General features: G+C 41.9%; 43 protein-coding genes (2 of these 43 running past the window's edge). 23 read left to right on the top strand and 20 right to left on the bottom strand.

Annotated elements, in window-relative coordinates:
* From AS141_RS05255 to AS141_RS05235, 6 genes are all read right to left on the bottom strand, one after another.
* On the bottom strand, window positions 1-191 hold the beginning of the coding sequence (locus AS141_RS05255; protein ID WP_057936572.1) for a universal stress protein. Its footprint begins 661 nt before the window's first position; 191 of the gene's 852 nt are visible here — the first part of the coding sequence; its start codon is at window positions 189-191; its stop codon lies off the left edge, out of view.
* 62 nt (window positions 192-253) lie between these two features.
* A complete protein-coding gene (locus AS141_RS05250) occupies window positions 254-1174 on the bottom strand; it encodes a 1,4-dihydroxy-2-naphthoate polyprenyltransferase (protein ID WP_057936571.1) in 921 nt (306 codons plus the stop codon).
* Between the two features lie 19 nt (window positions 1175-1193).
* The gene (locus AS141_RS05245) at window positions 1194-1775 is read right to left on the bottom strand and encodes a glutathione peroxidase (RefSeq protein WP_057936570.1); all 582 of its coding nucleotides are present in this window, start codon (window positions 1773-1775) and stop codon (window positions 1194-1196) included.
* A gap of 94 nt (window positions 1776-1869) precedes the next feature.
* Complete coding sequence (gene argS, locus AS141_RS05240) at window positions 1870-3660, bottom strand: arginine--tRNA ligase (RefSeq protein ID WP_057936569.1); 1791 nt, start codon at window positions 3658-3660, stop codon at window positions 1870-1872.
* A gap of 100 nt (window positions 3661-3760) precedes the next feature.
* A complete protein-coding gene (locus AS141_RS27355; RefSeq protein ID WP_082632186.1) occupies window positions 3761-3937 on the bottom strand; it encodes a GxxExxY protein in 177 nt (58 codons plus the stop codon).
* Between the two features lie 60 nt (window positions 3938-3997).
* The gene (locus AS141_RS05235; protein ID WP_057936568.1) at window positions 3998-4948 is read right to left on the bottom strand and encodes an arginase; all 951 of its coding nucleotides are present in this window, start codon (window positions 4946-4948) and stop codon (window positions 3998-4000) included.
* A gap of 293 nt (window positions 4949-5241) precedes the next feature.
* Here AS141_RS05235 and AS141_RS05230 point away from each other — a divergent pair, with 293 nt between their 5' ends.
* The 4 genes from AS141_RS05230 (at window position 5242) to AS141_RS05215 (ending at window position 11456) form a co-directional block, all read left to right on the top strand.
* On the top strand, window positions 5242-6390 hold the full coding sequence (locus tag AS141_RS05230; RefSeq protein ID WP_057936567.1) for a methionine aminotransferase: 1149 nt from the start codon (window positions 5242-5244) through the stop codon (window positions 6388-6390).
* A 122-nt stretch (window positions 6391-6512) separates the two neighbouring features.
* Window positions 6513-6935, top strand: coding sequence for a hypothetical protein (locus tag AS141_RS05225; protein WP_057936566.1), 423 nt, complete (start codon window positions 6513-6515; stop codon window positions 6933-6935).
* 129 nt (window positions 6936-7064) lie between these two features.
* A complete protein-coding gene (locus AS141_RS05220; protein WP_057936565.1) occupies window positions 7065-8453 on the top strand; it encodes an arginine decarboxylase in 1389 nt (462 codons plus the stop codon).
* Window positions 8454-8675: 222 nt separating this feature from the next.
* A complete protein-coding gene (locus AS141_RS05215; RefSeq protein ID WP_082632185.1) occupies window positions 8676-11456 on the top strand; it encodes a carboxypeptidase-like regulatory domain-containing protein in 2781 nt (926 codons plus the stop codon).
* Window positions 11457-11462: 6 nt separating this feature from the next.
* Here the strand turns inward: AS141_RS05215 and AS141_RS05210 are convergent, their stop codons facing one another.
* The 6 genes from AS141_RS05210 to AS141_RS05185 form a co-directional block, all read right to left on the bottom strand.
* Window positions 11463-12032 carry a mycothiol transferase gene (locus tag AS141_RS05210; protein ID WP_057936563.1) on the bottom strand — a complete coding sequence of 190 codons (570 nt, stop codon included), beginning with the start codon at window positions 12030-12032 and terminating at the stop codon, window positions 11463-11465.
* A 68-nt stretch (window positions 12033-12100) separates the two neighbouring features.
* Entirely contained in the window at window positions 12101-12442 is a 342-nt protein-coding gene (locus AS141_RS05205; RefSeq protein ID WP_057936562.1) for an L-rhamnose mutarotase, read from the bottom strand.
* A 94-nt stretch (window positions 12443-12536) separates the two neighbouring features.
* Window positions 12537-13352 carry a sugar phosphate isomerase/epimerase family protein gene (locus AS141_RS05200; RefSeq protein ID WP_057936561.1) on the bottom strand — a complete coding sequence of 272 codons (816 nt, stop codon included), beginning with the start codon at window positions 13350-13352 and terminating at the stop codon, window positions 12537-12539.
* A gap of 1 nt (window position 13353) precedes the next feature.
* Window positions 13354-14376 (bottom strand): zinc-binding alcohol dehydrogenase family protein, encoded by a 1023-nt coding sequence (locus AS141_RS05195; RefSeq protein WP_057936560.1) that lies wholly within the window; start codon window positions 14374-14376, stop codon window positions 13354-13356.
* Between the two features lie 185 nt (window positions 14377-14561).
* Window positions 14562-15494 carry an aldo/keto reductase gene (locus AS141_RS05190; protein ID WP_057936559.1) on the bottom strand — a complete coding sequence of 311 codons (933 nt, stop codon included), beginning with the start codon at window positions 15492-15494 and terminating at the stop codon, window positions 14562-14564.
* Window positions 15495-15585: 91 nt separating this feature from the next.
* The gene (locus tag AS141_RS05185) at window positions 15586-16668 is read right to left on the bottom strand and encodes a serine hydrolase domain-containing protein (RefSeq protein WP_057936558.1); all 1083 of its coding nucleotides are present in this window, start codon (window positions 16666-16668) and stop codon (window positions 15586-15588) included.
* Window positions 16669-16873: 205 nt separating this feature from the next.
* Between AS141_RS05185 and AS141_RS05180 the strand changes: the two genes are divergently transcribed.
* From AS141_RS05180 to AS141_RS05170, 3 genes are all read left to right on the top strand, one after another.
* The gene (locus AS141_RS05180) at window positions 16874-18952 is read left to right on the top strand and encodes a S9 family peptidase (RefSeq protein WP_057936557.1); all 2079 of its coding nucleotides are present in this window, start codon (window positions 16874-16876) and stop codon (window positions 18950-18952) included.
* A 410-nt stretch (window positions 18953-19362) separates the two neighbouring features.
* A complete protein-coding gene (locus AS141_RS05175) occupies window positions 19363-21273 on the top strand; it encodes a polysaccharide biosynthesis protein (RefSeq protein ID WP_057936556.1) in 1911 nt (636 codons plus the stop codon).
* Window positions 21274-21435: 162 nt separating this feature from the next.
* Entirely contained in the window at window positions 21436-23013 is a 1578-nt protein-coding gene (locus tag AS141_RS05170; RefSeq protein WP_057936555.1) for an NAD(P)/FAD-dependent oxidoreductase, read from the top strand.
* Between the two features lie 174 nt (window positions 23014-23187).
* Here the strand turns inward: AS141_RS05170 and AS141_RS05165 are convergent, their stop codons facing one another.
* The 4 genes from AS141_RS05165 to AS141_RS05150 form a co-directional block, all read right to left on the bottom strand.
* A complete protein-coding gene (locus tag AS141_RS05165) occupies window positions 23188-23622 on the bottom strand; it encodes a hypothetical protein (protein WP_057936554.1) in 435 nt (144 codons plus the stop codon).
* A 65-nt stretch (window positions 23623-23687) separates the two neighbouring features.
* Entirely contained in the window at window positions 23688-24869 is a 1182-nt protein-coding gene (locus AS141_RS05160; RefSeq protein ID WP_057936553.1) for a class I SAM-dependent rRNA methyltransferase, read from the bottom strand.
* Window positions 24856-26253: a sodium:solute symporter family protein gene (locus AS141_RS05155; protein ID WP_057936552.1), complete on the bottom strand. Its 1398-nt coding sequence runs from the start codon at window positions 26251-26253 to the stop codon at window positions 24856-24858. The genes AS141_RS05160 and AS141_RS05155 overlap by 14 nt, the downstream gene beginning before the upstream one ends.
* Window positions 26254-26263: 10 nt before the next feature.
* Window positions 26264-27883, bottom strand: a complete 1620-nt coding sequence (locus AS141_RS05150; RefSeq protein WP_057936551.1) for an ABC-F family ATP-binding cassette domain-containing protein — start codon at window positions 27881-27883, stop codon at window positions 26264-26266.
* 162 nt (window positions 27884-28045) lie between these two features.
* On the opposite strand from AS141_RS05150, the gene AS141_RS05145 reads away from it, so the two are divergent.
* Window positions 28046-31147 (top strand): PKD domain-containing protein, encoded by a 3102-nt coding sequence (locus AS141_RS05145; RefSeq protein WP_057936550.1) that lies wholly within the window; start codon window positions 28046-28048, stop codon window positions 31145-31147.
* A 112-nt stretch (window positions 31148-31259) separates the two neighbouring features.
* On the opposite strand, the gene AS141_RS05140 is transcribed toward AS141_RS05145, so the two are convergent.
* Window positions 31260-31853 (bottom strand): RNA polymerase sigma factor, encoded by a 594-nt coding sequence (locus AS141_RS05140; RefSeq protein ID WP_057936549.1) that lies wholly within the window; start codon window positions 31851-31853, stop codon window positions 31260-31262.
* 244 nt (window positions 31854-32097) lie between these two features.
* Window positions 32098-32667 (bottom strand): helix-turn-helix domain-containing protein, encoded by a 570-nt coding sequence (locus AS141_RS05135; RefSeq protein WP_232424824.1) that lies wholly within the window; start codon window positions 32665-32667, stop codon window positions 32098-32100.
* 369 nt (window positions 32668-33036) lie between these two features.
* Here AS141_RS05135 and AS141_RS05130 point away from each other — a divergent pair, with 369 nt between their 5' ends.
* The 7 genes from AS141_RS05130 (at window position 33037) to AS141_RS27530 (ending at window position 42417) form a co-directional block, all read left to right on the top strand.
* Window positions 33037-33720, top strand: coding sequence for a response regulator transcription factor (locus tag AS141_RS05130; protein WP_057936548.1), 684 nt, complete (start codon window positions 33037-33039; stop codon window positions 33718-33720).
* A complete protein-coding gene (locus tag AS141_RS05125) occupies window positions 33717-34970 on the top strand; it encodes a sensor histidine kinase (protein ID WP_057936547.1) in 1254 nt (417 codons plus the stop codon). Before AS141_RS05130 ends, AS141_RS05125 begins: the two co-directional genes overlap by 4 nt.
* A 58-nt stretch (window positions 34971-35028) precedes the next feature.
* Window positions 35029-37374, top strand: a complete 2346-nt coding sequence (locus AS141_RS05120) for a TonB-dependent receptor domain-containing protein (protein ID WP_232424823.1) — start codon at window positions 35029-35031, stop codon at window positions 37372-37374.
* Between the two features lie 484 nt (window positions 37375-37858).
* On the top strand, window positions 37859-38272 hold the full coding sequence (gene arr / locus AS141_RS27350; protein WP_198293503.1) for an NAD(+)--rifampin ADP-ribosyltransferase: 414 nt from the start codon (window positions 37859-37861) through the stop codon (window positions 38270-38272).
* 299 nt (window positions 38273-38571) lie between these two features.
* Window positions 38572-41736 (top strand): PAS domain S-box protein, encoded by a 3165-nt coding sequence (locus AS141_RS05110; protein ID WP_082632183.1) that lies wholly within the window; start codon window positions 38572-38574, stop codon window positions 41734-41736.
* Window positions 41711-42085 (top strand): response regulator, encoded by a 375-nt coding sequence (locus AS141_RS05105; protein ID WP_057936545.1) that lies wholly within the window; start codon window positions 41711-41713, stop codon window positions 42083-42085. Before AS141_RS05110 ends, AS141_RS05105 begins: the two co-directional genes overlap by 26 nt.
* A gap of 80 nt (window positions 42086-42165) precedes the next feature.
* Complete coding sequence (locus AS141_RS27530) at window positions 42166-42417, top strand: CBU_0592 family membrane protein (protein ID WP_082632182.1); 252 nt, start codon at window positions 42166-42168, stop codon at window positions 42415-42417.
* Here the strand turns inward: AS141_RS27530 and AS141_RS05100 are convergent.
* Window positions 42378-42980, bottom strand: a complete 603-nt coding sequence (locus tag AS141_RS05100; RefSeq protein WP_057936544.1) for a TetR family transcriptional regulator — start codon at window positions 42978-42980, stop codon at window positions 42378-42380. The two genes, AS141_RS27530 and AS141_RS05100, sit on opposite strands and share 40 nt — an antisense overlap.
* Before the next feature lie 1126 nt (window positions 42981-44106).
* On the opposite strand from AS141_RS05100, the gene AS141_RS05095 reads away from it, so the two are divergent.
* From AS141_RS05095 to AS141_RS05085, 3 genes are all read left to right on the top strand, one after another.
* The gene (locus tag AS141_RS05095; RefSeq protein WP_057936543.1) at window positions 44107-47340 is read left to right on the top strand and encodes a SusC/RagA family TonB-linked outer membrane protein; all 3234 of its coding nucleotides are present in this window, start codon (window positions 44107-44109) and stop codon (window positions 47338-47340) included.
* A 96-nt stretch (window positions 47341-47436) separates the two neighbouring features.
* Entirely contained in the window at window positions 47437-49227 is a 1791-nt protein-coding gene (locus AS141_RS05090) for a RagB/SusD family nutrient uptake outer membrane protein (RefSeq protein ID WP_057936542.1), read from the top strand.
* Window positions 49228-49302: 75 nt separating this feature from the next.
* Window positions 49303-50550, top strand: a complete 1248-nt coding sequence (locus AS141_RS05085; RefSeq protein WP_057936764.1) for an alkaline phosphatase family protein — start codon at window positions 49303-49305, stop codon at window positions 50548-50550.
* Between the two features lie 77 nt (window positions 50551-50627).
* On the opposite strand, the gene AS141_RS05080 is transcribed toward AS141_RS05085, so the two are convergent.
* Window positions 50628-50981, bottom strand: coding sequence for a DoxX family protein (locus AS141_RS05080; RefSeq protein WP_057936541.1), 354 nt, complete (start codon window positions 50979-50981; stop codon window positions 50628-50630).
* A gap of 113 nt (window positions 50982-51094) precedes the next feature.
* Between AS141_RS05080 and AS141_RS05075 the strand changes: the two genes are divergently transcribed.
* The 5 genes from AS141_RS05075 to AS141_RS05055 all read left to right on the top strand — a co-directional run.
* Window positions 51095-51487, top strand: coding sequence for a winged helix-turn-helix transcriptional regulator (locus AS141_RS05075; protein WP_057936540.1), 393 nt, complete (start codon window positions 51095-51097; stop codon window positions 51485-51487).
* Window positions 51488-51610: 123 nt separating this feature from the next.
* Window positions 51611-52072 (top strand): GbsR/MarR family transcriptional regulator, encoded by a 462-nt coding sequence (locus AS141_RS05070; protein WP_057936539.1) that lies wholly within the window; start codon window positions 51611-51613, stop codon window positions 52070-52072.
* A 72-nt stretch (window positions 52073-52144) separates the two neighbouring features.
* Complete coding sequence (locus AS141_RS05065) at window positions 52145-53512, top strand: TolC family protein (protein ID WP_232424822.1); 1368 nt, start codon at window positions 52145-52147, stop codon at window positions 53510-53512.
* A gap of 19 nt (window positions 53513-53531) precedes the next feature.
* Entirely contained in the window at window positions 53532-54584 is a 1053-nt protein-coding gene (locus tag AS141_RS05060; RefSeq protein ID WP_057936538.1) for an efflux RND transporter periplasmic adaptor subunit, read from the top strand.
* A 3-nt stretch (window positions 54585-54587) separates the two neighbouring features.
* Window positions 54588-57671, top strand: the 5' portion of a protein-coding gene (locus AS141_RS05055) for an efflux RND transporter permease subunit (protein ID WP_057936537.1). It continues 75 nt past the right edge of the window; the window shows 3084 of its 3159 coding nt (coding positions 1-3084); its start codon is at window positions 54588-54590; the stop codon falls past the right edge of the window.

The raw sequence follows: 57671 nt of genomic DNA, 5'->3' as shown, positions 1-57671 counted from the left end.
AAAACCTGGTTCTCCATTTCAGGTATAACCTCCCCGCCACCCATTGTACCCATGCCGGTAGTAGAAGGAACTTCTATGACATTTAAGAGTGATATCTCGAAATTGCCGAAACCACTGGCGAGGGCAGTTGAGAAATCCAGTGCATTTTGAGCCTGCTCTGAGAAATCATAAGGGACAAGTATTTTAGTCATAACCGGAGATTATTGTTTTATGCCAAATTACCTCAAATTTGAAGATTAGAAAAGGACTTTTATCAGCTTTTTCCTAAAAAAACCAAACCAACTCCAAATAAAATCACCCATACCAAGGTGCCGATTGCCATCTTTTTTAAATTTGGATCTATAGCTTGGGAATCCTTGCCCCGTTGGACGTTGATTCCAATCTTGATCATTAGCGGGAAAATAGCAAGTGCTAGTAAAGCAGTCCATTCATCGGTAATAAATGCGAAAATTACCAGACAATAATTACCCCCCAAGATCAAGAACCAGTTATAAAATATTGCCGCTTTCTTGCCGATTCTCACAGGAATGGATTGCTTACCTGCTGTTTTATCTGATTCTATATCCCGAATATTATTGATGTTCAGGACCGCTGCGCTGAAAAGGCCAAGTGCTATCCCAATCCAAATGATGGAGTCATTCCAGGTCAGACTGTGAAGGAAGAATGTACCATATACACCTAATAGACCAAAGAAGATAAACACGGAAATATCTCCAAATCCTACATATCCGTATGGATTATTACCAGAAGTATAAGTAATAGAAGCCCAGATAGCTGCCAATCCCAATCCTAAGAATATCCCGAAAAGTACCCAATCCTGAACTGCCAGAAATAATAAGAGTAAGCCTGAAATCAAGGCTAAAGCACCAAATAGATACATTGCTTTCTTCATTTCTGGCAAAGAAATCAACCCGGATTGTACAGCTCTCACCGGACCTTGGCGATCCTGGTGGTCTGCCCCATGAATGGTATCTCCATAGTCATTGGAGAGGTTGGATAGGATTTGTAGAAAGACGGTCGTAAGCGATGCAAGCAGTAAGATTTCCCATCGGAAAACCTGCTTGTATGCTGCTAAAAAAGACCCTGCAAAAATGCTTGCCAGTGCCAAGGGTAATGTACGAAGCCTGACTGCATGCAGCCAGGCTTCCTTTTTTGTTTGAATAGCTCGTTTCACCCAGTCGGAATGCTTCTGATTAAGCGTTGATTATGTCAATGATTTCCTGATCCAAAGGATCTACTTTGGAAGGGAAAAATTTGATCAATTCGCCTTTTTCATCTAAAATATATTTGCAGAAGTTCCAGCTAGGTTCTTCATTGTTCCATCCGTTCAATTCGGCATCTGAAAGCCATCTATAGATCGGATGCTTGTCAAAACCTTTCACTGATACTTTCTCAAACATCGGAAATGTTACCCCATAATTTTCAGAGCAAAAGGACTTGATATCGTCATTTGAGCCAGGCTCTTGGCCACCAAAGTTATTTGCTGGAAACCCTAAAATGATAAGTTTGTCTCTGTTTTCAGAATATAACTTTTGCAACGCTTCATACTGAGGCGTGTAACCGCATTTGGAAGCTACATTGACAACTATTATTTTTTTTCCTTTGAAAGAAGAGAAGTCCACTTCTTTTCCGTCAAGGTTTTTCATCTTAAACTCATAGAATGACTTTGCCATGGTGGTTTCAGGCTTATTCTTGGATTTGGAAGCATGTGTTTTGCTGATGGCATAGGCACTGACCAGCAAAAGAAGACAGCCTAGAAATACTAGATTTTTCATATGATTATAATTTGTCTTTTAAGGGCCATATGGAATCTCGCATGGCGAATAATCATCCTGGTGTGTGACGTTTTCGCCATGCTTGATTTCATACTTACATTCGTTCAGGTACAGCAATTCCGAGTAGTTGCATTCCCTTTTTAAGCGTTTTCGCAGTATGGGCAGAAAGAGCTACGCGGAAAGATAGAACGGTTTGATCATTTTCCAGAAATATAGGAAGATCCGCATAGAATCTATTGTATTCTTTGGCCAAATCAAAAAGGTATTGTGCTAAAATAGCAGGGGAATAATCCAACCCAGCTTGAGATATTCTCTTTTCAAACTCATTGAGCAAGTAAATTAGGCTGGATTCTGATTCCTCTATCTTAGAGAGCGTAGAGAAATCTACCTGCTTATAATCTACTCCAATCTGCTCAGCTTTTCGCAGAATAGAAGCAATCCTTGCATGGGAATATTGTATAAATGGCCCCGTATTTCCCTGGAATTCGATTGATTCCTGAGGATTGAAAAGCATGCGTTTTTTGGGGTCTACTTTCAACAAAAAGTATTTCAATGCCCCCATGCCAAGTGTTTCATAGAGCTCTGTAGCCTGTTTTTCATTAAAGCCATCGATTTTTCCAAGTTCTTTCGTATGCTGGGCAGCAGTGTCTATCATCTCTTGCATCAGGTCATCCGCATCTACAACAGTTCCCTCACGGGATTTCATTTTGCCTGAAGGCAGATCTACCATGCCATAGGATAAATGATATAGCCCTTCACCATAAGGTCTGCCTAATTTGCGCATGATCTTAAACAAGACATCGAAGTGATAATCCTGTTCATTTCCAACTACGTATACAGATTTACTTATCCCAAAATCAGTGTACTTCAAATCTGCAGTTCCCATATCCTGAGTGATGTACACGGAGGTACCGTCACCACGGAGAACGAGCTTCTCATCCAGTCCCTCATCTGTCAAATCCACCCAAACTGAGCCATTTTCTTTCCTGAAGAAAACTCCCTTGTCCAGACCTTCAGCGACAATGTCCTTTCCCAATAGATAGGTTTCGGATTCGTAGTAATATTTATCAAAATTTACACCCATTCGCTGATAGGTCTTTTCAAATCCTGCGTAGACCCAGGTATTCATTTGCTTCCACAAAGAGACTACTTCCTGATCATTTGCTTCCCATTTGCGAAGCATATCCTGGGCTTCAATCAGCAAACGGGCATTCTTTTTAGCTTCGTCCTCGGATTGTCCTTTTTCTTTAAGCTCAGCGATTTGCTTTTTGTACTCCTGATCAAAAATTACATAATATTTGCCTGCCAGGTGATCTCCCTTCAATCCGGAAGATTCCGGAGTTTCTCCATTTCCAAAGTGCTGGTATGCCACCATGGATTTACAGATGTGGATTCCCCGGTCATTGACAAGATTTGCTTTGATCACTTCGTAGCCATTTGCTTCCAGGATGTTAGCGACGGAAAAACCCAAAAAGTTGTTTCTTAAATGACCTAAATGAAGTGGTTTGTTGGTGTTTGGGGAGGAATATTCCACCATTACTTTCTGACCGTTGGCAGGGAGCTGGCCCAGGTTTTCGTTGGCGAAAAGCTTTTGGAATATGTCCACCCAGATCAGGTTGTTGAGTTCCAGGTTTAGAAAACCTTTGACCACATTGAAATTAGCTACTTCAGCTACATTTTCTTTGAGATACTCACCGATCAGACTAGCTGTAGCTTCCGGGGTCGCCCTGGATACCTTCAGGTAAGGGAATACAACAAATGTATAGGTTCCTTCAAACTCTTTCCGTGTAGGAGCAAGGCTGATCTGCTCCATCGGCAGATCATGGTTGAAGATATTCTGGAAGGCAAGCTGAATGCCGCTGAGTATTGATTCTTGTATAGTCATATTTTTCTAACCGCTGTGGGCACAAAAGGTAATGCAGAGGCCGCACTTGATTTATTGTATGTTATTCTATTTAAACTTTGGGGTATGTATGGGCAATCCTTTATATTCCATAGTTAAGGAGGGAAACATCAAAGTTTCTGAGCAGACCCAAGTTGAAGTTTCCAGGTTTTACATAGTTAAGACCCTGGAAAACGTGAGTACAATTCAATGTTTCCACCGATTTTAATTCCAAAACTAATTTTCTTTCCACTAATAATCTCAATAAAGCAACCCACATCTTAATTTATATCATCCATTATGAGCGCTTTTTTTTCTACCGCGGGCCCGATAAATATCATTAAAAATTATCCACCAGGCTTTTTACAGTTGCTTCAAGGATTTCGAAAGCATTTTCGGCCATTACATTCTCGGAATCAAGTGTCGGGTTAACTTCCACGATTTCCCAGCAGCAGACACGTTTGTCCTGGATAAGTTTGACATTTAATTCTATTGCCTCCTGCACAGTCAATCCATCGGGAACAGGGGTGCCCGTACCTACGGAAATTGAGCTATCCAAGCTGTCCACATCGAATGAAATATAGATTTGATCGCAATCCTTAAGCACTTCTAAGGTTTCAGCGGCGATTTGTTCTATTCCCCTTGAGCGAACTTCCTGGGTACTGAAGTTTTTGATTCCGTAATTTTTTATCAAATGATCCTCTGGCGATTCTGTGTCCCGAACAGTGATGAAAACTATATCACCTGGGACGATCTTCGGGAAGTCACCACCGATGGTCTTTATCTTTTTCCAGATAGCTAAGGTGTCCTCAGACGGTTCATTGACCTGGCAATCGATATTATCTAGCTGGGCAACCATTGCAAGTGGCATACCATGCATATTTCCCGAAGGGGTAGTGAAAGGCGTGTGCAAATCAGCATGGGCATCAATCCAGATCACTCCTAGTCGCTTGTCTGGATCGGCTGCTTTGATTCCCATGATAGTTCCCGCAGCGGTACTATGATCCCCTGCCAAAACGATTGGGAATTTCTTTTCCATTCTCAGCGATTCAATGGTAGAATAGACATTTTGCAATACCTGATAAACCCCATCAATGTATTTTGCATGCGGAAAGTTATTTCCTTTCCAGAGGTAACTATTTGCATCGGGTACATTGATCGGGTCAAACTGAGTGAAGAAGTCCGATTTCTTATCTAAGCTGGCAATCTTCAGCGCATCTACTCCCATACTGGCTCCCCGGGTGCCTGCAGCTATTTCTGAACGTACTTCTACTAGTTTAATATCGCGCATTCTTCGGTGGATTTTAAAGTTATATTGGGTGGATTAGCAAGGCAAAAGTAGTTAAAAATGGCAAAAATTCATCTGGCTTAAATCTCCAGACCTGTGCCAATCGTATTGCAGTTTTCTTACTACCCTAAAAAAACCAGAATATAACTATTGTAAGAGCAGACTGGAAACTGCATTGTACCGGGTCCATGTTGAGGGACCCAAACCAAAGATTCGGATTTTAGATTCCTGTTTGCAGGGAACCCTACTTTTACTACCTGCGCTATTTTTTATGTCAAAATCAATAGTTTTGAACTATGGTTATTTCATCAAAACTTCCCAAAGTAGGTACTACGATTTTCACAGTTATGTCAAAGCTTGCAAGTGATTGCGGGGCGATTAATCTGTCTCAGGGCTTTCCCGGATTTGACTGTGACCCTTTGTTGCTGGAGCTGGTGAATAAGTACATGAAAGCTGGTTTTAATCAATATGCCCCGATGAGTGGGGTTCCGGTTTTGCGAGAGCGGATAGCAGAGAAAACGAAGCTGGTCCATGGTGTTGACTTAGATTCAGAATCTGAGGTAACTGTTGTCTCGGGAGCCACGGAGGCATTGTATGCTGCAGTGGCAGCAGTTGTAAGGAAAGGGGATGAAGTTATTCTTTTTGATCCTGCCTATGATTGCTATGCCCCTGCGGTAGAGCTGAATGGGGGGATTCCGGTTTTTGTCGCCCTGAGTCTGCCGGACTTTTCAATGAATTGGGAAAAGGTTAAAGCTGCTATTTCTAAGAAGACGCGGTTGATCATGGTCAACACGCCTCATAATCCAAGTGGATACGTGTGGACTCAGCAGGATCTTGATAGCTTGGCTGAATTGGTCCAGGACACTGATATTTTGATAGTGAGTGATGAAGTGTATGAACATATCACCTTTGATGGGAGAGTGCACCTTTCTCTTTTAACTCACCCACTGCTGAAAGAAAGAACTTTTGTATGTGGTTCTTTCGGGAAAACTTTCCACGTGACTGGGTGGAAGATTGGGTATTGTTTGGCTCCTGCATACCTGAGCGCGGAATTCCGAAAAATCCATCAATTTTTAACATTCAGCACGGCGACCCCTCTGCAATATGCTTTGGCTGAATACCTGTCAGAACCTACAAGGTATTTTTGCTTGCCAGATTTTTACCAGAAGAAGAGAGATTTGTTCTGTGAAGGATTGAGCAAAACGCCTTTCAAATTTACCCCTGCTCAAGGAAGTTTCTTTCAGATGGTATCCTACGGACATCTTACCCGGGAATCGGATTATGACTTGTCGGTGCGGTTAACCAAGAAAATTGGCGTAGCAAGCATTCCTGTTTCGGTTTTCTTTTCTGATAAAATAGATCACAAAATACTTAGGTTTTGCTTTGCAAAGGACGATTCAGAGCTGAACGTGGCCTTGGATAGTTTAGTAGAAATGAAATTATAGTAGTGGGATGATAGCTCCCTAGAATAGATTTTCTCAAAAACCCTATAAAAATTATAGGGAATATAGGAATATACTAAAAACAAGACTATATTTGTTCTGTTATTAATTTAAAACGCACACCTATGAGCGCATTACCACAAACAAAATCCTCATCATTGGATCAGGTTTTTAGTTCAGCCAATGGCTTCTCGAAAGTTTCGGTCAATCAGCAGGAAATCGTAAAGATCATCCATAAGAAATCCGGTATGGTTATGCAGGGAATGTGTCAGTTTGAAGAGGGGTTTGAAGGGCTATATCCGCTTTTCAGAGGATTGAGCGAAGCAGGGAAACCAAAAAATTTATCCTTGAGATTTTCAGCAGCCGATAAGACCGCTTATTTCCACTATCCTCAGGCAAACCACCAGGATGTATCTCTTTTCTTTGCAGAATTGATTTTGCTCCTTCAAAAGGAAGTGAAATTCAAGAACGTATTAAAAGAAGTAATCATCAACAGGAACCATTTCAAAGCAGAGCAGTACCTGCTTCAAAATTCAATGATGGATTGATTGATAAATTAAGAAATCATTACAATTAACTAATATTGGGACAGTCCTTGCGGATTTGTCCCTTTTTCGTTTGAATTACCCTGAGAAAAAGCAATTTTTGCATGGCTTTAACACCAATTATCCTTGCTGATGAATACCTATAAAGATCTGATAGAGCAGACATTTGATTTTCCTACCAAAGAATTTAAAGTAGAAAATAATGAACTGCTCTTCAATGGAGTGAATATGATGGAGATCATTGATACCTATGGAACTCCTCTAAAGCTTACCTACCTGCCTAAAATCTCTGAAAGTATTCAAAATGCCAAGACGTACTTTAAGAACGCGATGGAGCAGCATGATTATAAAGGAAAGTATACGTATTGTTATTGTACCAAATCTTCACATTTTAGTTTTGTGCTCAATGAAGCTCTGAAGAATGATATTCATATAGAGACTTCATCCACCTTTGATATTCCGTTGGTGAGAAGCTTATATGCTGAAGGCAAAATCACCAAGGATACTTTTATCGTCTGCAATGGCTTCAAGCGGGAATTGTATAAGGAATACATTACGGGATTGCTCAATGACGGTTTTGTGAACTGTGTACCGATTTTGGATAATCTGACCGAGATAGATTACTATCTGGAGCATGTGAAAGTACCATTTCAGGTTGGGATCAGGATTGCAGCTGACGAGGAGCCGAAGTTTGGTTTTTATACCTCTAGGTTAGGAGTGAGATATAATGATATTATCAAGCTTTATGAAGATAAGATTAAGGATAATCCGAATGTAAGTCTGAAAATGCTGCATTTCTTTATCAATTCCGGCATAAAGGATACAGCTTATTACTGGTCTGAATTGACCCGTTTTATCCAGAAATATGTGGATTTGAAAAAAGTTGCCCCTACACTGGATACTATGGACATTGGGGGGGGATGGCCAATCAAGACCAATGTCTTCTTTGATTACGATTACCAGTATATGACTGAGCAAATTGTAAAAAACATCAAATGGATGTGTGGCAAAAACAACACTGATGAGCCGAATATTTTTACTGAATTTGGAAGCTATACTGTGGGAGAAAGTGGTGCCGTCCTTTATTCTGTCTTGGAAGAAAAACTCCAAAATGATAAGGAGCTTTGGTATATGATCGATGGATCATTTATTACCCAATTGCCGGATAGCTGGGGGCTGAACCAGAAATACATCATGCTTGCTGTGAACAATTGGGGTGAGGAGTATCATAATATCAACCTCGGCGGCCTGACCTGCGACAGCATGGATTACTATAACTCAGAAGCTCACCAGTTTAATATTTATCTCCCCAAGACACAGGAAAGGAAAGTTCAATACTTAGGTTTTTTTCATACCGGAGCCTATCAGGAATCTCTCGGTGGATATGGAGGAATCCAACATTGCCTCATCCCTGCACCTAAGCATGTGCTTATTGACCGGGATGAGGACGGTAAGATTACCCACCGGTTGTTTTCCGAAGATCAATCGGAAGAAAGTATGTTGAAGATCCTTGGATATTAAAATCAGAAACCGCTCTAAAAAGGAGCGGTTTTTTTATGATTGCTGGGAAGCCGGGGTTTTTTCAAGGCACGTAAAGCAGCATCGGACTTCTTTTCAGGAAGCTGGACTGATTTGATTCCTCACGCGAAGGAAAACTATAACTTTTGTGAAAATGAATTAAATCAGAATAAGATTTTTCAAGCCGACCTGCTATCTTAAAAGGCTAAACCCAATCTAAGCCAAATGAATCTACTTTTTTCACAGCTAAGGTGTGCGTTATTGGCGGTTGCTTTACTGTCAAGTTTTTTTTCAAATGGCCAAATCATCTCCGGGACGGTAAAAAATGCAAAGACGGGTGACCCACTGCCTTTTGCTAATGTTTTCATCAACAATACTACGCTGGGAAGTACCACGGATGATAAAGGCAATTTTTTCATTGGTGGGAGTTTACCCAGGGTTGTAGAGTTGGTAGCTTCCTATGTTGGGTTTGAGACGGCTACCAGATCACTCAATATCAGCGTTTCTGGTGCTAAAAAAGTGGATTTTAGTCTTAAACCCTTTGAGTCTATACTCAGTGAGGTGCAGTTAAAAAGCCGCAGGGATAAAAAATGGGAGCGGGATTTACGAAGGTTCAAGGAGGTTTTCTTGGCTCTTCCTGATGATCCTTTTGCTTCTCAGCTTGAGATTAAGAATCCCTGGGTTTTGGATTTCGAAACGGTAAAAGTAAGCGGACCCAACTACGTTCATGCCACTGCCCAGGAGCCTTTGCAGCTAGTAAACAATGCTTTGGGTTATAATGTGACTTATTATTTAAAGGATTATCGTTTTTACCACCACCGCTCCAGTTACCTAGGTTTTGTGTTTTTTGACGCTCAGGAATTAACTGATTCTGTTGAACTCGCCAAAGTAGAGAGAAACCAGGTGAGTAGTTATATGGGGTCAATTAGACATTTGTTAAAATCAGTTTTGTTGGCAAAGGTACATGAAGAAGGTTTCCAGATTTTCGAATTACTTCCCGTTGATAATTTTAGGGTACGTACAAATGTATTTTCCGAGGAAATCGACAAATCTATAAAGCAGGTATTTACCGATTCAATTCAAAGAATACCCTTGGAAAATGGGAATTACAGAATCATATGGCCTTTTGATGCTGAAATTCATTACAGTGGGAAGTTCTGGATAAATGATTATTATTCAGATGTTTATTCCCCCGTTAGCTGGGTTTCTGCGCCTCTAGGCTATTTTGATATCGATCGAAGTGGTGTTCCAGTTGTTCCTTCGCAGGTTGTTTTGTCTGGATACATAGGAAGGCAGCGGATGGGGAGGTTTTTGCCGCATGATTATGTGCCATCAGAGAATTTTAATAGGTATAGTTATTTGGCAGAAGTTGATAGCTCCCTGATGAGATTTTCCCAATGGAACAATCTTCGGGAGAAACCCTACTTCAGTACAAACAAGCCTTATTACTATCCAGGAGAGACTGTTTGGTTAGGTGGTCAAATGCTCTATCAAAATGATATCATGTCTGATACGCTGAGTAGAGTTATGTATGTTGACCTGATGGATAAAGACTCAAAAGCCATTCAGTATGAAGTTTTTCCCATCAAAGAAGGTAAGATTGCAGGAGCCTTTGTTTTGCCAAATGAACTTAAATCAGGGGATTATTTCCTGCGGGCATACACGCAATGGATGCGTAATTATCCAGATCAGGATATTTTCCTTCGGGCACTTCCCGTTTTATCTAAAGAAGAAAATATTCGTTCTGCGGCAAGTTCTGATACAGATCTTTTCCGGGATCTGTCCATCACATTGACCGACTCCATAATTTCTAGCGATACCTTAAAAGAAATGGAATTTCAACTAGTGTTTCTCGATGAAACGGAAGAATTGACAGATGCGCAGTTTATAGTCTCCTTAACGGATGCTGATTTGGTTTCAACTGTCGCTGAACAGATGAGTATTTTGAATGCAATGGAATGGCTTGATGTAAAAGATCCACCAAAAAACATGACCCTTGGCAATCATCAAGTAGAATATGGGATCACGCTGGATGGGCAATTTAACAGAGGCAAGAAGCGGGATCCCTTAATTAATCCCATTACAATTGTAAGGGATAATTTGGCTGATTATGGGGTTGTAGAGACCGATTCTTCTGGATATTTTCGTGCTTCAGGTTTGTATTTCACAGATACGGCGACTATATCAATTGCAGCATTGGATTCGAAGCAAAGGCACTATGGATCAGTTAAATTAAATGAAAGGGAAAAACCCTATTTTAAAGGTTCATTTCCCAAACTTACCTATCAGATTTACCAAAGGGCGGATGGGGAAATGAGCTTTGATTACACTGATGACTATATGATGCTGGAGGAATTTGTGAAGGAAGATGTGAAAGTGGAAACTTTGGAAGAACGTAACTATGGCTATGGCGAACCTGACCGCGAGCTTGGTGAAGATAGGCTGGCTACCATTTCTCCTGAAGCCTTAGCTGGATATTTAGGGCTGAAAAGAGGTGGGAAAAGTATCGGCAATTATAATTTTGGCTTTAATGCATCCAACCCTTTATTAATTATAGACGGTGCTCAGTATCCTTTTTTATCTAATGAACAGTTTGATCTATTGATGAGCTCTTTTATTCCCGCGGAATTAGAATCCATTAAAGTTTACACCTTCAATTCGGCTTCATTTGGAATGGCCGGAGTGGGAGGGGTGATTATGATTACGACTAAAAAGGGAAACAGATTTAAAGCTATTGAACAAACAGCTTTTAACCCCTCCGAATTTCAGCAGTTTAAGATCCGTGGTTTTTCACCGGATATCCCTTTCCCAACCAGCAATGAAAGTGATCAGCCGATAGAAAGTAAACCAACGCTTTTCTGGGATGCAAATGCTGAAAGCGACAAAGGAGTTTATTCTTTTAAAGTAAAAATCCCCCAAGCTCTGAAACGTATGAATCTGCGGGTTGAGGGATTGACAAAGGACGGATTGGCATTTGAAAAGACTTTTGTAGTAGGTGTGGAATAGGTTTATTTACTTTGGTAACCTACTTCTAAGCATATTTATCTGTCCCATGTGATTGGCCTGATGCTCCATCACATGAAACCATGCCCAGTGATTGTCTGTTTGTCCGCCTTCTGCAAGAGCTGCAAACCATTTATCATCTTTGGTTTTGAGCGTATCTAAGGTCTTTTGACGTACCTGTGCCCAGATATCCAAGTAGTATTTAATTGGTTTTCCCACAAATTCAGTTCTTGCTTCATCTCCCAGTTTCAATGCGGTTTCCCATTTCACTTTTTCCTCTTCATTGAATCCTCTGCCTTCAAAAGTGTATGCTTGGTAATAAACTTCGGTCGCGGCAAGATGCATGATCATCGCCCCGATACGGTTTGCTTTATCATCAAGGAGAAAATCAGTTTGTTCTAGGTTGAGCTCTTGCGTACTGTGAATTATCCTGGCTCTGAGATTCTCCAGCATGGACACCATTGTTCCAATATCATGGTCGTAGCCTTTGGGAGGATTCATGGTGTTTTGACCAAACCCCAGACTGGAACTGAGTAAAAGCAAGGTGATTGCAAAAGAGATTTTTGTAAGATCTATCATTTGGGAAAAAGTTTGTGTACTGGCAAAATGAGTATAAAATAAGAAAATAAGTAATCAATTTTTGTTAATTACTCGCCCGATTTGAAAATTCTGTTCATCAGCACCCACTTTTCTCCAGGTTTTGCCCATGGAATTGGCTGCTGATATTTCCACATAAATTCTTCCCACTCGGCAATTTTTGGATTGGAGACGTCGAATTTAGCCTTCTCTTCGAAATCAAATTCATCTACCGTTTCCAGCAGCATAAACATGCGGTTTCCTGTCCGGAAAATCTCAATATTCAGAATTCCGGCATCGATGTCGTGTTGGGTTACTTCTGGCCAGGCTGCCCCGGGAGCGTGATGCTGTTCATATTCTCTGATAGATTCCTCCTTGTCAATAAGGTCAAGTGTTAGTGCGAAACGCTTCATTTTGTAGTATTACGTAAGTAGATGTTAGAAGAAAGATCCGGGTAACTCCAATTGGTTATTTGATGTTTTAGGATGGAGGTTCGAAAATCTCAAATCAAGTAAACCATTTTCTAAACTCCTTTATCGTCTGCTCGGCAGCTTTATAAGGGCTAGGGTAAGGGAAAGCTTCTGCTGAGACATAGCCATTGTAACGGATTGCCTTCAGCGCTTTTGCTATTTCCTTCATGGATGTATGACCTAAGCCCATTGGCCTTCTATTACTGTCTGCAAAGTGAACATGGCCGATGTAATTACCCCAGTTCAATATGCTTTCTTCCAAGTTCTCTTCCTCAATATTCATGTGAAATAGATCGGCAAGTAATTTTATTGAACTGGTTTCTAGTCTCTCTAAAAACTCTGACCCGGATTCAATGGTGTTGAGCAGGTTAGTTTCGTAGCGGTTGAGTGGTTCATAGATTAGGGTGACCCCTCTTGATTCTGCATGTTTTCCTAATTGATTCAAACCATCTGTTAACCAAAACATAGTTTCCTCCCTGTCATTTCCTGGGAGTATATTTCCCTGCATAGAACCAATAATAGCCGGTGCACCGAAAACAGCACCGAAGTCAATCATCTCGGAAATGAATGAAATAGCCTTTTTTCTAACCGCTGAATCAGGGTCAGTAAGCGTCAGGCTATGAATTACTTTTCCGGCTCCTGTTCCCACAGCAGCGAGTTCCAGGTTGTACTGAGCTAGAAGCCCTTTCAATTTTGGGATTTCAATTGCATGGGCAGAAGCTGTAAAAAGCTCGATCGCATCAAATCCAAGTTTGGAAGCTTCTACTATCCCAGCTTCCAGATTTTCCCAGAAGATCCACGGCCCGGACTTGATTTGAGGTACCAGAGCAATTGTTACACAGGATTTTATCATTTTACTTTTTGTCAAAATCAATCATAATTTTAATAATTCCCTGCTGATCTGTGGCCCAGTCAGCGAGTGCCTGTTCGGATTCCTCGATGGTCACCACTTTGCTGATTACTTCATTCACAGGAAATTTCCCCTGCTCCAGGTAGCTGATCACTTCAGGAAACTCTGTGGTGCAGTTTCTTGATCCCAAAATTTCTATTTCTTTTTGTACAAAAAGGGAAGTATTGAATTCCACCGGGGCTTTTGCATAACCTATACAAACTACCCTTCCTGTAAAGGCTACTTCTTCAACGGCTTGACGATAGGTGACCGGACTACCTACCGCTTCAATAACCACATCAGGACCGTCATTGGTAGTCATTTTCTGAAGGGTCTGGTGTAAATTCACCTGTTTTGGATTAATGGTATGTTTCACACCGATTTTCTTCGCAATCTCCAGCTTGGCATCATCCAGATCAATTGCAATTACTTCAGCTCCCTTTTCCACTGCTGCTGCAACGGCCCCCAGACCTACAATCCCACAGCCGATCACAGCGACACGATCCTGAGAAGTGACATTTGCACGGTTTACTGAGTGAAAACCAACAGTTAGCGGTTCTGCCAGAGCCAATTCCCGCAGGGATAATTTTTCTGAGGAAAATACATCCTGCCACGGCAAAGTGATGTATCGGCACATGGCTCCCGGACGACGCACACCCATCGTCTTATTTTCCTTGCAGGCATTTCGGGCACCTTTGCGGCAGGCGATACATTTGCCACAATTCAGATAAGGGTAAACGGTCACTTTCATGCCGGTTTTGATATCATCCGGAACATCATCACCCAATTCCTCAATCGTCCCACCAACTTCATGGCCTAGAATATTCGGATATTCCTGCAGTGGAAAAAGGCCGCGGTAACTATTCAGATCTCCACCGCAAAAGCCGACCATTCCAACTTTAAGGAGAACTTCTCCCGATTTTGGAGTTGGTTTTTCGACATCCCGGAGGGCTGTTTTACCGATATCTGTGAGAACTAATGCTTTCATGAGGTTTGAGTTTGTATTAAATTTTTCGTGAAGTACTCTATTTTTTTGGTGGCAGATTAGACAGCTTTAATTTGTCTCAAACTACTTGGTAACAAGTTTAGTTTTATACGTACGAAGCGATCATTTCTCTGCTTGGTCGTTCGCGGTGACGCTGCCAACAAGAAGCGGGCACTGCCATCTACCTACTAAATCTTGTTCTCAGGCTTGCCTTCATACCACATTTGGTTTTTGACAGGAGCTACCAACGTTTGGATTTCTTCCAGCAGTCCATCAGGAATTCTAAAATCAAGCACACTAACATTTTGTCTACTCGTGGCAAGATCACACATCCCTACGATAGTGGTTGTGATAGCTGGATGATCCAGCGCAAACCGTATGGCTACATCGCTGAGTTTTACGCTATATTCCGCGCATAGCTTAAGCAGCTCTGATTGCATTGCTTTCATGGCGGGTGGTGACCGATGCCACTCAGGCAATGCTGCATCTGAAAGAATACGCTGCATCAAAGGGGCAGCATTCATCAAGCCGAAGCCTTTTTCTTTGGAAAGGGGGACGAGTTCCCGATTGATTTCATCTTGTAGAAGATTATAATGTGCCCAGGATAACACCGAGTCAACGTCGATATTTCTAGTAATTTCTGCAAGATAATTTACAGGAAGTCCAGTGATGCCAATGAATCGTGCTTTTCCAGACTCTTTGAGTTTAACCAAGGTTGGCCAAGCTTCATTCAGGATTTGCTCTTTGTCCACAAATTCAATGTCATGAAGCTGAAGTAGATCTAAATAATCTGTTTTTAGTCTGCCAAGAGACTCCTCTACACTTTGCAATATCCGCTTTTGAGAAAAATCGAATTCCTTTAAATCGTAACGTCCACATTTTGTAGCCAAAATTACCTTATCACGCTTTCCTTCCAGCGCTTTACCCAGCCGCTTTTCGGCCAGAGTAAGTCCATAGAAAGGAGAAACATCGAAGAAATTAACACCATGATCAATTGCATAATGGACGGAACGGTATCCGTCTTTTTCGTCGGAAACACCAAAAACATCGCCCATGGGAGATGCTCCAAATCCAAGAATAGACAGCTCCAATCCTGTGTTTCCTAACTTTCTATATTCCATAAATCTAGTTATTGTTGGGGGGTAACTTTAACAAACCAATATATGGAGATTTTACGAAGAGGGAAATCCAGTTGGTACAGATGGAATGGTGTTATGGTTTTTCCATGATTATTTTTGCGATATCCCTTGCCAATTGAGTGGGAGAATTACAGTCGCAATTACTCAATCCTATCACATAAATATCTTCTTCAGGCAAATACACACCCATGGATTTGAATCCAAAAATGCTACCTCCATGCTCAAAGCTTAAGGCATCATTCAAATCGGAAATATGCCATCCATAGCCGTAGCTGATTTTTTCACCATTGTCTAAGGAGTAGTTCTCAAAAGCTTTCTTCGTGGTTTCCTCTTTGAGTAGCCTGTCCTTTTTTAGCGCTTCATTCCATTTGAGCATATCATCTACCGTGGACATGAGTGATCCGGATGAATAAGGTAAACTCAAGCTGATAAAGTTCTTATTTACATAGTTATCCTTTTGATGGTAACCGTATGCACGGTTTTCAATGACTTCCGAGTGGCTGGCATAGTGAGAGGAGTTCATTTCCAGTTTGTCGAAAATATTTTCTTGAATAAACTCAGCATATGATTTTCCTGAAAGAATCTCGACAATATATCCCAAGATCACATAACCTGAGTTATTGTATTTAAACTCTTCTCCCGGATCAAAATCCATTGGCTCATTCTTGAAAAAATCTATGAGTTCGACAGGAGTAAGATCTAGCCTTTCTATTTCCCGAAGTGCCTTCATACTGGTAAAACTTTTGATCCCGGAAGTGTGCGTTAGCAAGTGATGAATAGAAATGTTTTTTCCGTAAGTAGGGTAGTCCGGGATAAACTTAGTAATCTCATCATTGAGTTGAAGCTTGCCTTGCTCCATCAATAGCAAAATAGCTATTGCTGTAAACTGTTTGGTCATAGAGCCGATTTCAAAGACGTTCTCGGGTTTCATGGGGACATTAAGTTCCAGATTGGATTGTCCCAAGGCTTTTCTGTAAATGGGTTTCCCGGCTTTGGCGGCCAAGAATACCGCTCCCGGGCCTTCTGTAGAGAAGGTAGTTTCGAGCAAGGAATCGATCTTAGTTTCCAATGTCTGGGAATAGACGGTTTGGATGATTTGTGAATAGAGGCAAAAAGCTGCTATCAGCAATTTGCCTGGCAAGCTAAAGTTCTTCATGTGGGGAATTTGTTGTTTACCCTTGGATGCTAAAGCCTGTTATGGGGTTACAAAAGCAGGTTTGTTCGGTGGGTTTTGCTATAATTATCACCTCAATGAAGAGTAAATAATTATGGGTTTGGATAACCTATCGTGTATTAATGTCTGTTTTTTACCGCTAAAAATAGTATCATCGCAACTGGAATAAAATTAACCCGAATAGAATATGAAGAATAAATTCTTCCTCACAGTGGCAGCGGCTTTGGCCACTACGATCACTGTATCTCAGGCTCAGGATAAGCTCAAAAACATGCCTGGCTATGAGCAATACCAAAAAATAGCCCCCCAACTCAGATCCGCGGTAAAACCTGGCAGCCTAAATGTGACCTGGACCAAGGACGGTAAATCCTTTGAATATGCTGAGGATGGCATGCTCCAATCTTTTTCTGTCAAGACCAAGAAGGTTACTCAATTGGGAGACGCACCTGTGGCAGAAAGAAGATCTTGGAACCGTCCTGCAAGAGGCCGTCAGTTTGATTCTGCAGAGTCTCCTGATGGGAAATACAACGCCTTCACCAAGGATAGAAACATGTACCTCAGCAATATTGATGGCAGCAATGTAATTCCTATCACTACGGACGGCAATGAAGAAAATCAAGTAAAATACGGTATTGCCACCTGGGTTTATGGGGAGGAATTGGGACAAAACACTGCTATGTGGTGGTCTCCGGATGGTAGCAAAATCGCTTTCTACAGATTTGTAGAAAAGGACGTGAAGAAATATTATGTGCTTCTGGATCAACTGAGTTTGTATGATTCTCTTGAAATAGAAGCCTATCCCAAGGTAGGAGAGCCAAATCTGCCTGTAGACCTCATGGTTTATGATATTGCTACCAAAGAGATGACTGAACTGGACATCAGAGATGGTAAGCCTTACAATGACGGTGATCTGGGTACTTATATTTATGATATTTCCTGGACTCCTGATGGCAAGGAATTGCTTTTCCACAGCACCAACAGGCGTCAGAATATACTGGAACTCCGTGCCGCAGATCCCGAAACAGGAAAAAGCAGAACTGTGATCCGCGAAGAATGGCTTCCAAGTTTCGTAGAGAATTCTCCTGAGATGGAAGTGTTAGCCGATGGAGAGCACTTCATCTGGGCATCAGAAAGATCCGGTTTCAACAATTACTACCTGTATAATTTTGACGGAACATTAGTGAATGCGCTTACTTCACACCCTTTTGAAGTATCAGCTATTGTAAAAGTAGATGAGGACAAGAAGTTGCTTTACTATATGGCCAGGAGCGGAGAAAACCACATGCTGATGCAGCTTCACCGTGTACGATTTGACGGGTCGAAAGATACGAGATTGACAGATCCCGCTTACAATCACACAGTGACTATTTCTCCTGATGGTAACTACTTTGTGGATGTTGCGCAAACCCATGATGTGGCACCTTTTACGAATCTAGTGGATTCCAAAGGGAAAACAGTAGCAGAACTCGCTAAAAGCGATATGGGAAAGTTTGAGGAACTGGGCTTGAAAAAAGTGGAAGTATTCACTTTTACTTCCAAGGACGGCGAGACTGAATTGCACGGCATGATCCATTTTCCTTCTCATTTCGATCCAAACAAAAAATATCCGGTCATTCTAAGCAACTATGGTGGCCCGGCTACAAATGCTTTCCGTGAAGTATTCACCTTACCGGATCCATTGACCGAATATGGTTTTTTGGTGTTGAATATCGATGGTAGAAATGTAAGAGGACGGGGAAAAAAATTGCTTGATCAGTTGTACGGAAATTTGGGTCTGGTGGAAATGGATGATTTTGCCGAAGGGATTAAATCTCTTCATGACCGTCCGTATTTCGATAAAGACAGAGTGGGGGTTTACGGAACTTCTTATGGGGGTACTACTGCGGCTTCCATGTTGCTAAGATTTCCTGAGCTGGTACATGCGGCAGTCGCCAATTCATCTGTGACCGATTGGAGATTGTATGACAATATTTACACCGAGCGCTTTATGGGCACGCTGGATGCCAACGAAGAAGGTTACAATAGATTTAGCTTGATGAATAAGGCTGATCAGCTTCAGGGTGAATTGTTGATCTTCTTCGGTACTGCCGACAACAATGTGCACCCGTCCAATTCTTTGCAATTGATCAAGGCATTTCAGGATGCAGGAAAAAGCATAGAAGTACAAATTGCTCCGGATGGTGGACACACTGCTTTGAACAGAGACAGAATGATGGAATTTTTTATCAAGCATTTGGTCACCGATTATAAAAAGGTAGTCCGTTAACTACAAATTTGTCAAGCGAAAATCACCACCTGCAGATCTGATGTTTCCTCTAGCTGTTCACTAGTCGGGCATATCATCAGTCTGTAGGTGGTTTTTTGATTTGCATCTTTTCGTCAAAATAGTGATACCTTTCGGAAGAAATTCCAAGCTTGGGGATGCTGCATTTATCAGCATTAACGTAAGCGTATAAAAGTTTCAGGCTAAATAAGCTGGAAGTGCCGCTATAAAACGGGGATTGATGCTTTAGTAAACATTATTTGTCATTTGAAAACTTGTAAAACGCTAAATAGCATTTAATAATAAGTTAGGAATTTAGGGATAAACTAAGAAAAGTGGTTATTTTGCATTATAAAATGAGTTGGTTCAGTCAGTGCGTTTATTAAACTTATCTATTTGAATAAATTTATACTATGAATTTTTTAACGCGGTTGAAAATCCTTCCTAGATGGATTATTGCCACTTTGGATTCTTTGATATTATTCCATTGTGCCTTATTTGGCTATCTGGTGCGCTTCAATTTCGAATTGGTCTTAATTGAGCAAAATGATGCCCTGGCGGGGAGCTTTATCTTTATGGTGGGTGGTTTGCTTGTAATGCAGAATACCCGCAGCTATGAAGGGATTGTTCGTCATACAGGCTTCAGAGACGGATCAAATATTTTCAAAATGGTCCTGATTAACTTCGTTCTTTTTCTATTCCTAAATTTCTTTCACGGCAACTTCCTCAACGATAGATTTCTACTTCCTACATCTGTTTTAATCATCGCAAGCCTTTCCTCTCTGTTTATGTTGATTTTTTATCGGCTATTGGTGAAAGAACTTTTTGTTTACCTGAAGAATGGGATTTTAGTAAAAGAAATGAAGCATGGGGTTATTTTCGGCGCGGGTGAGGCTGGGATTATAGCTCAAGAAGCTATAAAAAGAGACAGTAAAATACTTTTTAATACAGTGGCATTTTTGGATGACGACCCGAAAAAAGAAGGGAAAAATATAGATGGTAAAAGAATTTACAAGGGATTGGGTGATCTGGAGAAATTAGCAAAGCAGTTTGGGATTACCGAATTGATAATAGCTGTCCGAGATCTTTCAGTGCCGCGAAAAAATGAAATCATTGATGAATGTCTTCGATTAAAAATCTCTGTATCCATCGTTCCTCCGGTAGACCAATGGATCAACGGTGGACTGACTGCTGGGGCAATTCGTGAAGTGAAAATCGAGGACTTGCTAAGTCGGGAGCAAATTATACTGGATAATCCTAGGATCCATCAGGACTTGCAGGATAAAGTAATTCTAGTGACAGGAGCTGCTGGATCTATTGGTTCAGAGCTTTGCAGGCAAATTAGCCATTATGAGCCGAAGCTACTTATTCTATTTGACATCGCCGAATCGGCATTATATGATGTAGAGCAGGAATTTAAAGAAAACCATGCCAACTGCCCGATCAAGATAATTCTTGGAGATGTGAGAAATAAAAAGAAGGTAAAGGAAGTTTTTAAAGCTTTTAAACCTCAGGTGGTATTTCACGCAGCAGCATATAAACACGTGCCTATGATGGAAAATTACCCTGAAGAGGCAGTCCAATCTAACGTGTTGGGTACCAAAATTCTTGCGGATATAGCTGTCTTAGCAAAGGTTGACAAATTTGTTTTTGTATCAACAGATAAGGCAGTCAATCCTACAAATGTGATGGGGGCGAGTAAAAGAGCAGCAGAAATGTATGTGCAGGCTTTAAATGAATACCTCGAAAGAAATCATAAAAGCTACCATACCAAGTTTATCACCACCCGTTTTGGAAATGTATTAGGGTCGAATGGATCTGTGATACCCTTGTTTAAAAAACAGATTTTACATGGGGGACCAATTACCGTGACCCACCCGGAAATCACCCGGTATTTCATGACTATTCCGGAAGCCTGCCAATTGGTACTCGAAGCAGGCATTATGGGAGAGGGCGGAGAGATTTATATCTTTGACATGGGAGAACCAATAAAAATCCTTGATTTGGCAAACAAAATGATACAGCTTTCGGGCAAAAAAATCGATGAGGATATTAAAGTGGTTTTCTCGGGACTGAGGGAAGGAGAGAAGCTTTATGAAGAGCTCTTAAATGATTTTGAAACAGTTAAGATAACACATCATCCTAAAATTAAAATTGCCCAGGTACTTCCTTCTTCTTATCATAAAATAGATGGTCAAATAGAACTTTTTATGGAGCTGGTAAACAAGAATTCAGAAAATGAACTGGTCTCACATCTAAAAGTCATTGTACCGGAATTCATTTCCAATTCCTCAAGATTTGAAGTGCTGGATAGGCTAAATTGAAGAAGATAGTTTGATTTTGAAAATTAAAAACTCCGGTATGAATCCGGAGTTTTTTTACTTACGCCGCCTTTGATTCTGAGGTCCAAGCGCTTTATTCTGGTATTTTACTTCTTTAAAAACAGCTACCTTTGTTCACCCTTTTAAGGATAAAAACCTTACACTATGAAGAAAGAATTCAATTTACAGTTGACTCCTCAAGAAGCTTATGACCCTGCTCTTTTTCAGGAAGTAGTACTTAAAAAAGCTGGCCTTCCAGCAGATTCAGGAGATGCTGTTGCAAGGCAGGTAAAACGTTCAATCGACGCAAGAGGAAGAAATGTAAAGGTGAACGTACAGGCTGAGCTTTTTGTAAAAGAAAAACCTCCTGCACTTCTGGAGCATCATCGGGAATATAGGAATGTGTCTGATGAAGACCCGGTTGTTATTGTAGGGGCAGGACCCGCCGGGCTGTTTGCGGCACTTCGCGCGATAGAGCTTGGAGTGAAGCCGATTGTGATAGAGCGGGGTAAGGACGTCAGATCCCGTCGCAGGGATCTTGCTTCCATCAATAAAGAGCATTTGGTCAATCCTGATTCAAATTATTGTTTTGGTGAAGGCGGAGCTGGTACTTATTCAGATGGGAAATTATATACCAGATCCAAAAAGCGCGGAGACATCAGAAGGATCATGGAGATACTTGTAGCACATGGTGCTACGGAAGAAATTCTGGTAGATGCACATCCCCATATCGGCACCAACAAGCTTCCAAAACTTGTAGAAGACCTCCGGGAAAGTATCAGACAATTTGGTGGGGAAGTTTTATTTGATACCCGCGTTGTAGATTTTATTTTGGATGGAGATGAAATGAAAGGGGTAATCACCCAGCATGGAGACCGAATCCCAGGAATAGGGGTAATACTCGCCACAGGCCATTCGGCACGGGATATTTTTCATTTACTTCACAGTAAACAAATAACCCTTGAAGCGAAGCCATTTGCACTGGGAGTAAGAATAGAGCACAGTCAAAATCTTATAGATAGCATTCAATACCATTGTGGGCTGGATCGGGGACCTTATCTTCCTGCTTCAGCGTATTCACTGGTTCACCAGACGGAGTTCAGGAAAAAGCAGCGAGGGGTTTTTAGTTTTTGCATGTGTCCCGGTGGCTTTATTGTGCCGGCAGCCACTGCTCCGGGAGAGTTGGTAGTGAATGGAATGAGTCCGAGCCGCCGGGATGGCAAGTTTGCCAATGCTGGAATAGTGGCATCGGTAGAATTGGAAGACTTGCCGGAATATCAAAAATTTGGTCCGCTGGCAGCCATGGAGTTTCAGGCGGATATCGAGAAAAAGGCCTGGATGGCAGGAGGTAAGACCCAGGTAGCTCCGGCACAGCGTATGGTTGATTTTGTACAGAAAAAAGTGAGTTCTAGTTTGCTTGATACCTCCTATCAGCCGGGCCTGAATTCAGTGGAAATGAGGGATGTATTACCGGATTTTATTTCAGAGCGTCTTACAGTGGCATTCAAGGCTTTTGGCCAAAAGATGAAGGGCTATTACACCAATGATTCCCAGTTGATCGGGCTTGAAAGCAGAACTTCCTCACCTGTACGTATTCCCCGTGACCGAGAGTCTTTTGAGCATATTCAGATCAAGCGTCTTTATCCATGCGGTGAAGGGGCAGGCTACGCGGGGGGAATAGTTTCCGCAGCAATGGACGGGGAGAGGTGCGCAGAGCGATTGATAGAAGCTTATGTGAAGTGATTTTCATAGCTACACTTCGCTAAATCCCTTATGATTAGGGTGAGGGACAGCAAATTCCCGGGATAGTAAACTGCGATTACAAATCCCGGTCAGCAGAATGACAGTTTTTTCGAATCAGGCCTGAAAAGCCATACTATCTAAGCGATGGGCTCCACCCATCGCTGTTCAATAAGCCTATCCTATCCACGCAGCCCATGGAATTCTGGAGAGAATCAATACCAATCCAATTGCATACATCATATAGATACTTCTAAACCTTGCTCGGGATGCTCCTGTTTTTTTTGCCCGTATGTAACCGATACTGATCAACACAATTGCGATAATATTGATCAGGGGATGCTCAAGTGCGATCAGTCTGGCAGCCGGATCAGACATTGCAGTTCCTGATTTTAGCATTTCCAGACCCAACGGACTCAGGAAATAAAGAATCAGACCTACCAATAATTGGATGTGGGAGAGAACAAATGCAATCAATCCGATTTTTCGGTCTTTCTCCCTGAATTCCCGATTGGAAAGAGAACCGATCAGCATGTAAATAATTACTACAATCAAGGCAAATAATGCCAAGTAAGCGATTCCTGAATGAAGGTGTTGTATTCCTGTGTACATGATGTGTTTTTATTAGTAAACGAAAATAGGTCAAAAGACGCTAACTAGTAACTATTCTCACGAATTTACTCCACAAATAAGACTAATCCTTTGAGGTATTCAGTCTCCGGATGGAAAATATTAATGGGGTGATCGGCCGGTTGGGTGAGCTGGTGTAGGATTTTAACTTTTCTTCCGCATTCCAGCGCTGCGGCGGTTATGGTGTTGCGGAATAGTGCTTTGTCAACCACCTGACTACAGGAGAAGGTAAAGAGAATTCCTCCTGGTTTGATTTTCTTGAACGCCTCTGCATTTAGTCGCTTGTAAGCCTGCACGGCATTATGCCTAGCTTTCAGGTTTTTGGCAAAGGCAGGAGGGTCCAATACAATAACATCGTAATCATCGCCGATCTCACGGATGTACTTGACCACATCGGCTACTTTGGATTCATGCTTACCTTTGATCTCAGGATTGAGCCCTACATTTTCTTCCGTAAGCTCTATTGCTTTTGGGGAAATATCCACAGAATGCACTTCTGCCGCTCCTTCTTTCAGCGCCAGCACTGAAAATCCCCCTGAATAACAAAAGGTGTTCAATACCTTTTTGCCTTTGGAGTAGGAGGCAAGAAGTTTTCTGCTTTCCCGCTGGTCGATAAAGAAACCTGTCTTTTGGCCTTTCTCCCAATCTATTTTATACGTCGCGCCATACTCCTGGACAAGATCAGTTTTCGGCTGTCCGAGTACCCATTCATTGGAAGAAATGCCAAGGTTCTTTGGTAGAGTTTCCGCACTTTTATCGTAAACACCTGAAACTTGCTCTCCATAAGCATTCTTTATCGCCTGTGCAATTTCCTTTAGATGTGCATGAATCCCGATTTGGTGTGCCTGGATCACAGCCGTGCCCTTATAAAAGTCCACGATCAACCCGGGTAGTAAGTCTCCTTCCCCATGTACCAGACGGTACACGTTAGTTTCCTGACTATCAGTCAACCCAAGGCTTTTCCTTAACGTAAGCGCGGAGGAAATTTTATCATTCCAAAACCCCTGATCTATGTCCCGCTCTTCGAAGGAAATGATCCGGACCATGATTGAACCTTCTGTATAATATCCAATCCCCAAAAACTCATCTTTGGAAGAGATTACGGCAGCCAGTTGCCCATTCTTCAGGTTGGGATCTTTTTGGAAAATAGCTCCCGAAAATACCCAGTGGTGTTTTCGTTTCAGCGAGATTTCTTTACCGTGCTTAAGTATGATTTTAGGATAATGCATAGGTGGTCTGGGGTTTGTTTGGGAAAAGCAGGCTACCTGCAAACATGGCAAGTGCACTAGCAAGTAATCCATAAAGGTGAGAAGATATTTCCGGTTCAAGCTTGTCCACAACCAAATAGACAAGCATGCCGGTGACCATGGATAAGACCGCGCCGGCTTTGGAAGATTTGTCCCAATATAATCCAGTAGTCAATGGTATGAAAAGCGAGACCAATAACAAGATAGATGCTCCCGACACCAGTTCATATATATTAGAGTCCTGTAAAGCCATCATCACAGAGACTACTGCCACGACGAGCACATTGATCCGTAAGATCCAGAGCAGGTGACGGTCTTTAAGTTTTTCCTTGAAGAATGGCTTCATCAGATTTTCCGAAATCAAAGCTGCCGGGGCCAGGACTCCGGAACTGGCTGTACTCATGATGGCCGAGATCAAAGCTCCAAAAAAGATGATCTGCACAGGCAAGCCCCCGTGGGCAAGCACCATGGAAGGCAAAAGCATCTGTTTGTTTTCTAAGTATAGCTCAGGGTAGAGCGCCTTTGCGCCAAGTGCGATAAATAAGGGTAGCAGTCCGAAGGTAAGATAAAAACCTCCCGCAAGATAAGTGGACTGAACAGCCACCTTTTCTGACTTGGAGGACATCACTCGCTGGTAAATATCCTGGCTTGGAATGCTTCCCAAACCAAGAATCACCCAAGCCCCGAAGTAATTGATCCAGGAATTCAGGCCCGGGCCTGGAAAGAACTGGAAGCTTTCGGTAGGAGCTGAATCCAAAATAACGCCTACCCCGCCAGCTTCTTTGCCCACAACTACCGCTACCACGACCAGCCCGAAAACAATCAGTAAAGTCTGTATAAAATCAGTAATGGAAATGGCCCACATTCCTCCCAGAAAGGTATAAATCACGACTATTCCTGCAGAAAGGAAAATTCCTTCCGCCATGCTCAAGCCCGTCACAGTGCCCAGGATAAGACTGAGTGCCACCAGTTGGGCGGCCACATAGCCGAAGAATACAGGAACCATAAAAACTGTAGAGAGGAATTCTACCTGCTTGCCATAAATCTTTTTGAACACATCTCCTATGGTCAATACGCCCATGCGGTACATAGGCCGGAGATAGAACATCCCAAAAAGCACCAGGCAAAGCGCTCCTCCGAAAGGATCTTCGATCACTCCCTGCAATCCCTCTTCCAGATAAACAGACGATGCTCCAAAAATAGTCTCTGAACCAAACCAGGTGGCAAAGAGGGCAGAAGCGGAAAGAAATAAAGGGAGCGAACGACCTGCCAAAACAAAGTCATTCGATCCCTTTACGAATTTTGAAGCCCAGGCTCCGATGAGGATGGTGAGCGCCAGATAAATTATGATTGCAGTGAGTAGCAACTAAGCCAGGTTAGGTGGTTGCGTACATTTTTTCTCTCAGTGCCTTGATTTCCTCGCTTTCCAGGTAATCATCGTACGGCATTCTTCTGTCTATTGTTCCATTTGGAGTGAATTCCACGATTCTGTTTGCGGAGGACTGTACAAATGCATGATCATAGGATGTCATCAAAACCGTGCCTGTGTAGTCAATGATGGCATTGTTAAAGGCTGTAATGGATTCCAGATCCAGGTGGTTAGTAGGTTCATCCATTACCAGCAGGTTGGGATTCTGAAGCATCATCTTGGAAATCATGCAGCGGACTTTTTCCCCACCGGAAAGCACCGAACATTTTTTAAGAGATTCCTCCCCGGTGAAAAGCATCCTTCCCAAGAAGGTTCTTACATAAGCCTCTTCTTGATTGCCGGAAAACTGTCTCAACCAATCTATAAGAGAAAGGTCTGACTTAAAATATTCCGAGTTGTCGTTTGGTAAATAAGCCTTGTTGATTGTGACTCCCCATTTAAAGCTTCCTTTGGATGCAGGGGTTTCCTCCATGATTACCTGGAAAAATTTATTGACTGCCTGCTTGGTCTTAGAGATAAAGGCAATTTTGTCGCCCTTGTCCACCATCAGGTTTACATCGGTGAAGTAAGTCACCCCATCGGCTTTCAATTCCAGATTTTCAGTCATAAAAATCTGGTCGCCGGCTTCTCTTTCAGGTTTGAATAGGATACCTGGATATTTCCTCATCGATGGCTCGATCTCATCGATATTCAGCTTCTCGATCATCTTCTTACGTGCTGTAGCCTGCTTAGACTTGGCCACGTTTGCGGAGAATCGGTCGATAAATGCCTGCAATTCCTTTTTCTTATCCTCTGCTTTCTTGTTGGAGTCTGATCTTTGCTTCAGCGCCAGTTGGGAAGATTCATACCAGAAGGTATAGTTACCGGAGTAGATTTTGATTTTTCCAAAATCGATATCCACAATATGGGTGGAAACTGAATCCAGAAAGTGCCTATCGTGGGATACCACGATCACGAGGTTTTTGAAATCTAATAGGAAATTCTCCAACCATTCAATAGTCGCCGCATCCAAATCGTTGGTAGGCTCATCAAGAATTAGGATATCAGGATTTCCGAAAAGTGCCTGTGCCAACAAAACCCTTACTTTTTGATTTCCAGCAAGGTCCTTCATTTGCATGTAATGCAAATCTTCCGTGATTCCCAACCCCGAAAGTAATGCAGCTGCATCCGACTCAGCATTCCAGCCGTCCATCTCAGCAAAGTCTGCTTCTAACTGGGAGGCCCTCAAACCGTCTTCTTCAGAAAAATCCTCCTTCATGTAAATGGCGTCCTTTTCCTCCATAATGGCATAAAGCGTCTTGTGGCCCATCAGGACAGTTTTCAAAACCTCAACGTCATCAAAACCAAAGTGGTTTTGGCTCAATACCGCCATTCGCTGACCGGGAGTGATGCTGATTCCACCACTGGTACTCTCCATTTCACCCGATAAAATTTTCAAAAAAGTTGACTTTCCGGCGCCATTGGCCCCGATCACACCATAGCAGTTGCCGGGGTTGAACTTCAGGGAAACTTCGTCGAAAAGTGTTCGTTTGCCAAATTTTAATGACAAGTTATCTACAGATATCATAATAGGGATTTTCTTCTTTTTTGAGGCGCAAAGATAGGGATTATATATGTGAAGACTAAGTGAATCCCCAGCTTTTGGAATTTGGGATGTATCCTTCGGGTTAAATAGGATTATTTTTTAGGAGTTAACTATATTGAGGGGTGGACGTGTTCCTGATCTTAGATGGAAAAATTTTACCGTATAATTTGCTTGGTGCTACTGCTGCATTTTTTTGCGCTGGCTTCTTATGGTCAGATATCCACGGTGGGAAAAGCGTTTTGGGTGGGGTTTATGGAGAACAACCGTATTGTTCCCGGTGCTGAGGATAGAGCTGTTCTGGAGATCACAGCCATTGAAGATTCCGAAATTACCATTGAGTATCTGGGTATCAGCAGAACACAATCCCTGGGCAATGGGGAAAGGTTTAGCTTGGCTATTGATTCACGGGACATCGACATTTTTCACAGGTTTTCGGGCCGGACAGAAAATAAGGGGATATACATCAGTTCTACTGGCGACCTCTCGGTTTATGCATTTAATGAACGGATTCGAAGCGCAGATGGTACGGTTGTTTTGCCTCTGGGAGCACTGGGAAAAGATTACCTGATTACCTCTCATTTTGAAAGACTCACCCATCCCGTAGAATATGACGGGAATGTGGATAATGAAAGTACCATGTTGATCATTGCCACAGAGGACGACACGGAGGTGGAAATAAGCAAAAGCAATGGATCGGCGCCCTTTACTATAGAATTGGATCGTGGTCAAAGCTATCAGATCAAAGAAAGATTTGACCTTACCGGATCCCGGGCCAGGGTGATTGGAGATGATGCAAATTCCTGCAAGAAAATAGCTGTCTTCGGCGGGAATAAGTGGACTTCAGTGGGCAACTGCGGTTCTGCAAACGACAATCTCTTTCAACAGGCTTATCCACTGACTACCTGGGGAAAATCATTTATCCATGTTGGGCTGAAAGGAAGGTCATCCGGCGAGTTAGTAAAGGTAGTGGCATCTGAAGACAACACCGAGGTCTTTGTAAATGGTACGCATCGTGGCTCAATAAATGCAGCCAAGTTTCTGTCATTGGATTTTGGAGCAGATGAGACAGTGTCCATCACTACTTCTAAGCCGTCTTCAGTTACGGTTTTCTCGAAAAGCCAGGAGTGTAATCTGCCCGACGATCCAAATTACGGACAGGGTGATCCTTTTATGATCACCTACAGTCCCAACGAACAATTGCTGAAAGAAGTGGAATTTTCGGCACTATCAATTACCTCCATTGAGGTAAATTATGTGAACATTATAGTTCCTGCGGGTTCGCAGGCCAACACCGTTTTGGACGGACAGGACATAGGGGCCTCTTTTTCACCTGTTCCCGGAAATCCGTCTTATTATTTTGCCCGTGTCAGTATTTCCAATGGTGTGCACCATTTGCAGAATCCTGATGGATTTATAGCATATGTGTATGGATTTGGATTTTTGGAATCCTATGGGTACGCAGTGGGAGCCGCCTTGGATAATTTGAATTTTGAAGTTGAAGTAAACTATGACTTTGAAGTGGTAGGTGAACGAACCGCTTGTCTAGATCAGGAAGGGATCTGGAGTATTATCCCTGAAAATAAGAATTTCACCTATTTTGTATGGAATTTTGGAGATGGTTCACCTATTCAGGAAGGCCAAGAGGTGAACCATATCTTTGATACCCCCGGATCATACGAGATCTCAGTCACCGCTTCGATCAGCCCCAATACCTGCGATCAACAGGAAGAAGAGACCTTCACAGTGGAGGTTTTAGAATCAGAAGCTGAACTGATTGGGGAGCAGTCAGTCTGTCCGGATGTAGAGGAATTACTATATAAATTGGAGTCTAAGGTAAATATCGGTTCAGTTACTTTCGAAGTGGAAGGAGGAATTATTGTTCAAGACTATGGAGATTCAGTTTTGGTCAATTGGGGATCAGCAACTACTAATGCCAGAATTAGCGCTAACCCTAGTAGTTCAAATGGCTGCTTGCTTGAGCCTATTACACTGGATATAGAGATAAATAGTAAACTGCAGGCGGATGATCCTATTGGGAATTTGGAAGTCTGCTTTGATCCGCTTGTTACCCATTTTTATTCGGTCCCCAATCCTTTGAAAGGTAGAGGATACGAGTGGATGATAAGTGGGGGTGAAATTGTCTCCGGAAAAGATCAAAATACGGTGGAAGTCAGATGGGATATACCTGGGGTAACCGGAATGCTTAGCTACATGAACTATAGCTTAGTTGATCAATCCTGTGTGGGGAATTCTGATAAACTTGAGGTGGTGGTTGCAGAAGAATTTAAAGTTTCTGTTGAACGTATTGAGGATATAAAATGCTTTGGTGATGAAAGTGGCAGAATTCTCATTGACATTGAAGGAGGCTTTGCCCCCTTTGCTTTTAGCTGGTCTCATGATCCTGATCTGAATGCTCCATTGGCTGAAAATCTAACCAAAGGAAACTATTCAGTTACTGTGATTGATAGACTGGGGTGCGAAAGCGTGTTGGACAACCTGAAAATCACCGAGCCTGCCCCCCTTGAACTGATCTCTCTCTCAGTCTCTGATGCAAGCTGCTATGGAAAAAAGGACGGTATTTTGAATCTGTCCGTAGCTGGAGGCAATCCACCTTATTTGATTGAATTGGATGGAGAAAAGAAATTTTTAAGCCAGTTGAATTTAACTGGTTTAGCAACAGGTAATTATGGGCTCTCTGTGGTTGACACACAAGGCTGTTCTATTCCACTTTCGTTCGAAATCAATTCTCCTGCGGCCTTACAGGTAGATGTGAGACTGACAAAGCCTGTTTGTCCGGGCGGAAGTAACGGAGAATTGTTTGCGTTTCCTGCGGGAGGTAAGGCCCCATATAGTTATTATTGGGATGAACAGAATGTTTCAACCAATATCCTTACGGGTTTATCAAAAGGGGTATACACTGTCTCGGTATTAGATGCTCTGGGTTGTGTAAGTTTAGGAGCAGGAGTGGTGTCAGAGAAGGCACCTGAAGTACGGATGCCTACAGGTTACAATCCAAAAGATGGAGACGTTTTTCGAGGAGTTTCCAATTGTGATTTCAATTTTCGCCTTTGGATTTATAATCGGTGGGGACAATTGGTTTATTCCGGAACGGAAGGTTGGGATGGTTTGGTGAACGAGATGAACGCCACCCAGGGAACCTACAGCTTTCTTATGAAGTATTCCTTTGTGATGGATGGGGAAATGAAGGAAGTGGAAAAACGTGGGAGTTTTCTACTTGTACACTAAGACGCATTTACATCCTCATCTCTCCCTTATTTGTTCCTAAGGATTTCTATCAATCAGATTGGGATGCTAGGATGGTAAATTAAGTATTGATGTTGAATAACCCAATACAGTGTTACAGGAAAGAAAAATAAAGGATAAGCACAATTATCGCCTTTTTGAGGGCACTTATTGCTTTCCATGCCAGTGTATAGGTGGATCGAATTGTTATATCCAACATCTTGGCAGTGTCTTCGTAGCTCATTTTTTCAAAAAATAAATATTGGATTACCTCCTTTTGCCTCAATGGGAGTAATTTCATTGCACGCCCCATTTTTTGCGAAATTTCTTTTTCCCTCTGGGTCTTCACAAGTTCATCTTCTACAGACGCAACTGTGTTTTCCTGATCAGTCAGCCAGTGGAGGCTTGTTCTCTTGCTATTCTTTCCGAGCTCTTTCTGGATTCTGTTGGAAAGGGATTTAAATAGATATTGCTTGATTATTACATCGCTGCTAAGTGCAAATCTGTAATTCCAGAGATCTATGAAAACATCCTGGATCGCATCTTTTACTATGGTTTCGTCAGCATGTAGGCTCATGCCAAAACTAAATAGATCCTTGATATGGGAAGTGTAGATTCTTTCCAGGGCCGATTTATCACCCGCCCGTAGCTCATTCCACACCTGGTCTATTGCGGGTTCCGTATATGCAAGAGGGCTAAGAAATGACAACGCTGTTTCTGGGATTGTTAATAGAACGGCTAATTAACGAATTTTAATAAATGAAAAAAAATGAATATGGAATAAATGAAAACCTGATTAATTAAGGTTTCATGGGAATACATCTAAAAAAAAATCATCGTTGTTCCCGAGATCAGGCAAAAAAATACGCAACACCTCCTGTATACAAAGAATTATGTCCAGGTACTTTTCAATTGAAATGCAAAGTAAGGGATTAAGACTGTGGCCCGGATTACTAAATTTCATCCAATCTTAAGCGTTTAGGGTCTGTTTGTTTTTTAAATTCACTTGGAGTCAGGCCTGTTTCTTTTTTGAATTGCGAGGATAGGTAGGCAACACTGCTATACCCCAGTAAATCAGCGATTTCGGAAAGTGACTTTTCCTTGTAAAAAATGAGTTCTTTTACCCGTTCTATTTTCAGCCTGGTGATGTATTTTTCTATGGTAATCCCTTCTACCTGTGAGAACAGCTTGCTCAGGTAAGTGTATTCATGGTTCAGCCTTTCGGCAATAAAACTGGAATAGTTTTCCGATAGACGATCCGTTGAATGCTGAATCTGTTGCACAAGAATACTTTTGATCTGGGAAATCACCTGAGATTTGCCTTCCTCAAGGAGTTCAAAACCGAGTTCTTGCAGATGCTTGGCAAATTTCTGTTTTTGGATGGTGGATAGTTCTGAACACAAGTTCACTTTTCCAAGTGAGACTTCAGAATAGGCGATGTTGGTTTGCTTGAGCGTTTCTTTTACTGACTGTATGCAACGTGGGCAAACCATGTTTTTGATGTAATAGGTATAGTCGTTCACAGGGATAGGGCTTGTTAGTCCTTATAAAAGAATTAATCGTTCAAATTAGTTCTTGAAAAGCAGTTGAAATCGGGCATGTCTAAATCAACACGTACTGTATTACTATTTAGCAGGCGAGATTCTCCCTAATCAGGTTCAGAACAGGTTATCAAACCATTGAAAAATACAAAAAAGATGAAAGCTATCCTATACAAGTTTGGCAACGCAAAACGGCAGGTAGGATTCACCGGCGTACTTAGGATGATCTTATAATATGTAGGCTAAACTAATTTGTACCATCACTTCAGAATTCCTTCAAAAGAAAATCGTAGCTTTTCATCTGAATGCCTGTTTTATGAATTTACAGGAAAGCAACGTGAACTAGCAACGATGAAGATTCTATTGGTAGAGGATAATTTAGATCTTACTCAAAATATCATCAATTATCTGCTCAAAGAGGGGATCCGCTGTGAATCCGCACGTACACTTTTTGACGCCCAGGATAAATTGCTCAGCTATGGGTACGATTGCATTTTGCTTGACCTGATGCTCCCCGATGGAAGTGGCCTACAACTCTTGGATACCATCAAGACCCATAAAATTGATACCACTATTTTAATAATTTCAGCAAAAGATTCCTTAGATGATAAGTTGTCCGGGCTGGATCAGGGAGCAGATGATTACCTTCCCAAGCCTTTTCACTTATCAGAACTCCTGGCAAGGCTTAAAGCCATCTACAGGAGAACAAAAATGAATGGGTTTGATGAGATTACTTTCAATGAGCTTACCATCTCGAACTCCCAGCTCCAGGTTTTGGTCAACAATAAAATCCTGGACCTCACTAAAAAAGAGTATGACTTGCTCCTCTTTTTTTTGACAAACAAAGACCGGGTAGTGGGCAAACAAGCCATAGCGCACCACTTGTGGGGTGATTACACGGATGACTTGTCTAATTTTGATTTCGTATACCAGCATGTCAAAAACCTCCGGAAAAAAATATCCGCAGCAGGAGGGAGAGATTATATCGAGACAGTCTATGGCTTAGGATATAAATTTAATACCTCAGCGGCATGAAACTTATCACTATAATCAGTCTTTGGTTTCTGGGAATCACTCTTGCAGCGCTGTTCATAGGAACTGTGGTAATCTACAATAAGCTGGGGGCAGAAATTGATTTTGAGCTTGGAATGGAACTGGACCGACAGATAGAATCCTATGCTAACAGGATAGAAAAGGGAGCCCCGGCACATAAGCTTGCCTATGATCGGTTGGAGATCAAGCAGATCCCTATGGAATGGCCGGTGGAGGATATCTGGCTACGTGATACCCTGGCGTACCACGATCCAATGAACAGAAATGAGATACAGCTCAAGGCTAGCCGTTCATTCAAAATAGATGGTAAACATTACCGGATTTCTTATTATAATCTGGTGGTGGAAGCTGATGATATCACAGAGACGATTGTCACCACCATGTTGGTCGTATTCTTCGTGCAGTTAGTATTTATCGGGTTGTTTTTATGGATAATATCCAAGCGTATATTCCGTCCCTTTAATGACAGTCTGTCCAGCCTTCAGCAGTTTTCTTTTCAAAAAAACAAACCGTTGACATTTCCCAAAAATGGCATTTTTGAATTTGATAGACTGAATATGTTCCTGGAAAAAATGTCAAAAAAACTTCTCAAAGACTATCGGCAGATCAAAGAATTTTCAGAGAATCTTTCCCATGAGATCCAAACGCCATCTGCTGTGGTGAGGGGCAAATTGGAATTGTTGATGAACGAAGCTATTACCGAGCCTCAGGCTGTCCTTATCCAATCTGCATTCGACAGTAACGAGCGAATTCGTAGAATCGTTAAATCTCTCGCCATCTTAGCCAAGCTGGAAAACGAAGAATTTGAAACACCAAACCCATATGATTTTAGCGAAGGACTTAAGGCTATCTTAGAGAGTTTAGAGGAAGTTATTTTCATCCACGCGATCCAGTTGGAAAGGCATATCCAAGATGGGGTGATTTTAAATATCCACCCCTATGTTGCTGAAATACTTCTGCATAACCTAATAGGGAATGCGATCAAACATAATCAGGAGGGCGGGGAGATTTTTATTAACCTGGACAACCATAGGTTGGAGATAAAAAATACTGGAAAAACTCCCTCTTTTGATACTGCGGAGATGCTGGAAAGGTTCAAAAAAGAGGCTGATTATCCGGATTCTGTAGGACTGGGATTGGCTATTGTAAGCCAAATCTGTAAAAATTATGGCTTCAGTCTTAAGTATGAATTTGAGGAGTCGTTTCATGTAATCCGCATTCACTTCACTTAGCTGCTTCAAATTTGGTATAGAATGTATGGTTATACTTACATCAAAACCAACTTATAATATGATGCAGCCGCAACCTAAATTTATTCTGATCCTGGCACTTGTTTTTATCCCGCTCTTAGGATGGGGCCAAACATACTACGAGTTACATGGCACACTCACCGATCAGAACAGAGAGCAGGCACTTGGCTTTGTGCAAGTGGCACTTTTTGACTCGGAAACAGCTGTTGATCCAGTTGCCTTCACCGATACCGATGAGGAAGGGCAATTTATACTTGAGGCAGCAAAAGGCAATTATGTTCTAAAAGCATTTTTCATGGGGTATAAAGATCTGATTGTAAAAGATATATATATTGAGGAAAATACTTCGTTAGGGCAGCTAGCCATGGTCGCTGAGGCAGAAAATCTCGATGAGGTGGTTGTTCAAACCAGTAAGATGCCTGTCCGTGCAAGCCTGGAAGGTATTACTATTTCACCTGAAAACAACCTTGCAAATGCTGGCGGAACCTTGTTGGATGTTCTTAGGAACACACCGTCTATTTCAGTGTCTGAAGACGGGGCTATTTCACTCAGGGGAAGTAGTGGTACAAATATTCTGATCAATGGAAGAAATTCTTCATTGACCCAAAATCTAGATCAACTTCCTGCAAGTGCTGTGGAGGAGATTCGGGTCGTTAATAATCCAAATGCACGCTATGATGCAGCAGCTGAAGGAGGGGTAATAGACATCATATTAAAAAAAGGGCAAGATCTGGGCACCCATGGAGGATTGGAAGGTACGTACGGAACCCGAAGCAGAACTAATCTGGGTGGAAGGATCAACCATCGAACCCAAAAATTCAATGTGTTCGGAGGTTATAATTATCGAAATTGGAAAAGTATAGGGGAGCGAAGCTCGATCAGGGAAATATTCGATGATCAGGAAAAACTAGAGCAAAATACGAGTGGCTCGGAACGGGACAAAAGCCATAACCTTAACGTAGGAGCCGATTATTACTTTGGGGACAATGTCCTGAGCTATGAGGGAGTTTATCAGTATGGACACGAATACCAGACTAATACCCTTTACTCGGAACTTACAAGTCTGGCATCAGTTGATGCCGGGGAATCCTTTGATTATGTAAGGCGAAACAATGAAGATGAGATAGATGAGGGTTTGGATAATGCATTGATTTTTGAGCATAATTTTAAAGAAAAAGAACATGTGCTGCGGTTTACAGCCAGCCATTCCTATCGCAATCAATATAAGACGCAGAACATCGGGATTTTTGGAAATACACTCGATCCCCGTCCCGAAAATCTGACTGGTCAGGAGAAGGCTTTTACCGACGAGGTACGGAATATTACAGTGTTGCAGGGTGACTACATCAAACCTTGGGAGACGGGTAAGTTTGAAGCAGGATTGAAATCCAACATCCGGAAGTTTGATAATGATTACCGTTACCTGCGTTATGAGGAGACAAGTGGCTCATTCGTAGAAGATCCAACAGTAAGCAACCAATTCCTTTATCAGGACCAGATACATGCAGGTTATGCCATTTTTTCCTCCAAAAAGGAAAAATTTGAGTATGCTTTGGGACTTCGCGGGGAATATACCCATGTGGATACTTATTTGAAAAATACGGACGAAGAAAATGAGCAGCGTTATTTCAATCTTTTCCCAAGTGTACAGGGTATGTATAATCTAAATGAAAATCACGCACTGAAGGTTACTTATTCACGGAGGATCGATAGACCTACCGCATGGAGATTAAATCCATTTCCCGACATCACAGATTCATTGAATATCCGACGGGGTAATCCAAATCTGGAACCCGAAATGATCAATTCATTTGAGTTGGGACACCTGGCTAATTTTGATAAATCCAGCTTTACTACCAACCTGTTTTACCGTAAAGTAAACGGACAGCTTGACTTCATCACCATTGTAGAAGATGGTATCTCGTATTCCCAGCCCGCAAATTTACTTTCGTCGCAATCGTACGGTCTGGAGTTTATTGGGGTATCGGAAATCACTGATTGGTATTCAGTAAATGGCGGACTTACACTTTTCAGGATAGCCGTGGACGGCTCAAATATCGGAGAAGACTTCACGAATTCCGGATTCTCCTGGAATGCAAAGCTTACACAGGATTTCAAATTGCCACTTGGAATAAATCTTCAATTAGTGGGTAATTACGATTCACCGGAAATAGAGGCGCAGGGAAGGGATTTGGCCCGGTATTCCATGGATGCAAGTGTGCAAAAGTCTTTTATGAATGATAAAGCAAGTTTACTTCTAAGTTTAAGAGATGTGTTTAACACCGAGCGATTTGCCGGGGAAACGCTTACCAGTACGTTCTCGCAAAAGTTCAGGGCAAAGCGCGAGACTAGGATTCTGCTCTTGACTGCACGCTATAATTTTTGAAAAGTGGATGGATCTTACGCCGCGTAAATTACCATTTCTATGGGCTTAAATTAAGAATGAACCCACATCGTACTTTCAGTCCAGTTTTTTTTACCCAATTAAGGTAAATAAACTAAATTAGGATTTGTGTAAATTCTTAGACTCAACTACTCGTATGGAATTCAACCCGGGCAACCACGTAGTTAAGCGCTGTCTTCAGGCTATGGAGAAGGAAGAAAATGGCCAATTTGAGGAAGCTTACAGCCTGTTTCTTCAAGCATGGTATAATGCTACAGAAGATTTTGAAAAATTCACCGCAGCTCATTATTTAGTACGGTACCAAGAGAACATATCTGACAAACTCAAATGGCTTGAAACGGCTTTGCAATATGCTTTAAAAGTAAACAGCAGCACTGTTCAGAGTGCTTTTCCAAGCCTATACCAATCCATCGCCAAATGCTATGAGGAATCAGGCGAGCCTGTTAAGGCAAAAAAGTATGCTGAATTGGCAGCTTCTATTAAGGATAAACCAGCTGATAAGGGACCCTTTTATCATGGGACGAAGGCAGATTTGCAAGTTGGGGATTTGCTGACTGCCGGGGGAAGCTCCAATTACAAACCTGAACTCAAAATGAACCACATTTATTTTACCGCATTGCTGAATGGTGCGGGACTCGCGGCCGCATTGGCAAATGGCAACGGAAGTGAACGTGTGTATATAGTAGAACCTACCGGAAGCTTTGAAAATGATCCGAATGTTACGGATAAAAAATTCCCTGGAAATCCTACCCGCTCATACCGCTCCGTATCCCCTTTAAAGATTGTAGGAGAAGCGGAGGATTGGTTGAAACAGACGCCAGAGGAAATCCAAAGCTGGAAGGAAAAACTGGCAAAGAACAAAGGGGAAATCATAAATTGATTGCAGACCTAAAGGGGAAGCGGATTTTCGGATTCAGGATATCCTACGGGATTTGCTATTCTAGCCATTAGGTTCAGCGTATCTAGTACTTATGTGTGCATCTTGCTGATTTTACCGCAAATTTCAGGACTTTTATTTGCCGAATGTTATTCCTCTAAGTTTGAAATGAAAGTTTAGTAAATCCAGATTCCAGAAATTTGTAGAAATGCTCAGGAGTCTTAGCCATACTTTTTAAACTATCATTGATTTATTCATTTGATATATTTGGTAGTACCCGTCTAAAATATTAAATAGGGAAAATGTCTATTGAAAACTTGGCCAAAAGAAAATCAGAATCTTACAATTTAATATTTGATCTGGCTCCATTTCCAATGTGGATCTATGATCTGAAAACCTATAGATTTCTGGTCGTTAATCAGGAGGCCGTCCGTCATTATGGATATTCCGAAGAGGAATTTCTAAAAATGACGATTAAGGATATACGACCTGTAGAGGATATTCCGCTATTAGAAGACGCAGTCAAAGAGGCACGCACAAGAACAGAGACCTACATGCAAGGGCTTTTCCGACACCAAAAGAAAGATCGGAGTATTATGTATGTACAGATCAAGAGCAACTTAATAGATTTCGAAGGCAAAAAGGCTGAAATTGTAACGGCAATTGATCTGACTGAAAGATACAAGCAGGAAAGTAATATTGAAGAGCAACGGCAATTTCTTGAGATCATCGGATCCATTCATGAAATCCTATTGAAGTCAACTAACTGGAAGAAAGATTTAGAGCAATGCTTTCAGATTCTTGGTGAATTTCTTGGCGTTCATAAGATTTGTTTTTATCAGAACAGCCCGCCAGAGGACACGTATATTCCTAAGGTAATTTGGTGTGGAAATGCAACCACGATCCCTGATCATCCAAACTCAGATCCACACCGCATTTTGTATGCTGACTTTCCTCATTTTAGGGAATCCTTGGAAAGAGGGAATTCATTTGAAATCATAGTTTCTGATTTGCCACCTTCCAGGACAAAGGAGATTTTGGAAAAACAAAACATACAGAGCCTTCTTGAACTCCCTTTGATGATTAATAACATCCTTTCAGGATTGATTACATTGGAAGATTTGGAAAATAGTAGAAAATGGAAGGAAAATGAAATCCAACTGCTGAAGACACTGACCTCCAATCTGGCGCACGTGATAAAGGAAGCCCAAGCCCAGAAACAACTGGTAGATAACGAAGCCAGGTTTAGGTCACTGGTACAAAATGGGAATGATCTAATTGCAATCATCGACTCCCAAGGTAATTACCAATACGTTGCCCAGACTTCCCAGAAAGTTTTGGGTATTGCACCTGAAGAATTCATCGGGAAAAATGCCTTTGAATACATCCATAAAGAGGATATCCCCAGGTTGATGGAAGAGCTGGGGCAAATGACAACAAAGGAACAGGTATCCATTGAACCATATCGATTTCAAGATGCCCAGAAAAACTGGCGCTGGATACAGACTGATCTCACTAATCATCTTTCGGACCCGGTGATTGCCGGAATTGTTGCCAATACTAAGGACGTAACTGTAGAGGTAGAGAAAAGGATGGGAGAACAACTGTTCGCTTCCCTAACAAGAGCAATTAGTCAACCAGCTTCTTTGTCTATTTGCTTAACTGATGCATTAAAAGCAATCACAGAATTTTCCAACTTCAGTGTTACAGAAGTTTGGCTGGTATCGGAGGATAAATCCCGTCTGGACTTAATCACCAAATCTGGTAAGCACGAGGATTTGAAAATTTTTTACCAGAATTCAAACCATGTTCACAGCTTTGAAAAAGGAGTAGGCCTACCTGGGCAGGTGTGGCAGGTTAAAGAAACCATTGTACTGGAAAACCTAAAGAACAATAATGCTTTTATAAGGGCCAGATCATCTGACCTGATCAGCCACCAAACAGCCATAGGAATTCCTGTTTTGAATAATGAAGAGTTTTTAGGTTGTATTGTCTGCCTTTCTCTTTCTGAGAAGAAGCACGTGCTGGATCAGGTAAAGTTGCTTACAAATGTAGGCCTGCAGATAGGAGCAGTGTTAAAACAAAAGATAACCGAAGAGCAGTATCGCAGTTTATTTAATATTTCACCCGACCCCCATGGTTTACTTGGTTTTGACGGGCATCTTAAGAAAATAAATAATGCCTTTGCCAAGCTATTAGGCTATGAAAAGACTGAATTACTAAGTAAATCTGTTTTCCTTTTTTTACATGATGATGACAAGGCCAAAGCACAGGAAAGAATTAAAGCACTGATCAACGGAGCGGTTCCCGGAGAGTTCGAGGCAAGATTTTTAACGAAGGATGGCCAGGTAAAGTGGCTTGTATGGAAAGGAATCGTGATAAAAGAATCCAAGATCATCATTACCGTAGCCAAGGATATTACAAAACAAAAACAGGCTGAAATTGAGCTCAGCAGCTCCAATAAAAAGCTTAAGACTGCTCAAAAAATCGCCAAACTTGGTTATTGGTATAGAGATTTTGCTACCGATATCACAGAGTGGAGTGAAGAAGCATACCATATCCACGGGTATACCCCGGATAATTTTGTCCCTACCATGGAGAATGTGAAACGGACCTTTCACCCTGAAGACAGGTATCTAATTGAAGGAGATCCAAGTGAGCAGCTTGAGCATGGCAAAGTCAAAAGTTTTGAACATCGGATAATTACTGCCTCAAATGAAATCAAATGGGTGCAGCAGGAAATTCGAATTCTGGCAGATGAAAATCAGATCCCCTATAGGATAGAAGGGACAATCCAGGATATTACTGAGAGAAAAGAATATGAATTACAACTGGCAATCAGCAATGAACGGTTTCAATTGGCCATAAAGGCCAGCAATGAAATGATCTGGGAACTAGATCACCAGAATCAAACGATATACCGCAGTACAGGCTACAGTCAGCTGATAAGTTACAAATCCAATGAGCCTTTTTCAAAGGAAAATTCCTGGTTCAGCAATATGTCTTCCCAAGAGTTGGAGGAGGTTTGGGATTCACTTCAAGAAGCTTTACAAAATAAGAAAGAGACCTTTTGGTCCAAAGAGTATAAGGTACTTACCGAAGAGGGTTCAATTGCATATTTTGTTGATAGGTGTTTTATACTTAGGGACGAAAAAGGCAGACCACTACGATCAGTTGGATCGGTTTTGGATGTGACAGCTTCCCGACTGCAGCTGGAAAGGATCAAAAAACAGAATAAAAAGCTTCGTGAAATTGCCTGGCTTCAGTCCCATGTGATCAGGGCACCCCTTGCCAGAATTATGAGCTTAATTTATTTAGTGAAAGAACATGAGGGCGGAGGCAGATCTATCGGAGAAATTTTTGACCAGATCTCTGTGTCAGCTGAGGAACTTGATAAAGTAATCCTTGAAATAATTAACAAAACGGAGGCTGTAAAAGAAAATGAAACAACAAATTCTGCTCATTGATGATGATCCGGTGATAAACTTTATACATTCTAAGATAATCCGTAAGAAATTTCCGGATGTCCCATTGTTAATCTTTGAAAATGGGCATAAAGCGTTGGCTCATTTAAAAAGTAATCCGGTAAATTCCTATCTGATTTTTCTGGATCTGAATATGCCGGAGTTGGATGGATGGGGTTTTTTAAAAGCTATGTCTTTGGATTACAAAGGTATAGATTCCCAAGTGTATGTTGTGACCTCTTCTGTAGATCCTGTAGATAAAATGAGAGCAAAAAGATATGACCAAGTTCTTTCTTTCTTGATCAAACCATTGAAAGCAGATGATCTTGAAAAAATACCTTTTGTTCTTTGACCGTTAACAGCAGCCCATTTATGCAAAGCGATCAATAAATTGACATTATTACAGAAAGTCATAAAAACTATCTTTAGATCATGATATTCCAACTAATCGGCTGGCTTGGAGCTATATTTTTCGTTTTTTCTTATTTCCTCTTAGCCAAAGGAATCTGGAAGCAAGAGGACATCAAGTATCATCTGTTCAACTTAATGGGGGCTTTGTGTCTGATGGTCAATGCACTGCATTTTTCTGATCATGCAAATTTGGCTGTAAATGGGGTTTGGGCGGGCATAGCCCTTATGGCGCTCTATAGATGCTGGACTTCATATTTACGTAGCAAGTCGTAAACCTGACTTTTAAAAATCTCCAGTTTCCTGTTATAAACTTCTTCATCATCGATCATCGATAGGTAGTAATAGGCTCCTTCTACTACGACAAAAATCTGCTCTGATAGCAAAGCGGTGTCTTTACCCTGTAGATTTTCGTCCTGATCTAAAATCTCTTTCAATGATTCACGCAATTTTTCATGCAAGAGGCGGTATTCAGCTTTGATTCTTGAATTTCGGAAAATCAAACTGAAACAACTGTAAAACACACCATCATCAAAAAGCAAATTCCAGTCTCTGGAAAATAGCTTGCCTACAAATGTATGTGGATCTGCATAGTGCTTTGTCTCCAGTTCTTTTAAAATCGGTTCATATATTTTCAGGTATTGATCCAGTATATAGGATATCAGACTGGATATCAATATTTCTTTGGAAGGAAAGTAGTGCATCACTAAGCTTGGTGGCATCCCCAAATGCTTTCCGATCTTAGCAATGGAAGTATTTTCCAGACCATTCTCTCTGGAAAGATGATAAAATCCTTCAATGATCTCTTTCTTTCGTTCATCTGAAATTTTGTTACTCATGTTGATACTATGTTATAGGAAAATAGCTGTTCTTTAGAAAAAAAATACTTTGAAACCACAAAGTACGATATAAAATATTGAATGATTATTCAATTTATGAATTTGTTTCAAATTTCAGATCCGGAAATTAGTCCCCACGGAATTTTATTGGTGAAAGATTTTACAATACTGTACTTACTAGTTAGGTAAAAGTGTTTAAACAACCAATGAACTGAAAAAACTTTTTACTGCTAGCTGCTGTAAGTTACGGGCGAGGCTACTTTGCCAGCCTCTGCAAGGACATTAATGACCTTATTACTGACATATCTCAGCTATTTATAGCTGTGTGGAAGAGAGAGGTAAACGTGCAGTCGCTGGCTTAAGTTGGAGCAAAAGCACTAGCCAGATCTCTGCTAAACGGAGACGACAGTATTCTATGCAACTGGCGATGGAGAAGCAGAAAGCCGATGATTGCCCTGGAACCTGTTTAGTTGACAGGTGGGAAATTCGCCTGTCCACAAGATCTCTTTGGGAAAGGAGCATGTGCCCTGGCAGGGAGACAGCACTCCGACCACAAGGAATAGGCTGGCTTTGTTCAATCTTCCTGGGATAACGTCCGGGGTTGCCTTAGAGTCGATCAGCATTTGATGAATCGGGTTTAATACAATATGTCCATTTTTTTTTTGCTACAGCTCCTTGGGAATTTGTTGAAGCGAAGATACCTATGAGTAACTCAGCCGATAAGCAATACTGGCTGGAGACTCCAACAGATTAGGTCCTCAAAATTATATGCTGGTCGCTGTGTAGAAAACGAATACTTGTATCTGGCCTGATTGACCATGCCTGATTCGCATAACGAAGCTGTATAAGGAACTCTTTAGGTTTCCATCAAAGAAACATTTCAGCCACGGATCCACCACACTTATGAGCGTAGATAATCATTCTTGTTAATTCTTCATTGCTTTATTGTGAAACATGTTGATTCATTGTTAATCAATTATTATTCTACAGTTACTTGAAATAAAATTCCTTTGATTTAATGATTTCAATATTTAATATTGAATGAATGTTCAATAAATTAATGTGTTACTGAACCGACTTTAGACTAGATAATATGATTGCATTTCTAAATTTAACCCAATAGTATATGGATAATTCTTTACTAGTACCTTCTATCATTTGGAAGGAAATTCAGCGGATAGCCCTGATAATGGCTATGCTGCTAATTGCAAGTTTCCAGTCTTTTGCCCAAGGTGAAATCAATGGGAAAGTAACTGATGCCTCAGGTCAGGGCCTGCCGGGTGTTTCGGTTCTAGAAAAGGGTACCCAAAATGGTGTTATCACTGATCTGGACGGTAGGTATAGGATAGTACCTGGATCAGGGGAAGCAATATTGGTATTCTCGTTCATAGGTTTTCAGAGGATTGAGGAAGCGGTGAATGGGAGAGCTGTTATCGACCAGTCAATGAAAGAAGAGGACACGCTTCTAGACCAGGTAGTGGTGGTAGGATATGGTACCCAGAAAAAGGTTAATGTCACCGGGGCTGTGGACCAGTTGGCGGGTGAAGAGATTGCCAACAGACCAATAGCGAATGTGGTGCAGGGATTACAGGGGATGAGCCCTGGGTTAAACATTACTTATCAGGGAGGTAAACCTGGGACTGTACCCAACATCAATATCAGAGGTTTTACATCCATCAATGGGGGAGGGCCTTTGATTGTGATTGACGGGATACCAGGGAACGAAAGTGATCTGTTGAGGTTGAGTCCTTCTGATATTGAATCCTATTCTGTGCTTAGAGATGCGGCATCTGCCGCGATTTATGGTGCCAGAGCTGCTTTTGGGGTAATACTCATCACCACCAAAAGCGGAACGGAAGGAAAGCAGCAGATATCCTACAATAGCTACTATGCATGGGGACGGCCATCGGTACTGCCTAAGCCGATAACTGATCCTTACATCTACTCTAGGGTTTTAGAAACAGCCACCAATAATACTCCTTGGGATTATGTGAATTATTCGGATGCGCATTACCAGTGGGCCAAAGAGCGCTCGGATGATCCTTCAGTGGAAAATACCCGCTTGGATCCTACCGATCCTAACCTTTGGGCTTACATGGGAAGTAATGACTGGAATGACTATTTTTTCAATTCATCCAGTTTTTCCACAAACCAAAGTCTTTCCATCAGCGGTAATAGTGGCGGAAAGATGCCAATCGGTTATTATGTTGCTGGTGATTACACCAAGGAAAATGGGTTGAACAAGCTTACGCCGGATTATTGGGACAGATATTCCATGCGCGCAAAAATTAATGCAACACCACTGGATTGGCTATCTGTGGACAATAACCTTAATCTCTATCAGACTCAGAGAGCTGATCCTACCAAGAACATTACTGATATTTATTATCTACAGCCTACTGATGTGGATAAAAATCCGGATGGCACCTGGGCAAATACAGGTGCAGGAAGATTGGCAGCAGAATTGGTCGATGGGGGAAAAAGGACGGAAGATATGTTTGGATTTCAGAACATTCTTCAGGCCACTGGATCTTTTCTCCAGGCTGATCTGACTTTTACCGGACGGGCTAGTTTCAAAAGGGAACAGTGGAAATACAATTGGGACAGGAGAAAATACAACATTGGTTTTGGCCCTGAAGATGTGAGGACAGAAGGAGGGGAGGGTTCAGTAATCGAGCGGAATGGTACACTGGTCAATACTATCCTTGATCTATTTGGGAAATATTCCAAAACCCTGGGAGATCATAGATTTGACCTATTGGTTGGGTACAATCAAGAAAACTATGAATATTCTACCGTTCAGGCTGAAAGAAGGGTGTTAATTTCATCTTCCCTGCCTTATTTGGGATTGACAACCGGGGATGCGTTTATTACTCCCTCCTATAGTACATATGCGTTAAGAAGCGGTTTTGGTAGGATTAATTACTCTTTCAGGCAAAAATATATTCTGGAGTTAAATGGCCGCTATGACGGCTCCTCAAGGTTCCCTTCAGATAACCGATGGGGATTTTTCCCTTCGGTGTCGGGATCATGGCTGATGATGGATGAAGATTTTTTCTCGGAGCTGGCCTCTGTGGTTTCTACCTTTAAAATCAGAGCTTCTTATGGTAGTCTGGGCAATCAGAATGTTTCCAATTTTGGATATATCCAGACTTTACCCACAGGGCTTTCAGGATATCTGATCAATGGAGACAGGCAGACTGTCATTACATCTTCCCCGTTGCTGGCAGTAGATCCAACTAATTACACTTGGGAGAAAGTAGTGACCAATAATGTGGGCCTAGACTTTGGGTTATGGGGAGATCGGGTTACAGGTACTTTTGATTATTTTATCAGGGATACCAAAGGTATGCTTACTGACCCTGTTGAACTTCCTGCTGTACTGGGCACCAGTCCACCTAAGCAAAATGCGGCTGACCTGCGGACAAAAGGTTTCGAAGTTACCTTTGGTTATAGAGACCAGTTCGGAAGTGCTTCCAATCCGGTGAGGTTCGGTATTCGGGCCAATCTTTCTGATTCCAGATCCCAAATCACCAGTTTTCAAAACGAAAACGCTTTGTTTTCTAGTTACCGTGTGGGACAGAATATTGGTGAAATATGGGGATTGGTCAATGACGGTATTATGGAAAACGAGGATCAGATCGAACAGCTGGATCAGTCAGCCATTGTTCCCTGGGGAGCCATTGACGTAGTACCTGGCTGGCCAAAATACAAGGATCTGAATGGTGATGGAAAAATCGAACAGGGGCTTACAGAGCTTGATCCTAAAGACTTGACTATTGTGGCAGACACCACCGCCAGATACCGTTATGGGGTAACCTTGGATGTAAGTTACAGTGGATTTGATCTGTCAGTGTTCCTTCAGGGAGTGGGCAAGCGCGATTATTATCCTAGACATTACCTGTACTGGGGTCCCTATCAGCAACCCTATGCGAATATTTATCCTTGGAATCTTGACTTCTACAGAGGCGTCGATGATAGCGCCGATATGATGGCGCAGCATTCCCAGGCCTATATCGAGGCAGGTTTGGCGCAGCAGAATCTGAACTCAGAATTCCCTGTACTCCAAGCCTGGCTGGCGGATAATAATTATGGGGCGGGACTGGATATTCCCCAAACCAAATACCTGCAGAATGCAGCTTACCTCAGGATCAAGAATGTGACTCTGGGCTACACTTTTCCCGCTCCGGTCTTAGAAAAACTCAAGGTTTCCAGAGTCAGAGTATATGTAACAGGTGAGAACATTTTTGAGTTTTCCCCAATCAAGAGGATTTTTGATCCTGAGGCAATAAATGATGGCTACGGATGGGCCTATCCTTTCCAGAGAAAATTCGCTTTCGGACTAAATATCGATTTGTAATAAAAAAAGCAATAAGGTCATGGCAAGCATAAGACAGAAAGATGTTCTCCTCCATGCGAGATTCCATATGGCCTTTAAAAGACAAAATATAATCATATGAAAAAATATATGCTAATATTCGGAGCAGTGATGGTGTTTTCCGCCTGCAACGATGATTTTCTAGATCGCTATCCCCAAACCTCTGTTGCGCCTGAAGAGTTTTTTAAATCAGAAGAGGACCTGGAACTTTATATTAACGGGCTCTTGACTATGTCTGGTCCTGGAAGCTATCAGGCGGACCAAAGCAGTGATAACATGGCAACTACAGGGGCTATTGAAATCAAAAATATGCTTACAGGGACTCCAAGTTCGCAAACCCTCACCGGAGGCTGGAATTGGACTTCGTTGAGAAACATCAATTACTTTCTGGATAATTATCAGAAAGCCAATGCTTCCGAAGAGGCCATCGCACATTTTGTGGGATTGGCCAGGTATTACAGAGCGGTATTCTATTTTGGGATGGTTAAAAGATATTCAGATGTACCTTGGTATGAAACTGCGCTCAATCCTGATGATGAAGGGCTTTATAAGGGACAGGATCCAAGGGAATTCGTGATGGAAAAAGTCATAGAGGATCTTGAATTTGCCTCACAGAATGTAAGGGAAGGAGTTCCTGCAGGCACTCCGGGATTATGGGCTGTAAAAGCTTTTTATTCAAGGCTTATGCTTTATGAAGGAACCTATCGCAAATACCATCCCGAAGTCGGCTTAGAGTCAAGTTCATCGGGTATTTTGCAAAAGGCCGCTGAACTTGCAGAAGAAATTATGGATGCTGGTCTATATACTATCTATAACTCTGGGAATCCAAGCCGGGATTATGGGGCCTTGTTTGGAAGTGACAATCTGATTGGTAATCCTGAAGTCATCCTTGCCAATGCTTATGATGCCAACAAGGACAGGGATGGGAACATTAATTATACGGTGTTTGGAGATTACGAGCAGTCCCCTTCCCGTGATTTGGTGATGGGGTATTTGATGAAGGACGGAACCCGATTTACCGATATGGATGATTATGAGAAGATAGGTTTTGTTGCTGAGTTTCAAAACAGGGATCCACGATTGATGCAGACAATAGCCTTTCCAGGCTGGATCAGACAGCCAAATACCACTCCTTATATTCAGTCACTTAATAAAAATTTCACAGGTTACCACCAGCTGAAAGGTTACCAGAATACTACTGATGAAGTGGCCGCAGGAAGTGTTGATTTTCCGGTTTATAGATTTGCGGAGGTTCTTTTGACCTATGCAGAAGCCAAAGCAGAATTGAATACATTGACACAGACTGATCTGGACCAGTCTGTAAACCTGCTGCGTCAGCGGGCAGGAATACCGGATTTAAGTATGGCTGAAGCCAATGCCGTCCCCGATCCATTTTTAATGGAGAAATATCCTGACCTGAATGGCTCTAATCTTGGGGTTTTGCTGGAAATACGTAGGGAAAGAAGGGTAGAATTGGCGATGGAAGGTTTTCGATATGACGATTTGATGAGGTGGCATGCCGGTAAACTTTTGGAAGAAATCCCTCAAGGAATGTATTTCTCAGGTCTGGGTAAGTATGATTTGACAGGGGATGGTATAGTGGATATTATTTTAGTGGGAAAAGATGCCACCATTCCTGTAGGGGATGCCAAGGAAAAGAACAGTCTTGGTGTAAGTCTGATCTATTATAAAGCCGGAGCCATAGATGAAAATGTAGATGTCTTTTTGGAAAACGGCGCTAATGGAGGTATGATGGTTACTGAAACCAAGGCCAGGTATTTCGAAGAACCTAAATACTATTATCGTCCTGTGCCTATTCAGCAAGTAACATTGAACCCAAACCTACAGCAGATTTTCGGCTGGAATTAATACCTACTAATTTATGAACTAGTCATGAAGATCATGGTAAAGCCATTACTTTTCAAAAGTATAGAAATAGAAAAAATGAAGAAACTGATAGTTTTGTGTTTTATGGGGATTTGGTCGCATCAGGGATTTGCCCAGGAAAACGAGAAGAAAGTATTGTTTGTTATCCTAGATGGTATCCCAGCAGACGTGGTGGATTCGGTTTCCACGCCTAATATTGACAAAGTTATCGCTGAGGGTGGATTTACACTGGCCAGTATGGGGGGAGAAGTTGGAGGATACAGTGAGACCCCCACTATTTCAGCAGTGGGATACAATTCCTTGCTTACCGGGGTCTGGGCAAATAAGCATAATGTCTGGGGTAACAGTATCAAAAATCCCAATTACAATTATTGGACTATTTTCCGGTTGCTAAGGGCATCCGATCCAAGTAAGAAAATGGCTATATTTTCTACTTGGCTGGATAACAGGACAAAATTGGTGGGAGCTAATCTCCCTCAGACAAATCATTTTGCCTTTGATTATTTCTTTGACGGAATGGAAGTGGATACGCTGAATTTTCCCCATGGGGAAGACCGCCTGTATATCCACCAAATAGATGAACTGGTTTCCAAAGAGGCAGCAAGTTATATCCGCAAGGAGGCACCGGATCTTTCCTGGATGTACTTAGAGTATTCAGATGACATGGGACACAACTTTGGTAACAGTCCGCAGATGACAGATGGAGTCCAAAAAGCAGACCTGCAGATCGGAAGAGTGTGGGAAGCTATCCAGTTCAGGGAGAAGAATTTCAAAGAAGATTGGCTGCTGATCATAACCACAGACCATGGGAGGGAAGCGGATGGCTTTGGACATGGAGGGCAGAGTGAGCGGGAAAGAACTATTTGGATTGCCACCAATTCCAAAATGACCAATTCGTACTTTGATCAGATTCCGGAAATGGTGGATATATTACCCTCTATGGCAGCGCATCTGGGGTTGAAAATCCCTAAAAAAAGGGCAATGGAACTGGATGGGACCCCGTTTATAGGGCCTGTACAGGCGACCGGGCTTAAAGCAAAGCAGCTACAGGGGAAGCTAGAATTACAATGGAAATCTCTCTCACAAGGCCATAAAGGTAGGATTTGGGTATCAACCACCAATAATTTCAGAACGGGGGGATTAGATAATTACTGGTTATTTGGTGAAGTTGAACTTGACGATGAAAACGCCAGTATAGCTTTACAGGGAATTCAATCGGAAATTTACAAAGTGGTCTTGGAGACCGACTCTAATTACCTGAACTATTGGGTAATGAAAAGCTCAGGATTCCAGAAAAATGATTAAAAATCCCCAATAGAAGCTTAAGGGAGAACAAAGGGCCATTAATCGATGGCCCTTTGTCATTTAAGAAGTAGGGAAGCTTATATTTTATCAAGAAAAACCCGAGACACTGCCAGTAAAGCCAGGGCTATCAACGGCATTACCAACGCACTGAAGGGATCCCCATTTGCCGAATGAGCAATGAAAGCTGAGATAAATGTGATCCCAAATCCTGCATATGCCCACTCTTTCAACAGCTTAGGAACCATGGGGATAAGCAATACCAGAACGCCGAGTATTTTGGCGATTCCAAGTTCTATTCTGAAGAAGTCCTTAAATCCCATCGCAATGAATCCTGCTGAAACATTCGGATCTGTGAAATAAGCATAAGCACTGAATAGCATCATTAGTGAAATAAGTCCAGTGGTTATCCAGTAGATGATTTTATTTTTCATAAGTGTGTAATTTTTCACAAACCTATCGTAATTAGCTATACATTTGTAAGTACTATACTCTTGTATAGTACTATACTTTGGTATAGTTTAGTCTAATCATTTCCCAGAGACGAATGAAGAAGCTGGATAAAACAAATCACAGCCAATGCACAGGCATTATTCGGCCTGTACAAGATGCGTTGGATGTATTGAATGGAAAATGGAAGCTACCTATCATTGTGGCGTTGCTCCATGGCTATAAGCGATTTTCGGAAATTTCCAGACAAGTTCCCGGAATTACCGATCGTATGCTTTCAAAAGAACTTAGGGATTTGGAGTTAAATCAATTGGTCAAAAGGACGGTCTACGATACTTTTCCGGTAACAGTAGAATACACCATGACTAACTATGGCGAGACGCTTAAAGATGTAATTGAGGCGCTCCATGTATGGGGAGAAAATCATCGGCATAAGATTTTTGGTGAAGATTTGCTTCCAGTTTCTGCCAAGAAAGATCATCTAGGCTGATTTTAAAGGGGAATTACGAGTAAGAAAAGAATTTTACAATATATTTTGTTCTGTATTTGCAGAACTAACTGAACTTTGTTTATCTTTGTATCGTTATCAGCCCATAACCCAAATAGATTGAAGATGGTATTGACAGAAAAACACAAGGAACTGATTGAGCGTATTGGGGTATTCCATGAGCACAAAGGAATGCAGCCATTGGTCGGAAGAATTATCGGGTTGCTATTAATCCATGAAGAGGGAGAGGTTTCTTTTGATGAGATCGTAGAGCAACTTGGAGTGAGTAAGAGTGCAGTAAGCAATGCATTGACTTTTCTACAGGCAAAAGGACGCTGTATATATTCAACACGCCCTGGTGACAGAAAGAGATATTTTGCATTGAAGGTCAGTGATTGGAGGGAGGACTTTGCCAAAGAGTTGGAAAACATTGCTGAGATCCAAAAATTCATAGATGAGGTACTGGAAGTTCGTACCGAAAAAAATCCTGAATTCAATTGTAAAATGAAAGACTTCTCAGATTTTCTGGGCTTTTTCAAAAAAGAAATACCTGTATTGTTTGAACGCTTTAAGAGACAGCAGACCTAAAAAAATTTGAACTGATTGTTCATAAAAAACAGAACCAACTACACTATTTATAATTAACTATTATTCAACACCATGTTAAAGAATTATTTAACCTATGCACTGTTCTTACTTGCCCCGGTGATGGCAATGGGACAAGAATCGTCGCTGGAATCCAGTATTCCGGATACACTCACTTTGAAGGAGAGTATCCAGATCGGTCTGGAAAACAACCGAACACTGAAAAAGGCTATTCTGGATGAAGAGAAGGCAAAGTACCAAAGAAATGAAATCAGGGGCGCAGGTCTTCCACAGTTTTCTGCTTACGGTCAGTACAACAATTTTCTGGACGTATTTCCTCAAGCGGTTCCGGGAGGGATTTTTGGAGGAGATCCAAATGAGATTCAGGTGATTTCTCTAGGTGTGCCACAATCATTAAAAGCGGGCTTCGAATTGAACCAGCTGATTTTCAGTAATTCTTATCTGATCGGGTTGAAAGCAGCCAAAACAGGAGAAGAATTTTACCGCATTCTAGCTGAACAATCTGAAGAAAATGTGATCCACGAGATTTCCCTGAATTATCTAGGGGTGATTCAGCTGGAACTACAGAGAGAAAACTTACTGGCAAACATTGATCAGCTAAAAAGCCTTGAGAAAATTCTTCAGTCACAATACGACAATGATCTTGCCCGCAAAGTGGATCTTAACCGTGTAAAGGTGAATCTGACTTCTATTCAAAGTGAGCTTGAAAATCTTGAAATTGCTATTTATCAGCAAGAAGGATATCTGAAATTGCTGATGGGAATTCCCGTAGATACTGAGATTAACCTGGATCAGTCAGTAGCTGACATGAACCAGCAAGTACAGGATTTTCAGGTACAGGATTTCAATATTTTCGACAGAAAAGATATCCAGGTCTTGGGAGTGCAGGAGAAATTATATGAGTACGAATACAAGAATATCAAGGCTGCGCATCAGCCTCAGTTGGTGGGTTTTGCCGATTTCAACAAGAATGCTTTTTCCCAAGATTTTGACTTCATGAGCCAAAATAAAGTCTGGTACCAGGGATTTTTGATCGGTTTGAAACTGCAGATTCCCATCTTCGACGGCATGCAGACCAAGTACAAGGCTGCCCAATCCAAAGTAAGTGCGCAGCAATTAAACCTGGATAAGCTACAGGCAGAGGATGCTGCAGAACTGGAATATAAAAATGCACTAAATAAATATTATAACTCCTTAAGTACGCTTGAATCCCTTGATGGTAATCTGGATCTGGCAAACGATGTGTTTGAAGAAACAACTTTGCTATACAAGGAGGGGCTAAGCCCGCTAACTGATTTGCTCGACTCAGAGACCACCCAGCGCGAAGCACAGGCTAACTACAACAACCAAATTATACAGGTTCGAATTGCCCAATTGGAGATTCTGAACTCAACGGGAAAAATCACAAATCTTTTACTGTAATAGAAAACTCATACCAACGATGAAAAAATTAATAATCATAGCGCTTCTTCTAGTCGGTGTAGGAGCAGTAGCATTTACGCTTTATAACAATAAGCAGGAAATGAATGAAGCGGCCACGCTTGCCATGAAGTCCAGCGAATATATTTCGGTGACTGTGGAAAAAGTAGAGGAGAGGACCGTGAACAGAAACTTTGAAGCAAACGGTATTTTTGAGCCTTCCCAGGAATTGAAACTTATGGCAGAAACTTCTGGAGCGATTGTAAAAATCCACAGAAGAAAGGGGAATTATGTGCGCAAGGGAGACTTGATTGTACAGATCGACGACCGGTTAATTCGCTCAGATTATACTATTGCAAAACTCAACAGAGATCAGGCGGAAAAGGACCTGAAGCGTTTTGAGAATCTTGCAGCTACCGATGCGATCACCAAGAAGCAGCTGGAAGAAAACGAAAATGCTTTTAAAATTGCTGATGCACAATTGGCCGCTTTGAAGAAGAGGCTTGACGATACTCAGGTGACCGCTCCGATTGCGGGATTCATAAATGAGGATTATTATGAAACGGGAACATTGGTAAGTCCTGGAATGCCTTTGGCAGATATCATCAATAAGAACCCATTGAAACTTACCGTGAATGTCACTGAAAGTGAAATTGCCAAAGTGAAAAACGGGGATGAAATCGCAGTAAGAGTAAACGCCATATCCAACCAGGACTTCACAGGAAAAGTACATTTCATCTCAGACAAGGCAGATGGTTCTTTCAAATACCAAGTGGAATTGATCATGAACAGCAAGAACCAGGATCAGATCAAACCGGGGATGTTTGGTACAGCCCAATTTCAGTTCTCTCAAGAAGAGAAAGTGCTTAAAATAGACAGAAAATCAATTGCAGGGAGTTTGAAAGACCCTGGGGTTTACCTGATCAAAGATGGAGTAGCAGTATATCAGCCAGTAAAAATTAATCCTTTGGATGATGGGACTGTGGAGATTTTGGAAGGCTTGAAAGCAGGTGACGAAGTAATCGCATCCGGTCTGATCAATGTGAAAGAAGGAACAAAAGTCAAAGTCCAGTAAACTATGCAAATCACTAAAATATCTATACAACGGTCGACCATGGTGGTTGTACTGTTCACAGTACTGACTTTGCTGGGGATTTTTTCCTACACACAGCTATCGTACGAGCTTTTGCCAAAAATGGAAACCAATGTGGTAACCATTTCTACCATCTATCCAGGAGCAGCACCCTCTGAAGTGGAAACCTCCGTGACTAAGAAGATCGAAGATGCCGTAGCTTCTTTGGAAGGTATCAAGTCCATGAGCTCGATCTCCCAGGAGAGCATCTCCATCATTACTATCGAGCTGGAAGCTGGAGAAGATGTGGATTATTCTATGCAGGATGCGCAGCGCAAAATCAATGCGATCCTAGGTGATCTTCCTGAGGATGCAGATCCCCCGAGTCTTGGCAAGTTTGATTTGGATGATTTGCCGATTATGCAGTTGGCGGTCTATTCGAGTCTGAATCCATCAGAATTTTATGATCTGGTGAAAAACAAGATTCAACCATCCCTAGCACAGATCAAGGGTGTGGCTCAGGTGAATATGCTGGGTGGTACAGAGCGCGAGATCAAAGTCAACCTAGATAGAAACAAGCTGGACGGATATGGCATTTCACCTATATCGGTGGCCCAGACTATCAATGCCAGTAACCTTGATTTTCCTACTGGACGATTGAAAGATAATGAAGGACAGGTTTTGATCCGCCTGGCAGGGAAATTCCAAAACGTCCGTGACATAGAAAATCTGGTGATTGCTTACCGTGATGACGAATCTCCGATTCAATTGAAAGAAGTAGCTGAGGTCGTAGATTCTTTTAAGGATGAAGAAATTCTCACCAGGTTAAACGGGAAATCTGCGATTGGTCTGACCGTCCAAAAGCAGTCTGATGCCAATGCGGTAGAGGTTGCTGAAATTTTGGAGCATGAGCTGCATAACCTTGAGCAAACCTATACTTCTGAAGGAGTTTCCTTCCAGATTTCCCAGAATACATCTGAGTTTACCTTGGAAGCGGCAAATGATGTAATCAAGGATTTGATTATTGCAATTGTCCTGGTGGCTTTGATTATGCTATTGTTCCTTCATAGTATACGAAATGCGATCATTGTAATGGTGGCCGTACCTGCTTCTATCGTAGCGACATTTACGGTGATGTTCTTGGCCGGCTTTACACTGAATCTGATGTCTTTGCTCGCCCTTTCGCTGGTTGTCGGTATTCTGGTCGATGATGCCATTGTGGTGATTGAAAATATTTACCGTCACTTGGAAATGGGTAAAACCATCGCCCAGGCATCCTATGATGGTATTAGGGAAATCGGTTCTACTGTAGTATCCATCACCTTGGTGATTATCGTGGTATTCGTGCCGTTGGCAATGACAGGAGGCTTGATCGCAGGGATTTTGACCCAGTTCAGTATTACGGTTGCTACGGCGACCTTAATCAGTTTGCTGGTTGCCTTTACGCTGATTCCTCTACTCACCTCGCGGTTTTCGAAGTTGGAGCATTTAGCTAAAAATTCATTCTTTGGAAAAATCGTCTATGGATTTGAAGCTGGACTGGATGCTTTTGTTGATTGGTTGATCGGGATTCTGAGATGGGGATTTGCTCATAAGTTTGCTTTGTTGGCAATTACGTTTGTACTCTTTATCTCCTCTTTTTTCTTGGTCATCCAAGGATTTATCGGTTCGGAATTCGTGAGTGAAGGAGATAGGGGGGAATTCCTGCTGAGGTTGGAGCTTCCAAAGGATGCCACGCTTGAGCAGACCAATTTCAAGACCCGTGAAGTGGAAGATTACCTGAGAACATTGCCTGAAGTTACAGAAGTATTTACCACAGTAGGTGTGGCAAGTGGACAATTTACCGGTTCTCAATCTTCTCCCTTTACTTCGGAGATTTTGGTGAAGCTTGTCGATCCTGAGTTTAGGTCCATGACTGGTCCTGATTATGCAAGAAACCTTGAAAATTACCTTGAGGAACATATCACAGGTGCTGAATACACCGGTGTTCCGATCTCGATCATGGGGACTGCAAACGATGCACCGATCCAGGTGATAGTTTCCGGTCCGGATAAAGATTCTATTCGCGTGGTTTCTGAGCAAATAGAAGGAATTCTAGCAGGGCTGACCGGTACCCGTAAAATCGAAAGTTCTCTTGAAGATGGGAACCCTGAAATCCGGGTAGAAGTAGATCGCTACAAGATGAATGAGCTTGGGCTCTCCATGGATATGGTTGGTGGGGCACTCCAGGTAGCCTTCAACGGGAATGACGATTCTAAATACACAGATGGTGACTACGAATACGATATCCTTGTAAAGCTGAACGAGTTTGATAGAAAATCAATCTCGGATGTTCAGAACCTTACCTTTCTAAACAGAAACGGAAATCTGGTTAAACTAGAACAATTTGCTTCGGTGAATCAATCAGAAGGACCGACTAAACTGGAACGAAGAGACCGGGTATCTTCGGTGAAAATCACTTCTCAGGTAGCAGGTGTTCCTTCAGGTACCGTTGGCGCTCAACTGACTGCTGCAATCGATCAGATGGATCTTCCCCAACAGGTTCAGATCAACTATGACGGTGATATGAAAAACCAAAGTGAAGGTTTTGGTTCATTGGGAATTGCGCTTTTGGCTTCCATTATTTTGATCTATCTGATCATGGTGGCATTGTATGATTCTTACATCTATCCGCTGGTAGTGATGTTTTCCCTTCCAATGGCATTGATCGGTTCCCTTTTAGCGCTGGCTTTGACCAAAGGAACTCTCAGTATCTTCTCGATCATGGGCCTGATTATGCTCATGGGTCTTGTGGCAAAGAATGCAATCCTTCTGGTGGATTTCACCAACCAGCTGAAAGAGGCTGGGGTAGAGGTTAAGGAAGCTCTGGAGAAAGCGGTGAAGATCCGATTCCGTCCGATTTTGATGACCACCATCGCCATGGTTATCGGGATGATGCCGATAGCGTTGGCTACTGGTGCCGGTGCAGAGTGGAAAAACAGCCTGGCATGGGTAATTATTGGTGGCTTGCTATCTTCCATGTTCTTGACGTTGGTCGTGGTACCGGTAATTTACTATCTATTTGACCGGTTTATGGTGAAAATAGGTAAA

This window comes from Algoriphagus resistens (assembly GCF_001442615.1).
Lineage (GTDB): Bacteria > Bacteroidota > Bacteroidia > Cytophagales > Cyclobacteriaceae > Algoriphagus > Algoriphagus resistens.
The sequence above is the reverse complement of the archived record's forward strand: the minus strand, read 5'-3'. Positions and strand labels throughout refer to the sequence as shown.

What these genes read in the sequence shown, in the direction of transcription:
- AS141_RS05120 (WP_232424823.1), top strand. Translation starts at nt 35,029, where the DNA reads ATGATGCAGCCGCAACCTAAATTTATTCTGATCCTGGCACTTGTTTTT.
- AS141_RS05160 (WP_057936553.1), bottom strand. Translation starts at nt 24,869, where the DNA reads ATGCATTATCCTAAAATCATACTTAAGCACGGTAAAGAAATCTCGCTG.
- AS141_RS05095 (WP_057936543.1), top strand. Translation starts at nt 44,107, where the DNA reads ATGGATAATTCTTTACTAGTACCTTCTATCATTTGGAAGGAAATTCAG.
- AS141_RS05080 (WP_057936541.1), bottom strand. Translation starts at nt 50,981, where the DNA reads ATGAAAAATAAAATCATCTACTGGATAACCACTGGACTTATTTCACTA.
- AS141_RS05125 (WP_057936547.1), top strand. Translation starts at nt 33,717, where the DNA reads ATGAAACTTATCACTATAATCAGTCTTTGGTTTCTGGGAATCACTCTT.
- AS141_RS05060 (WP_057936538.1), top strand. Translation starts at nt 53,532, where the DNA reads ATGAAAAAATTAATAATCATAGCGCTTCTTCTAGTCGGTGTAGGAGCA.
- AS141_RS05175 (WP_057936556.1), top strand. Translation starts at nt 19,363, where the DNA reads ATGAATTTTTTAACGCGGTTGAAAATCCTTCCTAGATGGATTATTGCC.
- AS141_RS05210 (WP_057936563.1), bottom strand. Translation starts at nt 12,032, where the DNA reads ATGATAGATCTTACAAAAATCTCTTTTGCAATCACCTTGCTTTTACTC.
- AS141_RS05215 (WP_082632185.1), top strand. Translation starts at nt 8,676, where the DNA reads ATGAATCTACTTTTTTCACAGCTAAGGTGTGCGTTATTGGCGGTTGCT.
- AS141_RS05145 (WP_057936550.1), top strand. Translation starts at nt 28,046, where the DNA reads ATGGAAAAATTTTACCGTATAATTTGCTTGGTGCTACTGCTGCATTTT.
- AS141_RS05065 (WP_232424822.1), top strand. Translation starts at nt 52,145, where the DNA reads ATGTTAAAGAATTATTTAACCTATGCACTGTTCTTACTTGCCCCGGTG.
- AS141_RS05165 (WP_057936554.1), bottom strand. Translation starts at nt 23,622, where the DNA reads ATGTACACAGGAATACAACACCTTCATTCAGGAATCGCTTACTTGGCA.
- AS141_RS05100 (WP_057936544.1), bottom strand. Translation starts at nt 42,980, where the DNA reads ATGAGTAACAAAATTTCAGATGAACGAAAGAAAGAGATCATTGAAGGA.
- AS141_RS05190 (WP_057936559.1), bottom strand. Translation starts at nt 15,494, where the DNA reads ATGGAATATAGAAAGTTAGGAAACACAGGATTGGAGCTGTCTATTCTT.
- AS141_RS27530 (WP_082632182.1), top strand. Translation starts at nt 42,166, where the DNA reads ATGATATTCCAACTAATCGGCTGGCTTGGAGCTATATTTTTCGTTTTT.
- argS (WP_057936569.1), bottom strand. Translation starts at nt 3,660, where the DNA reads ATGACTATACAAGAATCAATACTCAGCGGCATTCAGCTTGCCTTCCAG.
- AS141_RS05235 (WP_057936568.1), bottom strand. Translation starts at nt 4,948, where the DNA reads ATGCGCGATATTAAACTAGTAGAAGTACGTTCAGAAATAGCTGCAGGC.
- AS141_RS05195 (WP_057936560.1), bottom strand. Translation starts at nt 14,376, where the DNA reads ATGAAAGCATTAGTTCTCACAGATATCGGTAAAACAGCCCTCCGGGAT.
- AS141_RS05200 (WP_057936561.1), bottom strand. Translation starts at nt 13,352, where the DNA reads ATGATAAAATCCTGTGTAACAATTGCTCTGGTACCTCAAATCAAGTCC.
- AS141_RS05185 (WP_057936558.1), bottom strand. Translation starts at nt 16,668, where the DNA reads ATGAAGAACTTTAGCTTGCCAGGCAAATTGCTGATAGCAGCTTTTTGC.
- AS141_RS05075 (WP_057936540.1), top strand. Translation starts at nt 51,095, where the DNA reads ATGAAGAAGCTGGATAAAACAAATCACAGCCAATGCACAGGCATTATT.
- AS141_RS05245 (WP_057936570.1), bottom strand. Translation starts at nt 1,775, where the DNA reads ATGAAAAATCTAGTATTTCTAGGCTGTCTTCTTTTGCTGGTCAGTGCC.
- AS141_RS05090 (WP_057936542.1), top strand. Translation starts at nt 47,437, where the DNA reads ATGAAAAAATATATGCTAATATTCGGAGCAGTGATGGTGTTTTCCGCC.
- AS141_RS05130 (WP_057936548.1), top strand. Translation starts at nt 33,037, where the DNA reads ATGAAGATTCTATTGGTAGAGGATAATTTAGATCTTACTCAAAATATC.
- AS141_RS05205 (WP_057936562.1), bottom strand. Translation starts at nt 12,442, where the DNA reads ATGAAGCGTTTCGCACTAACACTTGACCTTATTGACAAGGAGGAATCT.
- AS141_RS05230 (WP_057936567.1), top strand. Translation starts at nt 5,242, where the DNA reads ATGGTTATTTCATCAAAACTTCCCAAAGTAGGTACTACGATTTTCACA.
- AS141_RS05085 (WP_057936764.1), top strand. Translation starts at nt 49,303, where the DNA reads ATGAAGAAACTGATAGTTTTGTGTTTTATGGGGATTTGGTCGCATCAG.
- AS141_RS05150 (WP_057936551.1), bottom strand. Translation starts at nt 27,883, where the DNA reads ATGATATCTGTAGATAACTTGTCATTAAAATTTGGCAAACGAACACTT.
- AS141_RS27355 (WP_082632186.1), bottom strand. Translation starts at nt 3,937, where the DNA reads ATGTGGGTTGCTTTATTGAGATTATTAGTGGAAAGAAAATTAGTTTTG.
- AS141_RS05180 (WP_057936557.1), top strand. Translation starts at nt 16,874, where the DNA reads ATGAAGAATAAATTCTTCCTCACAGTGGCAGCGGCTTTGGCCACTACG.
- AS141_RS05225 (WP_057936566.1), top strand. Translation starts at nt 6,513, where the DNA reads ATGAGCGCATTACCACAAACAAAATCCTCATCATTGGATCAGGTTTTT.
- AS141_RS05110 (WP_082632183.1), top strand. Translation starts at nt 38,572, where the DNA reads ATGTCTATTGAAAACTTGGCCAAAAGAAAATCAGAATCTTACAATTTA.
- AS141_RS05170 (WP_057936555.1), top strand. Translation starts at nt 21,436, where the DNA reads ATGAAGAAAGAATTCAATTTACAGTTGACTCCTCAAGAAGCTTATGAC.
- AS141_RS05220 (WP_057936565.1), top strand. Translation starts at nt 7,065, where the DNA reads ATGAATACCTATAAAGATCTGATAGAGCAGACATTTGATTTTCCTACC.
- AS141_RS05105 (WP_057936545.1), top strand. Translation starts at nt 41,711, where the DNA reads ATGAAACAACAAATTCTGCTCATTGATGATGATCCGGTGATAAACTTT.
- AS141_RS05070 (WP_057936539.1), top strand. Translation starts at nt 51,611, where the DNA reads ATGGTATTGACAGAAAAACACAAGGAACTGATTGAGCGTATTGGGGTA.